The sequence below is a fragment of the Clostridium sp. HV4-5-A1G genome, from assembly GCF_900184915.1.
In the GTDB taxonomy this organism is placed as follows: Bacteria; Bacillota; Clostridia; order Clostridiales; family Clostridiaceae; genus Clostridium_B; species Clostridium_B aromativorans.
The window spans coordinates 1-57,671 of the sequence record NZ_FXYI02000002.1; the positions used below are offsets into that span (position 1 = coordinate 1).

The 57,671-nt window shown below is 35.2% G+C and carries 46 protein-coding genes, 1 pseudogene and 4 riboswitches (1 of these 51 running past the window's edge); of the genes and pseudogenes, 45 read left to right on the forward strand and 2 right to left on the reverse strand.

The window, feature by feature from the left end; genetic code table 11:
* Positions 1-35 precede the first annotated feature (35 nt).
* From J5G60_RS00290 to J5G60_RS00430, 29 genes and pseudogenes are all read left to right on the forward strand, one after another.
* A complete protein-coding gene (locus J5G60_RS00290; protein ID WP_150355591.1) occupies positions 36-1,262 on the forward strand; it encodes a S8/S53 family peptidase in 1,227 nt (408 codons plus the stop codon).
* Positions 1,263-1,520: 258 nt separating this feature from the next.
* Positions 1,521-3,395, forward strand: a complete 1,875-nt coding sequence (gene htpG, locus J5G60_RS00295; RefSeq protein ID WP_150355592.1) for a molecular chaperone HtpG — start codon at positions 1,521-1,523, stop codon at positions 3,393-3,395.
* A gap of 609 nt (positions 3,396-4,004) precedes the next feature.
* Positions 4,005-4,979, forward strand: a complete 975-nt coding sequence (locus J5G60_RS00300) for a bile acid:sodium symporter family protein (RefSeq protein WP_150355593.1) — start codon at positions 4,005-4,007, stop codon at positions 4,977-4,979.
* 109 nt (positions 4,980-5,088) lie between these two features.
* On the forward strand, positions 5,089-6,342 hold the full coding sequence (locus J5G60_RS00305) for a lactate racemase domain-containing protein (protein WP_150355594.1): 1,254 nt from the start codon (positions 5,089-5,091) through the stop codon (positions 6,340-6,342).
* Positions 6,343-6,507: 165 nt separating this feature from the next.
* Positions 6,508-7,728: an exonuclease SbcCD subunit D gene (locus J5G60_RS00310; protein WP_150355595.1), complete on the forward strand. Its 1,221-nt coding sequence runs from the start codon at positions 6,508-6,510 to the stop codon at positions 7,726-7,728.
* Positions 7,715-11,209, forward strand: coding sequence for an AAA family ATPase (locus J5G60_RS00315; RefSeq protein ID WP_150355596.1), 3,495 nt, complete (start codon positions 7,715-7,717; stop codon positions 11,207-11,209). Before J5G60_RS00310 ends, J5G60_RS00315 begins: the two co-directional genes overlap by 14 nt.
* A 54-nt stretch (positions 11,210-11,263) precedes the next feature.
* Entirely contained in the window at positions 11,264-12,193 is a 930-nt protein-coding gene (locus tag J5G60_RS00320) for a ketopantoate reductase family protein (protein ID WP_150355649.1), read from the forward strand.
* A gap of 26 nt (positions 12,194-12,219) precedes the next feature.
* On the forward strand, positions 12,220-13,092 hold the full coding sequence (locus tag J5G60_RS00325) for a cation diffusion facilitator family transporter (protein ID WP_150355597.1): 873 nt from the start codon (positions 12,220-12,222) through the stop codon (positions 13,090-13,092).
* 117 nt (positions 13,093-13,209) lie between these two features.
* Positions 13,210-13,743, forward strand: a complete 534-nt coding sequence (lepB, locus tag J5G60_RS00330) for a signal peptidase I (protein WP_150355598.1) — start codon at positions 13,210-13,212, stop codon at positions 13,741-13,743.
* A gap of 18 nt (positions 13,744-13,761) precedes the next feature.
* Positions 13,762-14,079, forward strand: a pseudogene (locus J5G60_RS00335) (winged helix-turn-helix domain-containing protein); the annotation flags it as partial.
* A 53-nt stretch (positions 14,080-14,132) separates the two neighbouring features.
* Positions 14,133-14,612 (forward strand): S-ribosylhomocysteine lyase, encoded by a 480-nt coding sequence (locus J5G60_RS00340; protein ID WP_150355600.1) that lies wholly within the window; start codon positions 14,133-14,135, stop codon positions 14,610-14,612.
* Between the two features lie 494 nt (positions 14,613-15,106).
* Complete coding sequence (cysK, locus tag J5G60_RS00345) at positions 15,107-16,021, forward strand: cysteine synthase A (RefSeq protein ID WP_150355601.1); 915 nt, start codon at positions 15,107-15,109, stop codon at positions 16,019-16,021.
* Between the two features lie 82 nt (positions 16,022-16,103).
* Positions 16,104-16,211, forward strand: a riboswitch (SAM riboswitch).
* A gap of 75 nt (positions 16,212-16,286) precedes the next feature.
* Positions 16,287-16,398, forward strand: a riboswitch (SAM riboswitch).
* Between the two features lie 58 nt (positions 16,399-16,456).
* Positions 16,457-17,845, forward strand: a complete 1,389-nt coding sequence (locus J5G60_RS00350) for an amino acid permease (protein ID WP_150355602.1) — start codon at positions 16,457-16,459, stop codon at positions 17,843-17,845.
* Between the two features lie 28 nt (positions 17,846-17,873).
* Positions 17,874-19,070 carry a methionine adenosyltransferase gene (gene metK / locus J5G60_RS00355; protein WP_150355603.1) on the forward strand — a complete coding sequence of 399 codons (1,197 nt, stop codon included), beginning with the start codon at positions 17,874-17,876 and terminating at the stop codon, positions 19,068-19,070.
* A 123-nt stretch (positions 19,071-19,193) separates the two neighbouring features.
* On the forward strand, positions 19,194-20,486 hold the full coding sequence (gene nifB / locus J5G60_RS00360; RefSeq protein WP_150355604.1) for a nitrogenase cofactor biosynthesis protein NifB: 1,293 nt from the start codon (positions 19,194-19,196) through the stop codon (positions 20,484-20,486).
* A 23-nt stretch (positions 20,487-20,509) separates the two neighbouring features.
* Positions 20,510-20,980, forward strand: a complete 471-nt coding sequence (locus J5G60_RS00365; protein WP_150355605.1) for a DUF523 domain-containing protein — start codon at positions 20,510-20,512, stop codon at positions 20,978-20,980.
* Between the two features lie 52 nt (positions 20,981-21,032).
* Positions 21,033-21,134: riboswitch (SAM riboswitch) on the forward strand.
* Between the two features lie 208 nt (positions 21,135-21,342).
* Positions 21,343-22,167, forward strand: a complete 825-nt coding sequence (locus tag J5G60_RS00370; RefSeq protein WP_150355606.1) for an ABC transporter permease — start codon at positions 21,343-21,345, stop codon at positions 22,165-22,167.
* A gap of 29 nt (positions 22,168-22,196) precedes the next feature.
* The gene (locus tag J5G60_RS00375; protein ID WP_150355607.1) at positions 22,197-23,264 is read left to right on the forward strand and encodes an ABC transporter substrate-binding protein; all 1,068 of its coding nucleotides are present in this window, start codon (positions 22,197-22,199) and stop codon (positions 23,262-23,264) included.
* A 37-nt stretch (positions 23,265-23,301) separates the two neighbouring features.
* Entirely contained in the window at positions 23,302-24,162 is an 861-nt protein-coding gene (locus J5G60_RS00380) for an ABC transporter ATP-binding protein (RefSeq protein WP_150355608.1), read from the forward strand.
* 32 nt (positions 24,163-24,194) lie between these two features.
* A complete protein-coding gene (locus tag J5G60_RS00385; protein ID WP_150355609.1) occupies positions 24,195-25,253 on the forward strand; it encodes an ABC transporter permease in 1,059 nt (352 codons plus the stop codon).
* A gap of 21 nt (positions 25,254-25,274) precedes the next feature.
* On the forward strand, positions 25,275-26,075 hold the full coding sequence (locus tag J5G60_RS00390; protein WP_150355610.1) for an ABC transporter permease: 801 nt from the start codon (positions 25,275-25,277) through the stop codon (positions 26,073-26,075).
* Complete coding sequence (locus J5G60_RS00395; RefSeq protein ID WP_150355611.1) at positions 26,072-27,586, forward strand: nitrogenase component 1; 1,515 nt, start codon at positions 26,072-26,074, stop codon at positions 27,584-27,586. Before J5G60_RS00390 ends, J5G60_RS00395 begins: the two co-directional genes overlap by 4 nt.
* 61 nt (positions 27,587-27,647) lie before the next feature.
* Positions 27,648-29,150: a nitrogenase component 1 gene (locus J5G60_RS00400; RefSeq protein ID WP_150355612.1), complete on the forward strand. Its 1,503-nt coding sequence runs from the start codon at positions 27,648-27,650 to the stop codon at positions 29,148-29,150.
* Between the two features lie 25 nt (positions 29,151-29,175).
* The gene (locus J5G60_RS00405; protein WP_229981503.1) at positions 29,176-30,558 is read left to right on the forward strand and encodes a nitrogenase component 1; all 1,383 of its coding nucleotides are present in this window, start codon (positions 29,176-29,178) and stop codon (positions 30,556-30,558) included.
* A 65-nt stretch (positions 30,559-30,623) separates the two neighbouring features.
* On the forward strand, positions 30,624-31,463 hold the full coding sequence (gene nifH, locus J5G60_RS00410; RefSeq protein WP_150355613.1) for a nitrogenase iron protein: 840 nt from the start codon (positions 30,624-30,626) through the stop codon (positions 31,461-31,463).
* 250 nt (positions 31,464-31,713) lie between these two features.
* Positions 31,714-32,811, forward strand: coding sequence for a sugar ABC transporter substrate-binding protein (locus tag J5G60_RS00415; RefSeq protein WP_207707985.1), 1,098 nt, complete (start codon positions 31,714-31,716; stop codon positions 32,809-32,811).
* Positions 32,812-32,878: 67 nt separating this feature from the next.
* Positions 32,879-34,399, forward strand: a complete 1,521-nt coding sequence (locus tag J5G60_RS00420) for a sugar ABC transporter ATP-binding protein (RefSeq protein WP_150355614.1) — start codon at positions 32,879-32,881, stop codon at positions 34,397-34,399.
* Positions 34,377-35,360, forward strand: a complete 984-nt coding sequence (locus J5G60_RS00425) for an ABC transporter permease (RefSeq protein WP_150355615.1) — start codon at positions 34,377-34,379, stop codon at positions 35,358-35,360. Before J5G60_RS00420 ends, J5G60_RS00425 begins: the two co-directional genes overlap by 23 nt.
* Before the next feature lies 1 nt (position 35,361).
* A complete protein-coding gene (locus J5G60_RS00430; protein WP_150355616.1) occupies positions 35,362-36,345 on the forward strand; it encodes an ABC transporter permease in 984 nt (327 codons plus the stop codon).
* 458 nt (positions 36,346-36,803) lie between these two features.
* Here J5G60_RS00430 and J5G60_RS00435 read toward each other — a convergent pair whose 3' ends face one another.
* Positions 36,804-37,052 (reverse strand): transposase family protein, encoded by a 249-nt coding sequence (locus tag J5G60_RS00435; RefSeq protein ID WP_150355617.1) that lies wholly within the window; start codon positions 37,050-37,052, stop codon positions 36,804-36,806.
* A 409-nt stretch (positions 37,053-37,461) separates the two neighbouring features.
* On the opposite strand from J5G60_RS00435, the gene J5G60_RS00440 reads away from it, so the two are divergent.
* From J5G60_RS00440 to J5G60_RS00465, 6 genes are all read left to right on the forward strand, one after another.
* The gene (locus tag J5G60_RS00440; protein ID WP_207707986.1) at positions 37,462-38,208 is read left to right on the forward strand and encodes an SDR family NAD(P)-dependent oxidoreductase; all 747 of its coding nucleotides are present in this window, start codon (positions 37,462-37,464) and stop codon (positions 38,206-38,208) included.
* A 15-nt stretch (positions 38,209-38,223) separates the two neighbouring features.
* A complete protein-coding gene (locus J5G60_RS00445) occupies positions 38,224-39,261 on the forward strand; it encodes a zinc-dependent alcohol dehydrogenase (RefSeq protein WP_150355618.1) in 1,038 nt (345 codons plus the stop codon).
* A gap of 261 nt (positions 39,262-39,522) precedes the next feature.
* On the forward strand, positions 39,523-40,563 hold the full coding sequence (locus J5G60_RS00450; protein WP_150355619.1) for a zinc-dependent alcohol dehydrogenase: 1,041 nt from the start codon (positions 39,523-39,525) through the stop codon (positions 40,561-40,563).
* A 31-nt stretch (positions 40,564-40,594) separates the two neighbouring features.
* Entirely contained in the window at positions 40,595-41,065 is a 471-nt protein-coding gene (locus J5G60_RS00455; RefSeq protein WP_150355620.1) for a VOC family protein, read from the forward strand.
* 762 nt (positions 41,066-41,827) lie between these two features.
* The gene (locus tag J5G60_RS00460) at positions 41,828-43,156 is read left to right on the forward strand and encodes a gluconate:H+ symporter (RefSeq protein WP_150355621.1); all 1,329 of its coding nucleotides are present in this window, start codon (positions 41,828-41,830) and stop codon (positions 43,154-43,156) included.
* Positions 43,157-43,348: 192 nt separating this feature from the next.
* The gene (locus tag J5G60_RS00465) at positions 43,349-44,092 is read left to right on the forward strand and encodes an SDR family NAD(P)-dependent oxidoreductase (RefSeq protein WP_150355622.1); all 744 of its coding nucleotides are present in this window, start codon (positions 43,349-43,351) and stop codon (positions 44,090-44,092) included.
* A gap of 103 nt (positions 44,093-44,195) precedes the next feature.
* Here J5G60_RS00465 and J5G60_RS00470 read toward each other — a convergent pair whose 3' ends face one another.
* A complete protein-coding gene (locus J5G60_RS00470; protein WP_268905659.1) occupies positions 44,196-45,965 on the reverse strand; it encodes a sigma-54-dependent Fis family transcriptional regulator in 1,770 nt (589 codons plus the stop codon).
* 371 nt (positions 45,966-46,336) lie between these two features.
* Between J5G60_RS00470 and J5G60_RS00475 the strand changes: the two genes are divergently transcribed.
* The 10 genes from J5G60_RS00475 to J5G60_RS00520 all read left to right on the forward strand — a co-directional run.
* Positions 46,337-47,293, forward strand: coding sequence for a thiamine pyrophosphate-dependent dehydrogenase E1 component subunit alpha (locus J5G60_RS00475; RefSeq protein ID WP_150355624.1), 957 nt, complete (start codon positions 46,337-46,339; stop codon positions 47,291-47,293).
* Positions 47,294-47,320: 27 nt separating this feature from the next.
* Positions 47,321-48,295: an alpha-ketoacid dehydrogenase subunit beta gene (locus J5G60_RS00480; protein ID WP_150355625.1), complete on the forward strand. Its 975-nt coding sequence runs from the start codon at positions 47,321-47,323 to the stop codon at positions 48,293-48,295.
* Between the two features lie 67 nt (positions 48,296-48,362).
* The gene (locus J5G60_RS00485) at positions 48,363-49,688 is read left to right on the forward strand and encodes a dihydrolipoamide acetyltransferase family protein (RefSeq protein WP_150355626.1); all 1,326 of its coding nucleotides are present in this window, start codon (positions 48,363-48,365) and stop codon (positions 49,686-49,688) included.
* Between the two features lie 14 nt (positions 49,689-49,702).
* Entirely contained in the window at positions 49,703-51,076 is a 1,374-nt protein-coding gene (lpdA, locus tag J5G60_RS00490; RefSeq protein ID WP_150355627.1) for a dihydrolipoyl dehydrogenase, read from the forward strand.
* Positions 51,077-51,164: 88 nt separating this feature from the next.
* Positions 51,165-52,280, forward strand: a complete 1,116-nt coding sequence (locus J5G60_RS00495; RefSeq protein WP_150355628.1) for a 4-hydroxybutyrate dehydrogenase — start codon at positions 51,165-51,167, stop codon at positions 52,278-52,280.
* A 134-nt stretch (positions 52,281-52,414) separates the two neighbouring features.
* The gene (locus J5G60_RS00500; RefSeq protein WP_150355629.1) at positions 52,415-53,398 is read left to right on the forward strand and encodes a lipoate--protein ligase; all 984 of its coding nucleotides are present in this window, start codon (positions 52,415-52,417) and stop codon (positions 53,396-53,398) included.
* A 20-nt stretch (positions 53,399-53,418) separates the two neighbouring features.
* Entirely contained in the window at positions 53,419-54,315 is an 897-nt protein-coding gene (lipA, locus tag J5G60_RS00505; RefSeq protein WP_150355630.1) for a lipoyl synthase, read from the forward strand.
* Between the two features lie 470 nt (positions 54,316-54,785).
* A complete protein-coding gene (locus J5G60_RS00510) occupies positions 54,786-55,241 on the forward strand; it encodes a DUF441 domain-containing protein (RefSeq protein ID WP_150355631.1) in 456 nt (151 codons plus the stop codon).
* 9 nt (positions 55,242-55,250) lie between these two features.
* Positions 55,251-56,540, forward strand: a complete 1,290-nt coding sequence (locus J5G60_RS00515) for a transposase (protein WP_150355632.1) — start codon at positions 55,251-55,253, stop codon at positions 56,538-56,540.
* 109 nt (positions 56,541-56,649) lie between these two features.
* Positions 56,650-56,753, forward strand: a riboswitch (SAM riboswitch).
* A gap of 183 nt (positions 56,754-56,936) precedes the next feature.
* A protein-coding gene (locus J5G60_RS00520) for a methionine ABC transporter ATP-binding protein (RefSeq protein ID WP_150355633.1) crosses the window boundary here: on the forward strand, positions 56,937-57,671 show its 5' portion. It continues 45 nt past the right edge of the window; the window shows 735 of its 780 coding nt (coding positions 1-735); its start codon is at positions 56,937-56,939; its stop codon lies beyond the right edge, outside the window.

Sequence of the window (57,671 nt, forward strand, 5' to 3'; positions counted from 1 at the left end):
TAATAAAAATTAAAAAAATAGGGAGATATTTCTACATGAAGAAAAAGTATAAAATTCTAATCATAGTGTTTATATTGTTTATTATAAGTATGATATCTTTAAATGTGCTGATAAAACCCAATAATGCATTAAATAAAGGTACTGCTGGAATTGCTGTAAAAGTGACACCGGCAGATTGGAAGGTTGGAAAATTAAATAAGCTGCCACAGTTGAGCTCAAATTTTAAAAACAGTAAAGGAATGGACTTGCGTTCAAAGGATTTATCGGAAGCTGATATTGATGGAAGGGAAAAAGAACTTTTAAATTCAAGCTTTGATAGTAATACAAAATGGCCAAAAAATATTACATCAGTTTTTTCACCTGAAAAAATTATGTCATTAGGGAAAAATCCAGGACTTGGCATAAGAACTCTCCATAGTTTAGGAGTGAATGGGAAAAATGTTGGTATTGCAATAATAGATCAGCGTCTTCTTGTAAATCATGCTGAATATAAAGATAATGTCAAATCTTATGAAGAGCTCCACTGCGGACGTGAAACTTCAATGCATGGAGCTGCAGTAGCTTCAATAGCTGTTGGTAAAAAAACGGGTATCGCTCCAAAATCTGATTTATATTATATAGGACAAGATCCTGTGGATATATGCCAAAAATCAAAAGTCAATTTTAATTACATTGCTCATGCCATAAACAGAATAATAGAACTCAATAAAAAGTTACCTCAAGGTAAAAAGATAAGGGCTATTTCCATTTCAATAGGATGGAGTCCTAGAGATGTGGGGTACAGTGAAGTGATAAAAGCAGTGGACAGAGCCAGAGAAGAAAATATATTTGTAGTTTCATCATCACTTAAAGATACTTATGGATTTAAATTTAGCGGGCTTGGAAGAAACCCTCTGTCTGATCCCGATACCTCTTCATCCTATACTCCGGGCTTATTCTGGCAGAAGGAGTATTATGAAGGAAAATATAACTTGAATAATACACTGCTTATTCCCATGGATTCAAGATGTACAGCAAGTCCAACAGGATATAGGGATTATGTTTTCTACCGAGAAGGTGGCTGGAGTTGGTCAATTCCTTATATAGCAGGTGTTTATGCTCTTTCCTGTGAAGTCAAATCAAGTATAACTCCCGATGAATTTTGGAAGACGGCATTAAGAACTGGAACTACTGTTGAATTTAGAAGAAATAGTAAATTACATAGTTTAGGTAAGATAATTAATCCTGTAAAATTAATTCAAAGTTTAAAAAATAATTCATGAGAATTTTCTTTGTTATAGTTCTGATAATTTACAGCTTAAATATTATGACAAATGAATTCAGCAGATAAATTTGAGAAAATATATTGACAAAGATGAAATTATTGCTAAAATAAAATTAGCACTCAAGTAATATAAGTGCTAACAAAAAAATATTCAGGTGACCATGAATCCGGGAATCACTTGACTGTATGATAATTGTGACAGAGGTGTCGTGCCCTGCCATTAGTATATTATATATAATTGAAAGGAAATGATAAAATGGCTGTAAAAGAATTTAAGGCAGAGTCGAAAAGACTGCTTAATTTAATGGTTAACTCAATATACACAAATAAAGAAATATTTTTGAGAGAACTTATATCAAATGCCAGCGATGCAATTGACAAAAGTTATTATCGATCACTTGTTGATGAAAATGTTAATTTCAACAAAGATGACTTCTATATCAGAATTGCTGCAGATAAGGATAAGAAAACACTTACAATTACAGACACGGGTATAGGCATGACAGAAAAGGAGCTTGAAGATAATCTTGGGACTATTGCAGAAAGCGGCTCTCTTGCGTTTAAGAATGAAAATGACATAAAAGATGGAGTAGATATTATAGGTCAATTTGGAGTTGGCTTTTATTCCGCATTTATGGTGTCTGACAAAGTAACTGTAAAAAGTCGTTCTGCTGATTCGGATAAGGCCTATAAGTGGGAATCAGAGGGGGCTGAGGGATATAGTATTGAGCCCTGTGAAAAGGAAACTACAGGTACCGAAATTATCTTAAAAATTAAAGAAAATACTGAAGATGAAAAATATGATGAGTTTTTGGATGAATACAAAATAAAATCGCTGGTTAAGAAATATTCTGATTTCATAAAATATCCAATCAAGATGATGGTAAAAAAGAGCAGGCCTAAAAAAGATAATGAAAAAGAATATGAGGATTATTTTGAAGATGAAACTTTAAACAGCATGGTACCTATCTGGAGAAAAAATAAAAATGAATTAAAGCCTGAGGATTATGATCAATTTTATATGGATAAGCATTTTGGATATGATAAACCTCTCAGGGTAATACATTCAAGTGTAGAAGGTGTGGTCAGCTACAAGACACTGCTCTTTATCCCGGCTAGAGCACCTTATGATTTCTATACAAAGGAATTTGAAAAGGGGCTGGAGTTATATTCAAATGGCGTTTTGATAATGGAAAAATGTGCTGATCTTCTTCCGGATTATTTTAGCTTTGTCCAGGGTCTTGTGGATTCAGCAGATCTTTCCCTTAATATTTCAAGAGAACTTCTGCAGCATGACAGGCAGCTTAAATTCATTGCAAAAAAGATAAAAGATAAAATAAAGAGCGAACTTCTTTTGATGCTTAAAAACGATCGTGAAAAATATATTGAATTTTACAATAGTTTTGGAAAACAGCTTAAGTATGGAGTTTATTCTGATTTCGGGGCCAACAAGGAAGTACTGCAGGATCTGTTGTTGTTTTATTCTTCTACAGAGAAAAAACTTGTAACTCTTGACGAATATGTTTCGCGAATGAAAGAGGATCAGAAATATATATATTATGCAGCAGGTGAGAATGTAGAAAAAATCGAAAAATTGCCTCAAACTGAATTGGTTAAAGACAAAAATTTTGAAATATTGTATTTTACCGACGATGTAGATGAATTTGCCATTAAGATGCTCATGAAATATAAGGAAAAGGAGTTTAAATCTGTTTCCAGTAAGGAGCTAGGTTTTGATTCTGATGATAGAGAAAGTAAAAAGGAAACTGAGGAAAACAAAGAGCTATTTGATTTCATGAAGGAAGTATTGAAAGATAAGGTAAAAGAAGTAAGGGCTTCAAATAGACTTAAGACTCATCCTGTGTGTTTGGCAAATGAAGGGGAAGTATCCATTGAAATGGAAAAAGTACTTAAAATGATGCCAAACAATCAAAATATTAAAGCCGATAAAATTCTTGAAATCAACACAAACCATCAGATGTTCAAGGCCATCAAGAAAGCGTTTCAAGAGGATAAGGATAAATTAAAGGTATACTCCAATCTGCTGTACAATCAAGCGCTTTTAATTGAGGGACTTCCCGTGGAAGATCCAGTGCAATTTGCAAATGATGTGTGTACTTTGATTAAATAATTGATGTTCTACTTTCCTTTTGAGGAAGAAGAATACGGCAAGTAAGAGACATAGTATTTCTGTGTCTCTTTTTTGCTTTGAATATTGAAATAACAGCTAATTGTTTCACGAGTATGAGAATTAGAAAACTGTTAGAATAATCAAATTGCAACAGTGAATATAACAAATAATCTCACATTTTTAAATTAATCTAACAGAATGTTTTAATGGATAATATAAGTAAAAGCTTTATCTGTGCATTTTAAAAGAATTGCTATAAAAAATAATCAGTTGGTATGATTATTGCTGAATAAAATAATTATAATGGTTAAATGTTTTTATCTGATATGAAAACATTTAATTAGTATACTTAGCCATAGTAGTAAATTTACTACTTTATATATAAATAAATAGCATTTTTTACTACTAAAGGTCAATAAAGTTTCTCTAGAGGAATTATATTGGTATTTCATATTGATTTGTACCTGGCATCGAGTAAATGATATATATGTAAAATTTCTGAAAACGGTTTATGCAATTGCAAATTATATTTTGAGTTTTAAGTTTTCAAAACAGATGATATGCAATTTTTAAAATTTTACTAAAAACACTGAAAAGGAGAGTAAAAAAATGATAAAAAAGATTTGCAAATTGATTACAGGGTATTTTCCAGTGTGGGTAGTTATTGGCTCGGTTTTAGCTTTCTTATTTCCAACGCATGTTAAGCCTTTAAGTGCTTATACTGCTTGGTATTTGGGAACCGTAATGCTTTGTATGGGGCTTACTATGACGACTAATGATTTTAAATTGGTATTTTCCCGCCCCCTTGATGTACTATGGGGTGTTGTGTCGCGTTTTTTAATTATGCCTTTCGTCGCATTTGCTATATCGAAGATTTTGCACTTGCCAGCTCCTATAGCTGCTGGACTTATTTTGGTTGGATGCTGTCCTAGTGCTGTTGCTTCAAACGTTATGACATTCTTGTCCAAAGGTGATGAGGCACTTTCAATTACAGTTTCAAGTGTAAATACTGTTTTGGCGCCTGTACTTACACCGGCACTTTTCTTATTTCTCGCAGGATCGATGGTCAAGGTAAATGCAGCATCGATGCTTTTAAGTATATTAAAAAGTGTAGTCATTCCGGTTTGTTTGGGAGTATTAATTCGCAGGATTGCAGATAAACCAGTACAAAAGGTTGTGGAATATGTGCCGGTTATATCGACAATTGCTCTTATGTTTATCATAACTACAGGCATTGCAGTAAATGCAGAGAATTTGGCTAAGATAGCATTTATAGCATTTTTGGCGGTAGCACTTCACAATGCAACCGGATTATTCCTGGGATATAATGCTGCTCGTAGATTGGGCAAACTCAGCAAACGTAAATCCAAGGCAATTGCTTTTGAAATAGGTATGGAAAATTCAGGACTTGCAGTTACACTGGCTTTAATGAATCTAGATCCTCTATGTGCTATTCCTGGTGCCATTTTTAGTGCTTGGCACAACGTTACAGGATCTGCGTTGGCATCCTACTGGGCTAAGAGAGCAGATAAGGATGATGCTTTAGATTCTAAAAAAATCAAGAGTGAGAATGGTACAGCTTAAGAAAATGTGTGTTATATTAAAAGAAATATTGGTATTTTGCGAAATTATATAAGAATTTATGCAGGTGATGTAATTTAAATTGAAATTTATTCTTGTAAGGAGGTTTATTATGCTTGATATAAAAATGCCGGTAATTCATAAAATAATTACTGAAGAGAGCTGCAGCTGTTTGTCAGAAAAAGAGATAATTGAAGCAGTTCAAAATGGGATTGACAGAGAAGTTGCAGGAAAAGACATTAAGGGGAAAAAGGTAGGTGTATTGGCAGGAAGCAGAGGTATACGTGACATTAAACTGATTATCAAACAGGTCATAATTAACTTAAAGGCACGTGGAGTCGATGTAATAGTTTTACCCGCTATGGGCAGTCACGGAGGTGCAACAGCAGAGGGCCAGCGTTCCATTTTGGATCATTATGGCATCAATGAAAAGGAGCTTGGAGTTCCCATAGTGTCAAATATGGAAGTGGCAACTATCGACCATATAGGAAAGCAGCCAGTTTACGTGGATAAAAAGGTGATGGATCTGGACTATATAATTCCAGTGAACAGGGTCAAGGCCCATACTGATTTCCATGGGGAACATGAAAGTGGAGTTGTAAAGATGTTGGTTATTGGAATGGGAAAACAGGCACAGGCGGAAGCAGTTCATCAGCATGGTGCCAGTGGACTTAAAAATCTAATTCCAAAGGTGGCCAAAAAGGTGTTAGAACATGTTCCACTATTGGCTGCAGTGGCCATTGTTGAAAATAAAAGGGATATGACAGCGGCTGTAGAAGTATTGAATGCCGAAAATATTTTTGAAAGGGATGCAGAACTTCTAAAGTATTCAAAGAAATTGCTGCCTAAGCTGCCATTAAACAATCTGGATGTTCTAGTAATTAAAAAAATGGGAAAGAATATTTCCGGTGTGGGAATGGATCCGAATGTAATTGGCCGTATGAGAATTAATGGCATTCCTGATGAGGAGGGAACTGCAAGTAGAATTGCCATACTGGATTTGACAGAGGAATCTGAAGGAAATGCACTAGGTATGGGTATTGCCGACGTGACTACAAAAAGACTTTATGATAAAGTAGATATTCAAAAAACTTATATGAATACTATAACTTCCGGATTTTTGGAACGATGTTTTATTCCAGTAGTAGCTCCTACAGATAAGGAGGCAATAAGAATAGGGTTACAAACTTGTGGACGGGCTGTAAGTGAGAGGACAGCACGTATTATGCTGATAGAGAGCACTCTTGAACTTTCACAGATATATATATCTTCAGCACTGCTGCCAGAAGTTCCTCCAGAATATAAAATTTGTGAAACCGATGTTACAGATGTATTTGACAAAGACGGTAATTTAAGATTGTTTTAAAAAATTAAATCCTGTTAAAAATTATTTTCCATGGGATATTGAAAAGTGGCTGTTTCAAAATTGACGAATTTTGAAACAGCCACTTTTAACATTAAAGCTATTCTATCATTATGCTATAATGATCAGTATACAGATATGATGTTATTTGATTTGGAGGAAAAATCAATGAGAATTTTACATACTTCTGACTGGCATCTGGGCAAAAATTTGGAGGGGCACAGTCGTATGGATGAACAGGAAGCTTTTCTTGAAGACTTTGTAAAGATAGTAAATGACAATAGTGTGGATTTAATTATTATTGCTGGGGATATTTACGACAGTTATAATCCACCGGCCAGGGCTGAAAAAATGTTCTATGATACATTAAAAAAATTGTCCTCGAATGGAAAGAGAATAACTTTGGTTATATCGGGTAATCATGATAACCCGGATAGGTTGGTGGCAGCGGGTCCTTTGGCAAGAGACCATGGCATTATAATGGTGGGTACGCCAAAGTCAGTGGTACCTTGTGGTGATTATGGCAGTCATAAGGTTGTAAATTCCGGTGAGGGTTTTGTTGAAGTTGAAATAAATGGTGAGAGAGCTGTAATTGTTACAGTGCCTTATCCCAATGAGAAAAGGTTAGATGAAGTTTTATACAGTGAAATGGAAGAGGAAAAGGATAAAGTTGTGTCCTACGGTAATAAAATTAAAACCTTATTTGACAATTTGAGTAAAAACTATAGAGAGGATACTATAAATATTGCGGTTTCACATCTGTTTGCAATGGGAAGTGCTCAGGCTGGATCAGAGAGAAGTGTCCAACTTGGAGGAAGTTTTATTGTAGATGGGAGCTGCTTTCCTGTTAAAGCTCAATATATCGCCCTAGGACATGTCCATAAACCTCAGATAGTGCCTGGAACGGAAAGAAGGGCAAGGTATTCAGGTTCTCCCCTTCAGTACAGCAAAAAAGAAATTGGCTTTAAAAAAAAGTGCTTTGTAATAGATGCAAAGGCAGGAGAGGACTGCAGGGTAAAGGAAGTTGAATTTAAGGTATATAAACCCATAGAAGTTTGGAAATGTAACAGTATAGAGGAGGCCATTTCAAGATGTAGGGAGAATAGTGAGAGAGACTGTTGGGTCTATATGGAAATAACCACTGACAGATATATAGGGGAAGATGAAATAAAATTGATGAAGACCGCTAAAAAAGACATATTGGAAATTGTTCCTAAAATATCAGATGATAATTGCAGTGATCTTGATATAAATAGTTTTTCACATAAATCTTTTGAAGAGATATTCAGGGAGTTTTATATAAAAGAAAGAAAAGTGGAACCTGAACCAGAGGTATTAGACTTGCTGCTGTCCATTATTAGGGAGGAGGAAAATAATGAAACCAATTAAGCTTAAAATAAAAGGATTGAACAGCTTTATGGATACCCAGGAAATTGATTTCAAAAAGTTGACCTGCAGAGGTATATTCGGCATATTCGGACCTACGGGAAGCGGAAAATCCACGGTGCTTGATGGAATTACCCTGGCACTTTACGGTGAGATCGCAAGAAAAAGTTCCAATTTTATGAATGTGAACTGCACAGATTTGATGGTGAGCTATGAATTTCAGATATCGGATAGGGTAGTGAGGATATACAGAGTGGAGAGGGAATTTAGGAGAGAAAATAGAACCGGGAAAGTGAGAAGTAAATCTGCCAGAATATTGGATATTACAACTTGTTCAGAAAAAATATTGGAGGAAGGGGCCAAAAGCGTAACTGAAAAATGCGAGGAAATACTAGGACTTAAACTGGAGGACTTTACCAGAACCGTGGTGCTTCCTCAGGGAAAGTTCAGTGAATTTTTAAGGCTTGAGGGAAAAGACAGGAGAAATATGCTTGAGAGATTGTTTGGACTACAAAAATACGGAGATGAACTGTCTTTTAAACTTGGATCAAAAGTAAAGAAAGAGAGAGAGAAGGAGAATCTTATCCAGGGACAGCTTACTGGCTATGAGGGAATTGATGAAAAAATTCTGAAGGAGAAAGAAAGCAGCCTTGAGGAAATAAAAAAACAGTATCACCAGTGCGAAACTGAGTACAATGATGTGGAAAAAAAATTTAATACTGCAGGAGAACTCTGGAAACTTCAAATGGAATTAAATGAAAAAATAAATCAGCAGAAGTCCATGCTGAAAATGGAAAGCTATATAGGTAAATGTGAAAGAAAAGTGACACTGGCTGAAAGTGCATTGAAAGTAAAACCTTATATGGACAGCTGCGAAAATACTCTCAGACAGGTGGAGATTTTAAGAAAAGAACTTTTGGACTTAAATGGAAGTATGGATAGTATGACACAGTACAAAAATGAAATGGATACCAGATTGAGTGTCATTGAAGAGAAAAGGCACAGGGAGCTGCCAGAATTGAAAGTGAAACAGCAGAAGATTTTGGATGCCATAGCTGAAGGTGTGATTTTAAAGAAGCTTCAGAGTCAGGAAATGACTTTGAAAAAAGATATTGATTTTTTGAAAGGAGAGCTGCAGACAAAAAATAATGAAGGAATGGAGAATAGAAAACATATTGAAAAATTATTGGATAGTATAAAATTCAAAGAAGAATTAGTGAACTGCCTTAAAATTTCTGAAGAATATAAAGAGAAAATAGATGATGGAATTATTGTCTTAAAGGATTATGAAAATATACAGAATCGAAAAAACAGTTTGCTTGAAGATATAAAAGACAGCAGTACAAATATTGAAAATGAACGTAAAAAAGGCAAGACTATGCAGGAGAATATGGATGAGAAGCAAAAGTTAATAGATAGAGCTGAAGATCAATTAAAAGAGCTCATGAAAAATTGTCCGGGAGATGAAAATACACTTCTGGATTTTCAGAAAAAGGTGGTGGAAATAAAAAGTAAATGGGATAAATACGGAGATTACAAGAATATTATAGAGAAAAATAAAAAAATTTTACATAATTTGAAGAAAGAATTAAAAGATAAATCCAGTACAGAATCCGCTCTGAGGTTTAGAATCCACAAATTAGATGAAGAAATAAAAAAATGTGAAAGACATAGTATGGCAAATATTCTCAGAAATACGCTGTCAGAAGGTGATTTATGCCCTGTGTGCGGTTCTGTTTACTGTGGTGGGAGAACTCTGGATGAAATTGATACAGGTTCTGTGGAAAAATTGAGAAAACATTTGGGGGAAAAACAGCGAGATCTCGAAAATATGTCTGAGGAGATAATAAAGATACGAACAGTTGTTGAATCAGAACAGAAAATCATAGGAGAAAATGGTAAAAAACTAAATGAGCTGGGAGAAAGTTTCAAGTCAACTCCGGTTGAGTTTATTCAAAATGAATTCACTCAGTTGAGAAACAGAGTTTATCTATTTAACAGCAGAAAGTCCGAACTTGATAAAAAGATCAAGAGTTTGAAGGAAGAAAAGAATTTTTTGAATATAGAATATAATAAAATTAGTGCGGCACGAAGTCAAAATGAAATCCAGATGAAAAAATTAAAACAGAATCTCAAGGAGGAGGATGAAAAATTCAAAATAGAAGAAAAAAAGTTATGTTCACTCAAAGCTGAATTGGGGATTGTAGATTTTAAAGGCAAAAAAAATGAGATAAATGAAAATGAAAGGAAAAAAGCTGATCTGGAAATTGAAATAAGAAAACTCAGGGACAATTTAACTGCAGCTCAATTGCAGGGAGAAACACTCAGCAGCGAAATTGCAAGTTTGAAGGGAAAATTGAATGAGAGGCAAACTGAATTTAGGGAAAAAAATAAAAATATGCTTGAAAAGAAAAGAAGTATAAAAAATAGAGTGGGAGAAGTAGAGGATCTTGAATATCTCAATAAACAAGTATCAGCACATATAGAGAAAATAGAAATGGAATATGTAAAAGTTAAGGGAGACAGTAAAAAGGCACAGGTGAAATACGATGAATATAAAAATAAGATAATAGCATGCCAGAGCAATTTGGTAAGTTCTAATGAAAGAAAGTCAGATGAAAGTGAAAAACTTGAAAGAGTTTTAAATGATCAGCATTTTGAAAACACTGACCAGGTCAAGAAGAGTTTTATAAATAAACTTGAGATCAATGAGCTCAATAAAAAAATACATGAGTACAGGGATTCACTGGTTAAATTAAAGGGTACCGTAGAAAATCTCCGTGAGAAGATAGGTGGAAAAACTTTGACAGAGGAGCAGTGGCTTGAGATACAAAATATTAAAGACAAAAAAAGTTGTCAGTTGAAAAATTTATATGAATGCAAAATAAGGTTACAGGAAGAGGTTAATTCAATAAATACAAAGCTTCTTCAATTAAAAGATGTTCTAAAGAAAAAGGAAAAAGTTGAGCATAAACTGGCGCTCCTGGATGATCTTGAGAAGTTATTCAAGGGGAAAAAATTTGTGGAATTTGTTGCAGGCAATCAACTGAAATATATATCCCTGGAAGCAGATAAAAAGTTAAAGGAAATCACATGCGGGAACTATGGGTTGGAAGTTGATGAAGATGGCAGATTTTTTATAAGGGATTATAAAAATGGAGGCAAAAAAAGAGATGCGTCCACTTTGTCGGGAGGAGAGACTTTTGTGACCTCATTGGCACTGGCGCTGGCATTGTCATTACAGATACAGCTAAAAGGCAGGGCGCCTCTGGAGTTGTTTTTTTTAGATGAAGGCTTTGGAACACTGGATGAAAATTTACTTGAAACAGTCATGGATTCACTGGAAAAGATCCATAATGACAAATTGTCAATAGGTATAATAAGTCATCTAGAATCCATAAAGGAAAGGATGCCGGTGAAGCTCATCGTTACTCCAGCTGAATCTGGAATGGGCGGGAGTAAGGCTGAAATTGAATTAGGTTAGAACATTTTATTAAAATACAGAGAGTATTCAGTATAATGATAGGGGGAGTTTATGGTGAAAAGTATAAAGAATATATCTGCTATAGGGATGGGAGCTATTGGCTGTGCCTATGTTAGCAAGTTGTACGATCTGAATCCTGGGGGATTGAAAGTTATAGCAGGCGGTGAAAGAGCTGAAAGATATAGAAAACATGGATTTATAATAAATGGTAAAAGATATGATTTTAAATATGTAGCACCAGAAGAGAAAACTGAACCTGCAGATTTGATTATTGTTTCCGTGAAAGCAAATCAACTTTCCCAGGCTGTGGAGGATATGAAAAATCAAGTTGGGGAAAATACAATTATAATATCTCTCATGAATGGAATTACCAGTGAAGAGATAATAGGAAAAAGATATGGAATGAATAAGATGCTCTATTCTCTCTGTATTGCCATTGACGGAAACCGCAGAGGAAATGTCATCTCTTTTTCCAGTTATGGAAATATAGCTTTTGGTGAAAAAACAAATAGTACTTACTCAGAAAAAGTACAGATTGTAAAAGAACTTTTTGACAGGGCAGATATACCTTACAGCATTCCAAAGGATATGATTCATTCCCTGTGGTATAAATTTATGATCAATGTAGGAATAAATCAGGCTTCAGCAGTTATAGGGGGAAATTATGGAGTATTTCAATCTGTAGGTGAAGCGAAAGAATTGATGGAGTCAGCTATGTGGGAAGTGGTAAGATTGTCTCAGAAAATGGGCATAAATTTGAGTGGACAGGATATTGAAAAATGGAATGAAGTACTTGCCACCATGCCTCCTCACAGCAATACTTCAATGTGTCAGGATATTGAATATGGAAGAAAGACTGAAGTTGATATGTTTGCGGGAACCGTATGCAGACTGGGAGGAAAATATGGAATAGACACTCCGGTAAACAGGACACTTTTAAATATAATAAAAGCAGTGGAGTCGAAAAATGATTTAAAGGTATAGATTTTATACTTTATAGGAGAAAATAGATGGAAGAGGATTATAAAAATCTTAAAATTGCAGAAAAGAGAACTAAGGTAAATGTGGTAGTATATGTGTTTTTATCTTTATTTAAACTCGGTATAGGATATTTTTTTAATTCCAAGGTTCTTTTTGCAGACGGCATTAATAATTCCACGGATATCATAGCCTCCCTTGCCATTGTTATAGGGCTTAAAATATCGAGGAAACCTGCCGATGAGGACCATGCCTATGGACATTTGAGGGCACAGACGGTATCTACCCTGGTGGCCTCTTTGATAATGACAGCCGTTGGAGCAGAGGTTTTTTACAATGCAGTATACTCTACAGTTTTTTTTAAGACCAAAGCACCGGATATGATGTCTGCAGTAGTTTCCATTATATGTACTGTACTGGTATATGCAGTGTACAGGTATAACAGGAAAGTGGCAGTTAAAATCAAGAGCCTGGCACTTATGGCTGCTGCAAAAGACAATCTTTCAGATGCCTGGGTCAGTTTTGGGGCCGCCTGTGGAATTATAGCTTCGCAGTTTGGTCTTCCCTGGATAGATCCACTGGCGGCGGTAATAGTGGGAATACTTATAATAAAAACAGGTATAGGGATCTTCAAGGAGTCCGCCCAAAGTTTAACTGATGGTTTTGACAGCAGGCAGCTGGACAGAATAATTGGAAAAATAAATCAAATTGAAGGCGTAGACAGCGTCAAGGATGTAAAGGCTAGGGTACATGGAAATAATATTTTACTTGATATTATAATAAGTGTCAGCTCTAAATTGACCGTACTGGAAAGTCATGGTATTACGGAAAAAATAGAAAATATGCTGAGCAGTGAATTTCAGATAAAATATGCAATTATACATGTAGAGCCGGCTTTGAAATAGGCCGTCATATCCAGATATCAAAGTTCAGAGTTGAAATATAAAACTCTGCAGATTTTCAAATTTGTCTGAAAACTGTTATTTTTGCTATAATGATAATAGGTAAAGGGGCGTGATATCGTGAAAGATAAAGAATTCTTTAAGAAGTTCAGGGAATATGCCTTTTACATTATTCTGGCTATTGGACTGGCACTTGTATGCAGAAGTTATGTTTTTGCCCGGACTGATGTAATAGGATCTTCCATGCAGCCGACTTTTAATGATAAGGATGTTATATTTATGGAAAAGATAAGCACTGAAACGGGACATATAAACAGAGGAGAAGTGGTCGTTTTCAACTCTCATGACGAGAATGAGGACAACTATATAAAAAGGGTTATAGGAATAGCTGGAGATAAAATTGAGATAAAGTCCGGAGAGGTTTATTTAAATGGAAAAGTTCTCACTGAAAGTTATCTTCCAGAAGAAGTTGTAACTGAGGCCAATTCAGCTGTTGCGGAGTATGTTGTGCCCGAAGGTTATATTTTTGTGCTTGGGGATAATAGGAAAAATAGTACCGACAGCAGAATAATAGGGCCTGTAAATTTAAAGGATGTTAAGGGACATGTAATTTTAAGAGTGTATCCTTTTAAGAATATAAACTACTTTAAATAATTACAAATGGAGTTTGCTTATTATTTTAATGAGGGCGATTTGATAATTGATAATTTAAGTTACGAAGTTAAAAAATCAGGGGAAACAGTCAATCTTACCCCCATAGAATACAAAATACTTTCAGTTATGGTAAACCATCCTGAAAAGATTTTTACAAGGGAGGAACTTATATCTATTGCGCTGGAGAAAAATTTTGATGGATACAACAGAGCCATTGATTCACATATAAAAAATTTAAGACAGAAAATAGAAACTGATTCCAAAAAGCCTGCATATATTTTAACTGTAAGGGGAATAGGATATAAGTTTGGAGGAATAAAGGGCAAAGCTGAATAATTGATTACAGGTTTAACATGATGTATAATGAGTTCTACAGGAGGCGATATTGCATGGATAAAATTTCAAGTTTCACTGTCAATCATTTAAAATTAATACCAGGTGTTTATGTTTCCAGAAAAGATAAATTTGGAGATGTAGTTCTAACCACATTTGATATAAGAATGACAAGCCCTAATGACGAACCTGTTATGAATACAGCTGAAGTTCATACTATTGAGCATTTGGGAGCAACTTTTTTGAGAAATCACAGCACTTATGGAGGTAAAACCGTATATTTTGGACCCATGGGTTGCAGAACCGGATTTTATCTGATTTTGTATGGAGACTATGAGTCAAAGGATATCGTGGATTTGCTGGTGGAAATGTATAAATTTATCTTGAATTTTGAAGGTGACATACCCGGTGCTGCTCCAAAAGACTGCGGAAATTATTTGGATATGAATCTTCCTATGGCGAAGTACTGGGCAGATAAATTTCTCAAAGAGGTCTTGACAGACATCTCGGATGAGAGGTTGAATTATCCTGAATAATACAATACAATTTATAAAAGGTTGCTTCTATCTATTTTGAGCAGAAGTAACTTTTTTAAATTTTATATGTAAAATTATACTTGATTAATTAAAGTTTATGTAGTATTATCAGATTGTAGATTATATAAATGTAATGATGGGAAGAGTAGATTGTACGATGCTATTTTAGAGAGAATTTTCGTGTGGTGTGAGAAAATTTTAGCGGGAGACAATTGAAATGCATCCTGGAGCACTGAATTGAACTTGAGTAGGTTTCAGCGGAAACAGCCGTTAAAATGTTAAGGTATGATTGTACCGACAATGAGTTTTTCTTTCCTGCATAGGTTGTTTTTATGCAGTACTTGAGGGATAAACAGAGTGGAACCGTAGAAGTAAAACCTTCTGCCTCTGTAAGGGGCGGAAGGTTTTTTGTTTTTCATAATTCCGGAATTTGAAAAATATTAAACAACAGCTTCAACAGCGAAAATTTGTAATTTAAAGGAGATTGTTATATTATGGAAGTTTTTAATGATATTAAGGAAATGATAGGAAAAACACCTATACTGAAAATAAACAAATTTGATCTAAAAGATGGAGTTAATATATATGCCAAACTTGAAAATTTTAATCCAGGAGGCAGTGTAAAAGATAGAATTGGCGATTATATGATAAAAAAGGCAGAGGAAAGCGGTAGATTGAAGAAAGGCTACACTATAGTTGAAGCTACTGCAGGCAATACTGGTCTTGGAATTGCGCTGGGAGCTTTAAACAGAGGATACAGGGTTATATTTGCAGTACCGGAGAAATTTTCCATAGAAAAACAGGTATTGATGAGGGCGCTTGGAGCGGAGATAATTCATACTCCAGAAGAAGATGGAATGAGAGGTGCTATTGAAAAATCCAAGGAGATTTTAAATCAGATACCAAATTCCATAGCTTTGGGACAATTTGAAAACAATGATAATCCCGAGGCACATTATGCTACTACAGGTCCTGAAATATATGAACAGTTAGGTGGGAAAATAGATTATTTTGTGGCTGGAGCAGGTACCGGCGGAACTTTTACAGGTGTGGCAAAGTATTTAAAGGAAAAGGACAGCAGCATAAAGACCATACTGGCGGATCCGGAAGGTTCTACCCTTGGCGGTGGTACTGAAGAGCACGGTTATGCTATTGAAGGCATAGGAAATGATTTCCTGCCGGACACTATGGATATAAAATTGGTTGATAAAGTTATAAAGGTAAATGATGATGAAGCTTTTAGATTGGTGAGAGAGTTGGCAAAAAAGGAAGGCTTGATAGTTGGATCTTCCTCTGGTGCAGCTCTTGCAGCAGCGTTGAAATTGGCAGATACCATAGATGGAGGAAATATAGTAACTATATTTCCAGATAGGGGAGACAGATATTTCAGTAAAAATTTGTATGAATAGAAAGATTTCTATTGACAAAAAGAATAAAGAATTGTATATTGAATATAAATTAAATATAAGTGATTTACAATATTTGTAGACTTTCTTATCGAGAGAGGCGGAGGGACTGGCCCTGTGATGCCCGGCAACCGATTGTAATTTGTACAGTAAATGGTGCCAATTCCAGCAGGTAAAACCTGAAAGATGAGAGATAATGGAATTTATACTTCCTGTGATTTCTCACAGGAAGTTTTTTAATGTAATTATATAAAATCAAATATTATAATTCTTATCAAGAGTGGTTAAGGGACTGGCCCTATGATACCCGGCAACCAGATATACATTTAGTTCGTACATCTAGGTGCTAATTCCAGCAGGTATATCCTGAAAGATGAGGGACAATGGAATCTATATGTCTTCTCACATATAGATTTTTTACTTGGAGGTATAAATAAGATGTACAATAATGCAGGCAATAAATTACTAAAAAAAGATCTTAAAAATAGGCATATTCAGATGATAGCTATTGGAGGTGCCATAGGTGTAGGATTGTTCTATGGCTCTGCAGATGCTATTAAGACAGGCGGACCTGCCATTATTCTGGCATATTTAATAGGAGGACTGTTCATTTTTTTCATTATGAGGGCCTTGGGTGAGCTGGCTGTAGATGAGCCAAATTCGGGTTCCTTCAGTGCTTATGCTACTCGTTACCTTGGAAATTTTGCAGGATTTTTTTCAGGCTGGACATATTGGTTTCAGGCTACAGCTACTGTTATGGCAGAACTCACTGCCATGGGGGTATATGTTCAATTTTGGCTTCCCCAGTTTCCAAAATGGATTACTGCACTTATATTTTTGATCATACTCATTGCAGTCAATTTAGTTGGAGTTAAAGCTTACGGTGAATTTGAATTTTGGTTTGCCCTTGTGAAAGTGGTTGCCATAGTATGCATGATTATTTTTGGAATGCTTATTATATTATTTGGATTTAATAATGGAGGGCATTCTATTGGATTTTCTAATATATGGAATAATGGAGGATTTTTCGCCAATGGATTTAAAGGGTTTGTGCTTTCTTTTGTTTTTGTGAGTTTTGCATTTGGAGGGGTGGAACTTATTGGCATAACGGCGGGAGAGGCAAGGGATCCACAAAAATCCATTCCAAAAGCTATCAACGATGTATTTTGGCGTATACTTATCTTCTATGTGGGTTCTGTGTTGGTGATGCTGGCACTTTATCCCTGGAATAAAATTGGGGTTGCAGGAAGTCCCTTTGTATTGGTGTTCTCTAAAGTAGGTATTCCTGCAGCTGCTTCAGTCATAAATTTTGTAATTTTGACAGCTGCTCTTTCAGGCATGAACAGTGCCCTGTATATAAATGGCAGAATGCTTTACAGTCTGGCACTAAATGGTAATGCTCCCAGAGTATTTGGAAAGTTGAATAAATCCGGGGCACCCTATGTGGGAACACTCTTCAGTACGGCTGTGGCATTGATTGCCGTAATTTTAAATTATTTCATACCGGAGAAATTTTTTACATATATTTCCTCAACAACAACTATAGCCATTTTGACTGCCTGGGGTACGATTCTTATAACACAATTGAAGTTCCGCAGAAAAAAAGCTATGGAAGGGCAGAAAATTGCTTTTAAAATGCCTTTTTACCCTTTTTCTTCATACATTACAATAATTTATCTGCTGGCTATTGTTGTTACAATGGCGTTTTTGCCAGCTACCCGCATTGCCCTTTATATTGCGCCTATATGGGTATTGGCCATGGTGGGAATATATAAATTACTTCATCATAGTGAACAATCAAAATTATCATATATAAATAGTAAATAGAAAAGTTAAATAAATTGGAGGGATAAAGATGAGTAGATTATTTACATCAGAATCAGTTACAGAGGGACATCCTGATAAAATTTGTGATCAAATATCGGATGCAGTTCTAGATGCTGTTATTGAACAGGACAAATATGGAAGAGTAGCTTGCGAAACAGTTGTAAATACAGGGCTTGTGCTTCTAGTTGGAGAGATATCCACTAAAGCCTATGTGGATATACCTAAGATAGTGAGGAAAACTATCGAAGAAATAGGATATACAGGTTCAAAATTTGGATTTGATGCCAGCAATTGCGCGGTTATAACATCAATAGATGAGCAATCTTCAGATATTGCCTTGGGAGTAAATGAATCACTGGAGGCAAAACTGGGAGAAAAAGATGATATAGAGGCAATAGGTGCAGGGGATCAAGGGATGGTGTTTGGATTTGCCACAAATGAGACACCTGAATATATGCCACTTCCAATAGCACTGGCTCATAGACTTTCGAGAGGATTGGCCGATGTCAGGAAAAATGGCATTATTCCATATTTAGGACCAGATGGTAAAACCCAGGTTACAGTAGAATATGAAGGAGAAAAACCTGTGAGAGTAGATACAATTTTGATATCCTCACAACATGAAGAAAATGTGGAACATGACCAGATTGAAAGAGATATAATAGATAATGTCATAAAAGAGGTAATACCTGAGAAATTTATAGATTCCAATACCAAATATATTGTGAATCCTACAGGAAGGTTTGTAAAGGGAGGTCCGGAGGCTGATTCAGGACTTACTGGAAGAAAGATAATAGTTGATACCTACGGTGGATATGGAAGGCATGGAGGAGGAGCTTTTTCGGGAAAAGATCCGACGAAAGTCGATAGATCCGGAGCCTATGCGGCAAGGTGGATAGCAAAGAATTTGGTGGCAGCAGGTGCTGCGGATAAGATAGAAGTGGAGGTTGCCTATGCTATAGGAGTGGCAAGGCCTGTGTCCATAAGTGTCGATACTTTTGGAACAGGTAAGGTATCTGATGAGAAAATAGTGGATATTGTAAAAAAGCTTTTTGACTTGAGGCCGGCAGCCATTATAAGAGATTTGGATCTTAGAAGGCCAATATATAAAAAGACAGCTGCTTATGGACATTTCGGAAGAACCGATATAGAGCTGCCCTGGGAAAGCCTTGATAAAGTGGATAAGATAAAAGAAGAATTAAATAAGGTGGTTGTATATTCTTAAGCCACAAATGCTGTGAATTTTTATGAAAGGTTGACCAGAAATACTGGAGGCCAGGCAAACTAAATTTTTAAGTTTGTCTGGCCTTTTTATATTTTAATTATGCAAAAAAGGAGATAATAAGATATGCCTATAAATTTTGCAAGGGAGATTGAAAAAAAGACATTTCAACATCCCTGCTATAACTGTATTGCACATAAGTATGCTAGAATGCACATACCTGTAGCTCCAAAATGCAATGTAAGCTGTAATTTCTGCAATAGAAAATATGATTGTGTAAATGAATCCAGGCCTGGAGTTACAAGTGGAATTCTATCCCCAGAGGAAGCAAGAGATAAATTCAAGATAGTAAAAAATAAAATAAAAAATTTGACGGTGGTTGGAATAGCTGGTCCAGGAGATCCACTTGCAAATTTTGAAGAAACCAAAAAGTCCATAGAACTTATAAAAGAAGAATGCCCGGATATTACATTTTGCCTTTCCACCAATGGATTGATGCTTCCTGCTTATGCGGAGGAACTGATAAAATTGGGAGTCACACACGTTACAATAACCATAAATGCTGTAGACCCTGAAATAGACGCACAGATCTATAAATATATAAACTATAGGGGAAGCACTTTTGTAGGGCCGCAGGCAGGAAAAATTCTACTTGACAATCAGCTTACAGGTCTTAGATATCTTACAGAAAAAGGTATTGTGTGCAAAGTAAATATTGTGATGATAAAGGGAATCAATGATGCTCACATTCCTGAAATAGTAAAAAAAGTTAAGGAATGTGGTGCCTATATGACAAATATAATGCCTCTTATACCTGTAAAGGGAAGTGTATTTGAAAACAGGGATACTGTAGATGAATCTGAATTGAAAAGCATGAGGAAAAAATGTGAGCCCTATTTAAAACAGATGTATCACTGCAGGCAGTGCAGGGCAGATGCCATAGGGAGTTTGAATGAGGATGTATCGGCTCAATTTAGGAATTATAAGAAAAATGTAATTTCTATTGACAAATCTGAGAAAATATATAAAGATGACAATAAAACAGGTAAGGTGAACAGAGGTTATAGATTTGCAGTGGCCAGCAGTTCCGGAGATTATGTAGATGAACATTTTGGGCATGTATCTCAGTTTTATATATATGATGTATTAGATGAGAATATTAAATTTTATGAGAAAAGGGATGTGGAGAGGTATTGTAATGGCCAACAAGAATGTACTGGACATGATGATAGGATATCGGGTATTATAAAGTGCATAGAGGACTGTAATGGAGTGCTTGTACTGCGTATTGGCTTCGAACCTGTAATTAGGCTTCATGAGAAGGGGATAAAGGTATTTCAGATGTACAGTACTATAGAAGAGGGCATAGAAAAGGCAGTAAAATTGATGAGTCAGGTTGATAAATCAAGCGATTCTTAGATTCAGATGGAGGTTATGATTTAATGAAGGGAAAAATTTTGGTGAGTGCGTGTTTACTTGGAGAGAAGGTACGTTATGACAATGGAGATGTAGCCTGTCATGATCCGCGATTTTTAAGGTGGGCTAAAGAGGGGCTGCTTATAGGAATTTGTCCAGAAGTATCTGGAGGACTTCCTGTGCCGAGGCCGGATTCCCAAAGAAAAGGAGATAGGGTAGTCACTGGCAAGGGTGTTGATGTGACTTATGAATATAAAAGTGGAGCACAGAAAGCTCTTTCTCTTGCAAAAGAAAATGATGTTTCCGTTGCTATTTTAAAACAAGACAGCCCTTCTTGCGGGAGCTTGTATATATTTGATGGTACATTTAAGGGTGTTAAAAAGTCAGGCCAAGGTGTTACTGCTGAATTGCTGAGAAGGAACGGTATTAAAGTGTTTGGCGAAGATCAGCTGGATGAAGCTGAAAGAGAAATTAAAAAAATTACCTCAAATTCTTGACAATATGTGTATTAGATTATATAATTAGCCTTATATAGAAAAATAAACAAAATTCTTATCAAGAGAGATTGAGGGACTGGCCCTATGACGTCCGGCAACCTAAATTTATTTAACGGTGCTAATTCCAGCAGATTATATGTCTGAAAGATGAGAGAACAAGTACTTTCTTGTATTTTATCTTTGCAGGAAAGTTTTTTATTTGCAGGAGAAATTAGTGTGTATGTATTTTGTAAAAATTGAGATTTGATAATAATATTGAAAAGAGTTGACTAGAAACACTAGAGACTTATTTCTTGTTAGATGTAAGCTTCTGGTGTTTTTTGTATTTTGAAATATTTAGATAAAAAGGAGGATGATAATGAATGGATATAGATAGTAAAACTTATCTGGAAAATAAAAGTCATGAAAAAAATGCAGGGAAAATACTGAGCAAAATTTTTAGAAAAAGTATAGCTGTAGTGCTGTTTCTGGTTTTCTGGCAGGTTGCACCTATACTCGGGATAGTTGATCATCAATTTATACCTACTTTTACAGAAACAGTGGGTACTATTGTGAGTCTTACGCTCAAAAATGAAATGCTTGTTCATGTAAAAGTAAGTCTTTTAAGAGCTGGAGTGGGATTTTTGTTGGCCGGAATTATAGCCGTGCCTCTGGGATTTTTACTTGCAGGAGGATTTAGAAAGCTGGAGGAAATACTGGATCCGTTGCTGCAGATTCTGGCGCAGGTAAATCCTTTCTCATTGTTCCCGGTTTTTATACTTCTTTTTGGAATAGGAGAAGTCGCCAAGATCTCTATAATATTCTGGGTGTCCATATGGCCTATATTATTTAGTACTATAACGGGAGTGAAAACTATAGATCCGCTGTTGGTTAAGGCAGCTCAGGCCATGGGCACATCGAAAATAAAACTTTTTTGGAAAGTAGTTTTGCCGGGAGCTGCTCCAAGTATATTTTCAGGACTCAGGATGAGTGCAGGTAATGCATTTTTGATGCTCATAGCTGCGGAAATGATAGGAGCAAGCGCAGGACTTGGATGGATGGTGCTCAATTCAGAAGTTAATTTCCAAATTAACAGGCTGTTTGCAGCAGCGCTTACAATTGCCCTGTTGGGTATATTTATAAATAAAGCCATAGGTTTTGCAGAAAAAAAAGTTGTAGTGTGGAAACAGGATTCTTTTGTATCTTAAAAATTTAATTATTTTGGGGGGATTTTCAATTGAAAAGTAAAAGGTTAATTTCAACAGTGGTTTCAATAGTTTTGGCAGCATCGTTTTTTTCCGGCTGTGGAGGAGAGAAGCAGGCTTCAACGAAAAAAAGCGGAGAACTTCAAGTTCTTAAGACCTGGAGCAGGAAGGATTGTACAGCTGCACCTATTATAGTGGCAGATAAGCTGGGATATTTTAAAGAACAGGGATTAAAAATACAGTACACAGGAGATACTCAACCGGCACAGCGTCTTCCTTCAATATTAAATGGAAATAATGATTTTGGAGATGCTCATCCTAACAATCTGGCAATTGCAGCTGAAGGAGGTGCAAAGGTGAAAGGGGTGGCCAGATCTATTGTGGAACCTCCGGACAGCGTAACTGACACCCATCTTCAGCATATGTGGTGGATAAGTAATAAAAACGGGCCTATAAAAACATTGGCAGATATCAATAAGTATCCAGGGAAAGTAAAAGTAGGTGCCAATTCAAGAAATTCCTGCGTAGATTTCCTGTCAGATATATTATTTGCTAAAAACAACATCTCCCTGGATAAAATTGAGTGGATTCAGATGCCGGATATAGAACAGGTATTGTCTTTAAAAAAGGGACTTATTCAAATTGCAGTAGTTCATCCGCCTTTTTATAAATCCATCGAGGAAAGCGGCATAGGGAATATATTGACTACAAGCAGACCTATAGCTGGTGAAAACGGAGGAACTTATCTCTACTATTTTTCTGATAAATTTATAAAACAGCATCCAGATGAAGTTGCCAAATTTATAGTGGCGGTTAAAAAGGCAGAAAGGTATATAAACAAAAGCATACCTGTTCCAAAGGAACGTGCTAAAGTCAACCAATGGGTATCAGATGCCATAGGAGTACCTGTAAGTGCCAACCACTATTATGCAGATGACGGGGTTATAAAGGACAAGGATATACAGCAGTGGATAGATGGAAGTAAGACAAGCGGTGCACTTCCTAAAAATGCAAAGGTGAAAGTCAGTGATATAGTTACTCATGAGTTTGACAAGTATGGAAATTTAGGGTCACAGCCAAATTATGTAGTTAAAGAATAATGTAATCATACTCAAATTTATAGAAGGGGAGTTTTAAATGAGTAAGATAATTGAAAAGTCAAAACAGGAAAGTGTAAATCTGAAGGATAAGCAGTATAAAATTGTTGTAGATAATATAAGAAAAGTCTACGATGTAAGGTCACAAAATGGACAGGGCAATGAAAAGTTTATAGCAGTGGATAATTTTAATTTAAAGGTGAGAAAAGGCGAATTCATTACAGTGGTGGGACCCAGCGGCTGCGGGAAATCAACCTTTCTGGACATACTGGCAGGATTGTCAAAACCTACTTCTGGAAATGTATATATAGATGGAAAATTGATCACAGGACCTGCACTGGATAGAGGAATCATTTTGCAGGGGTATGCACTGTTTCCATGGAGGACTGTAGAAAAAAATATTGAATTTGGCCTTGAGATAAAAAAGATACCTAAAGAAGAGAGAAAAAAGATAAGTGAAAAATTCATAGATTTAGTGGGACTAAAGGGATTCGAAAACAGGTATCCACATGAACTTTCAGGAGGAATGAAGCAGAGAGTTGCTATTGCCAGAGCACTGGCCTATGATCCTGAAGTGCTGCTTATGGATGAGCCTTTTGCTGCGGTGGATGCACAGACAAGGGAATCACTTCAGGAAGAGTTGTTGAATATATGGGAGAAGACCAATAAAACCATTGTATTTATTACCCACAGTATAGAGGAGGCTGTTTTTCTTGCAGACAGGGTGGTTGTTATGGCAACTAATCCGGGAAGAATCAAGGAAATCATAAATGTAAAACTTCCTAGACCAAGAATCAATTCTCAAATCAGAACTTCCCAGGAATTCAATTCCAATAGGAATAGGATATGGGAACTGCTTCACGGAGATGCTGATAAAAGACAGGCAGAAGTTTCTGTATGATGATTTTAAATTGAGGGGAGTAATATAAGACCGTGCATGAGGAAATATATGAAATTAAAAATGGCCTTCATTATTATATTTTGAAATATTTTGGAGTAATAGTGATTTTGATTCTGTGGCAGGTTCTTCCTGAAATTGGCATACTAGACTCCCAATTTATTCCCTCATTGTCAGAAGTACTGGTTCAATTATACGAGATGTGTCTAGAAAGTGAATTGCTAGTACATGTTGCTGTAAGTCTTTGGAGGGTACTTATAGGACTTATTATAGCAGCTGTCATTGCAATACCTCTTGGATTTCTACTGGGAGGATGGCTGACTCGGGCAGCGGATATACTGGATCCACTTTTTAGAATATTTTCTCAGGTGAACCCATTTTCACTGATGCCTGTATTTATATTGTTTTTTGGCATAGGGGAAGCGGCAAAATTAGCAGTGGTGGCGTGGGTGTGTCTGTGGCCTGTTTTGTACAATACCATATCGGGAGTAAGGAGAGTGGATCCTATTCTCATTAAAACTGCATTGTCCATGAATGTGTCCAAATCCGAGATGCTTAAAAAGGTGATTGTGCCGGGAGCAGCGCCTTCCATATTTTTAGGACTTAGAATAGGAGTTGAAATGTCGTTTTTTATGCTTATAGCAGCGGAGATGATAGGTGCTACTGCAGGAGTGGGATGGCTTTTCCATAATTCTGCCATGAACAATCAAATACCAAGAATGTATGCAGCAGGTGTTTGCATTATAGTTCTGGGAATTATTTTAAATAGATTTTTGATATACATCCAGAATAAATTGTTTTTCTGGAAGGATTCAACACATGTCTTTAGTTTTGCCAGATGGAAGAAAAGCGTAACTAGATTTAACAAAATGCAGGTGGTATCCATAGTTTCAATTGTTGTTGTAGTTATAGGTATTGGAAGTTATGCCGCCCATATTTCCAAAGTTACGGACATTGACAGTGATACCCAGATGAATCATATGAAGATGGATGAGGATAAGCACATGAATATGAAAACAGATGACAATATGAAGATGGATGAGGATAAGCATACAGACATGAAGACAGATGATCATATGAATATGGACAAATAAGTTATATAGGTGGAGATTTAAGTGAAATATAACAGAGATATTTTTTATAAGCTGTTGGTGATATTTGCATTTATTGCAGTATGGGAAATTGCAAGTAGACTGGAAATAGTAAATCCTCTTTTTATTCCGCCATTTTCAAGTGTGATTTTAACTTTGAGGAATATGTTTATATCTGGAAATCTTGCTGCAAATATAGGCATAAGCGTGGAAAGGGCACTAGTGGGTTTTATTATATCCATTATAATTGGAATACCGCTTGGATGCCTGCTTGGAGGATGGTTCTCAAAAGTTGATTTGATGGCAGAGCCTGTTATAGAAATATTTTCACAGGTAAATCCGTTTATATTGTTTCATGTACTTATCTTGTTTTCAGGTATTGGTGAAATTCCCAAGATCGTCATAATTGCATGGACATGTACTTGGCCTATAATGTTCAACACAATATACGGAATCAGACATATGGATTTTTCCATAATAAAAACTGGAAGGGGATTTGGACTTGAAAGGTGGAAACTTTTTTGGAAAGTAGGTATGCCTTCAATTTTACCTTCAGTGTTTGTGGGAATCAGAATAAGCGGCGGGTATTCATTTTTTATGCTCATAGCAGCAGAAATGATGGGAGCAAGTTCAGGACTTGGATGGCTGATTTTAAACAATCAGGAGAATTATGCCATAAAAAACATATTTGCAATTGCCATTATAATAGCCTTCCTTGGGTTGCTTATGGATACTGTAATAAAATTTGTTGAAAATAAATTGTTGGGGTATAAAAGCGAAAAAATGTCCAATGGTATCAATTTGAATGGAGGGTATAATTTATGAAATTTGATTTAAATACTTCTGTAGTGAAAACAAGGGAAGAACGACTGGGCACTATTATAGGATGGAAAACTGGAAAAGCTTCAGAGCTTTCCAGGGATTCTGCCTACACTTGTGCAGGGTGCAGAGGAAATGGAGGGAAAAGACTTTGTGAGACCATAGGACCCTTTACTCAGGGTTCAGGATGCAGTGAACAGATGGTGGAGTGTCAGGCGGGAAATATAAGAGATGCGGTTTTGATTCAGCATGCTCCCATAGGCTGTGGTACAGGACAGGCGTGCTATAACTCCATATACAGAAATGGGCTGGCTATTAGAAATCTGCCCGTGGAAAATATCAAGATAATAAATACAAATATAAAAGAGACCGATATGGTGTTTGGGGCACTTGGAAAATTGGAGCAGTCAATAAAAGATGCTTGGGACAGACATCACCCAAAGGCAATCTTTATTGCCACATCCTGTGCTACGGGAATTATAGGAGAGGACGTAGACAGTGTGGCATCTAAAATGCAGGAAAAATTAAAAATACCTGTCATTCCAATGTACTGCGAAGGGTTCAGATCCAAACACTGGAGTACGGGTTTTGATGCAACACAGCATGGAATACTCAGACAACTGGTGCGAAAAAATCCTAAGAAGCAGGAAGATCTGGTAAATGTAATAAATCTGTGGGGCAGTGATGTATTCACTCCCATGCTTGCAGAGCTTGGACTTAGAGTTAATTATGTAGTGGATCTTGCAACAGTTGAGGATTTGGAGCAATTGTCAGAGGCGGCAGCTACTGTCGGGTTCTGCTATACACTGTCTTCCTATTTAGCTGCTGGGCTTGAGGAAGAATTTGGAGTACCAGAAGTTAAAGCACCTCAGCCCTATGGAATAGCAGGAACTGATGCATGGATACGTGAGCTTGCAAGAGTTACCCACAGGGAGAAGAGAGCAGAGGAGTATATAGAAAGAGAACATAGGAAAATAGCTCCAAGGCTTGCAGAACTCAGGAAACTTTTAAAAGGGAAAAAAGGTTATGTGGCTACAGGTTCGGCATATTCCCATGGGCTCATAGCAGTGCTTAAGGAATTGGGAATTGAAGTAGATGGTTCATTGGTGTTTCACCATGATCCAGTATATGACACCAATGTCCCACAGAAAAATTCACTGAAATTTTTAGTGGATAATTATGGGGATGTTCCAAATTTCACAGTAAGTAACAGACAGCAATATCAATTTTATATACTGCTTAAAAATGTAAAACCTGATTTTATACTCATAAGACATGCAGGGCTTGCACCACTGGCTTCCAGGATGGGCATACCTTCGGCACCACTTGGTGATGAACACCATGCCATAGGCTATGAGGGAATTTTAAATTTAGGTGAAACCATCTTAGATATACTTGCCCATAAAAAATTTCATCAGGATCTCAAAAAACACGTTAAACTACCTTATACGAAGTGGTGGCTTGCACAGGAGAATCCCTATGTTCTTTTGAAGAAAAAGCCTGCAAAGGTGCTATAGGATCCTGAAAGGATATGGATATTGCAGGGTAAATATTTGATTAAATTGGAGAGATGAAGTTATGAAACTTGATTTGAATACTTCTGTGGTAAAGACCAGGGAGGAACGTCTTGGCACAATTATAGGATGGAAAACTGGAAAAGCTTCAGAGCTTTCCAGGGATTCTGCATATACTTGTTCGAGATGTAGGGATAATGGAGGAAAGAGACTCTGTGAAAATATAGGACCTTTTACACAGGGATCCAGCTGTAGTGAAAGAATGGTGGAATGTCAGGCTGGCGAGGTAAGAAATGCAATTCTCATTCAGCATGCTCCTATAGGATGCGGCACAAGCCAGATTGCATGTAATTCCATATATAGAAATGGCCTCAGAAATAGAAAATTGCCTATACAGAATATGAAGGTCATAAATACCAATATAAAGGAAACAGATATGGTATTTGGAGCTTCCAAAAAATTGGAACAGTCCATAGAGGATGCCTGGGACAGACATCACCCTAAAGCAATTTTTATTGCCACATCCTGTGCCACTGGAATTATAGGAGAGGACATAGATAGTGTAGCTTCCAAAATGCAGGAGAAATTTAAAATACCTGTTATTCCAATGTACTGTGAAGGGTTCAGATCCAAGCACTGGAGTACGGGTTTTGATGCAGCACAACATGGAATATTGAGACAGATAGTACGTAAAAATCCCAAAAAGAAACAGGAGGATCTGGTGAATGTAATAAATCTGTGGGGCAGTGATGTCTTTACACCAATATTGTCTAGACTCGGGCTAAGAGTCAATTATGTAGTGGATATGGCTACAGTGGAGGATCTGGAGCAGATGTCAGAAGCTGCAGCTACGGTTTCATTTTGTAATACGCTGTCTTCTTATCTGGCAGCAGGCCTGGAACAGCAGTTTGGAGTTCCAGAAGTAAAGGCGCCTCAGCCCTATGGAATAGCTGGAACTGATGCATGGATAAGGGAAATCGGAAGGGTTACTCACAGAGAAAAGAGTGCAGAGATATATATAGAAGAAGAACACAGGAGAATAACCCCTAAAATTGAAGAGCTCAAAAAATCTTTAAAGGGCAAAAAAGGTTATGCAGCTACAGGTTCAGCCTATTCCCATGGACTTATTGCAGTGCTTAAGGAATTGGGAATTGAGGTTGATGGTTCATTGGTATTTCACCATGATCCATCTTATGATGACAATGATCCTAAAAAAGATTCTCTGAAATTTGTAGTAGATAATTATGGTGATGTACCAAATTTTAGTGTTAGCAATAGACAGCAGTATCAATTTTATGGACTGCTTAAGAATATAAATCCTGATTTTATTATAATAAGACACGGTGGACTTGCACCACTGGCTGCAAAGATGGGAATTCCAGCAGTCCCTCTGGGAGATGAACATTTTGCAGTAGGCTATCAGGGTATTATAAATTTGGGAGAAACTATATCGGATATACTTGCCCGTAAAAAATTCAATGAAGATCTTAGACTGCATGTGAAGCTGCCTTATACGAAATGGTGGCTTCAGCAGAAGGATCCTTATATACTTCAAAAACAACATTGATATTTGTAGAATAGGAGTGAATAAATTGCCAGATATAAAACTGAAATGCGAAGATAAAGGTTCTAATAGAGCTGTGAAAAAATCAAATTCCATTGAACAGATAAGATATGGCTGTGCTCTTGGAGCCATGCATACTGCTTTTGCAATTCCAAGGGTTATACCAATTGCCCATTGCGGTCCTGGCTGTGTTGACAAACAGACGGCCAATATAGCTTTTTATAATGGCTTCCAAGGCGGCGGCTACGGCGGGGCTTCTGTTGTACCCAGCAGCAATATCTATGAAAAGGAAGTGGTGTTCGGAGGAGAGGACAGACTTCGTGAGCTTATAGATGCCACTTTTAAGGTACTGGATGCAGATTTGTTTGTAGTGATGACAGGTTGTATACCAGACACTGTAGGAGATGATGTGGGGTCTGTGGTAGGAGAGTTTCAGGCAAAAGGTCTTCCTATAGTTTATGCGGAAACAGGAGGATTCAAGGGGAATAATTTTATAGGACATGAGTTGGTTACAGAAGCTATTATAGATCAATATGTTGGGGATTATAGTGGTCCTCTTGAAAAAGGGCTTGTAAATGTATGGTCTCTTCTGCCTTTTCACAATACTTTTTGGAGGGGTGATCTGGTGGAAATAAAGAGGATATTGGAAGGTGTTGGGCTTAAAGTAAATATTTTATTTGGCCACGAATCCCAGGGGGTATCGGAGTGGAAAAATATAAAAAAGGCCCAATTTAATCTGGTCTTATCTCCATGGCTGGGACTTAAAACTGCGGAACACTTAAAAGAGAAATATGGTCAGCCATATCTGCATATCCCCACGATTCCAATAGGAGCGAAGGAAACCAGCAGTTTTTTGAGAAAAGTAGTTGATTTTGCAGGTATTGATAAAAGCAAAGCAGAAAAATTCATAGAAAATGAGGAGAAAAAATACTATGAATATCTTGAAGATTTTTCTGATTTTTATGCTGAATACTGGTGGGGACTTCCGGCGAAATTTTCCGTTATAGGTGACAGTGCGTATAATCTGGCACTTACAAAATTTTTGGTAAATCAGCTTGGGCTCATACCTGCCAGGCAGATTATCACTGAAAATCCACCTGAGAAATACAGAGAAGCCATTAAAAATGAATACAAGCATATAGCAGATGATGTTTCTACAGATGTGGAATTTGATGAAGACAGCTATGTTATTCATGAAAAGATAAGAAACACTGATTTTGGACATAAGCCCCCTATTATTTTTGGAACCACCTGGGAAAGGGATCTGGCCAAAGAATTAAAAGGATTTATAGTGGAAGTCGGATTTCCTGCATCCTATGAAGTTGTACTATCTAAATCCTATATAGGATACAGGGGAGCACTTACTTTAATTGAAAAGATATATACAACCATAGTCAGTGCCAGTGCGTAATTTGTTATTTTGCAGTTTATTAAAAAATTTAAAATAAAAAAGATAGAGATATGGAGGAATAATATATGAGACAAATAGCTATTTATGGAAAGGGCGGCATAGGAAAATCTACAACTACACAAAATCTCACAGCAGGATTGTCTGAAATCGGCAAGAATGTCATGGTAGTGGGCTGCGATCCAAAGGCAGATTCCACGAGGCTGCTTTTAGGAGGAGGGCTGGCACAGAGAACAGTTTTGGATACTCTGAGAGAAGAGGGTGAAGATGTAGATTTAGATTATATAATGAAAAGAGGCTTCAATGGTATAAGGTGCGTTGAATCCGGAGGACCTGAGCCGGGAGTTGGCTGTGCAGGAAGGGGAATTATAACTTCTATAAATATGCTGGAAAGACTGGGTGCATATACGGAAGATCTTGATTATGTTTTCTATGATGTGCTGGGTGATGTGGTGTGCGGAGGTTTTGCTATGCCTATTCGTGAAGGAAAGGCCAAGGAAATATACATTGTGGCCAGCGGTGAGATGATGGCACTATATGCAGCCAACAATATATCGAAGGGTATAAAGAGATATGCCAACAAAGGCGGAGTGAGACTGGGAGGAATAATATGCAACAGCAGAAAGGTAGATAATGAAAAGGAACTGCTGAAGGCATTTGCTGAAGAACTTGGTACACAACTTATTTATTTTATTCCCAGGGACAACGTGGTGCAGAGAGCTGAAATTCATAAGCAGACTGTAATACAGTTCGATCCTGATTCGAATCAGGCGGAGGAGTACAGATCTCTTGCGAAAGCAATAGAGGGAAACAAGAAATTTGCGATACCGAAACCTATGTCGCAGCAGAGGCTGGAGGAAATATTTCTGGAACATGGACTTATAGACAAAAATCTAAGTGCTGTCTAATTTCCATATGAGATAGGTGATAATAGTATATTGATAGAGATGAGCTTGATTAACGTTAAAATTAAAAAATTATTTTGTCATCAAGTAATTATGACGCCTATGGTAATCTATTTTTTAGCACAACGAACTAAACTAAATATTTTATAAAGTTAACTAGAAATGCTAGAGACTGTTCTTATTTTAAATAATGAGGTCTCTAGCATTTTTATGCGGTAAATTAATAATAAATATAGTAGATAGGGGGATAATAATGAAAAAAGTTAAGATATCTAAATTAATTTATGCATTAATAGTAGTTTTATCTTTAGCAATGATTTCTACAGCTTGCTCTAATCCGATAGTATCAAATCAAAATTCGACTGGTAATGATAATGAACAAGGCAATTCAACTAATTCAACAAGCAATAGCAGTAACAGTGGCGGTGGTATTACGGATCCTGTAGATAATAAATCTGTTCCGTCCCTTAAAGGAAAGAAAATAGGAGTTGCTGTTGAAGGAATAAGCAATAACTGGGAGAGACAATCTTATCAGGGGCAAATTGACAGGATAAAGCAACTTGGAGGAACTCCTATTGAAGTCAATGGTGAAAGGAATGCTCAAAAACATATTTCAGATATTGAGAATTTGATAACTCAAAAACCGGATGCAATAATTAAACAGTTGGGAGATACTAAGGTATATGCTCCTGTACTTAAAAAGGTGCGTGCTTCAAAGATTCCGCTGTTTACTGTTGATCATCCTAGTGAAGATAGTATAACTAACTCTTCATCAGATAACTATCTTATTGGTGAAGCGCTTGCCCGTAAAATGTTTGAGGATATGGGAGGACAAGGGAAAGTGGCTGTCTTCAATGGATTTTATGGAGAAAGGACATTGGCCATACGTTATGATGAGATGAAATATGTGGCTAAAGATTATCCAAAAGTTGAATTTATACAGCCAGAACTTCAGGATATAATCAATGGAACTATAGAAGATTCTAAAAAGAAAGTGCAAGATCTATTAATCAAATATCCTAAGAAAGGAGATTTAAAAGCCATTTGGGCAGGCTGGGATATACCTGCAATAGGAGCTTCGCAGGCATTGGATGCAGCAGGAAGAACTGATGTAAAAGTGTATGCTGTAGATGGAGATCCTGATGCAATTAAGGTGCTTGCCGAGAAAAATTCACCTTTTGTAGCAGATATGGCTCAGCAGCCGTATAAGATCGGGCAGGCAGCAGTTGATGCTGCAGCAAGATATTTAAATGGACAAAAGGTTACTAAATCCATTTATGTGGAACCATATCTGGTTACTAAGGATAATGTGCAAGAAGCTCAGAAGATTCTGTTCAATAATAAAAAATAATAAAGAGAAACAGTGTCAATCTGTTTCTCAATAAATTGTTATTGTTGTACAAGGAGGGAAATTGATTATGGATGACTCATATGTTTTGGAAATGCTGAATATAAGAAAGGAATTTCCTGGGGTGAAAGCTCTTGAAGATGTAACTTTGCAGGTGAAAAATAGGGAGATACACGGTATTGTCGGAGAAAATGGAGCGGGAAAGTCAACGTTGATGAAAATTCTTGCGGGTATTTATGAGCAGGATACTGGAGAAATCAAAATAAATGGACAATGTCAAAAACATTTGACGACTAAAAGCGTGGAAAAATTGAAAATTCATTTCATACATCAGGAAAGATACATAGTTCCACACCTTACTGTTGCAGAGTCGCTATTTTTAGGTATTGAACCTGCATATTCTCCACTGAAACTTTTAAATAGGAAGTTTATGGTCAAGGAGAGTGAAAGGTTATTAAAAGAAAAATTGGGAGTAACTATTCAGGGAAATAGGCTGATGTGGAATCTCACAGTTGGAGAGCAGCAATTAGTACAGATTTGCCGTGCACTTTTGAATGAACCGAAACTTATTGTATTTGACGAACCTACGGCAGTGCTTCCTAAATATGAGGCAGATAGATTGTTTCAAATTATAAAGGAACTGGGCAAGAACATTTCCATTATATATATATCCCATTATTTAAGGGAAGTGCTGGAATTATGTGACAGGATTACAGTACTTAAAAACGGAAAAAAAGTCAGAACTTTAGAATCTGGTGGATTGAATGTAGAAGATATTGTAAAAGTGATGACGGGAAAAGATATAAAAAGAAGGTATCCTTCTAAAAAGATGCCGCAAAATAAAGTGTTGCTGGAAATAAAAGATCTTACTCATATTAAAGTATTCAAAAATATTAGTTTTAAAATGAATAAAGGCGAGATAATTGCTATAACAGGTCTTATGGGATCCGGCCATATTGAATTGGGTAGAGCTATTTACGATACTTCCGGCGTAGTTAGCGGAAGTATTGAATTCAATGGCAGAAAGTTGCTTCAAAATAGACCTGAAACGGCGGTACAACTGGGCATGGCTTATGTCCCCCAAGACAGAAGGAAGTTGGGTATAATACAAAATATGTCTGTCTGTCATAATATTACTATTTCAAATTTAAAGTCTGTAAGTAGAAAAGGTATTGTCAATACTTTGGAAGAAAATACCAGAGCCAAAAATATAATAGAAAAATTGGGTATCAAAACCTCTGGTCAGGAAACTTCAGCAGGATTGTTAAGTGGAGGAAATCAACAGAAAGTGGCAATAGGAAAATGGATGAATAGCGAATCAAAATTATATATATTTAATGAATTGACTTCAGGAGTAGATATAGGAGCTAAAATAGAAATATATTCTATTATAAATAAAATGGCTGAGCAAGGAGCAGGAATAATATTGATTTCTCAGGATATACAAGAAATGGTGGGACTGTCAGATAGAATCCTGGTGATGTATAGAGGAGAAATTGTGGATGAATTTATTGGAGGAAATATGAATACTAATGAGATATTTGTTTCCATGATGGGAGGAAAAAGTGATGCAGTTGTCAATGGAACGTAGAATATTAAAACCTGAAAATATATTATTACAATACAGCGGGTATGTAATGTTTGTTTTGCTTATTGTTATATTTTCTGTTATTTCACCATCATTTCTGGAGATACATAATGTATTAAATATATTAAATCAGTCAAGTGTTTTAGGTATAGTTACATCTGGAATGACCATCATATTGATTGGAGGAGGTACACATGTAATAAAGGGAGGAATTGATTTGTCTTTAGGAAATAATCTAGCTTTTAACAGTGTGATAATAACCTATTTTATGAGTAAAAGCTACTCTATTTTGTCGATACTTTCAATAGCAGTACTGGTGAGTCTTTGTATAGGTTTGATAAATTCGTTTATGATTGGAAAGCTGAAGATTATTCCACTTCTTGCCACTCTTTCAATGATGTATTTTCTTCAAGGGGCTGAGCTTCTGGTATCGGGAAATAAGCCAATAAATATATCTAATGGTTTTTTGAATTTTATTTCCAGAGGGAGTTTTTTATTTTTGCCTAACTCTGTTTGGGTTTTTGTAATAGTAGAAATTGTATTGTATATATTTTTAAATAAATCTGTATTTGGAAACTGGGTGAATGCAGTGGGTGGAAACCCTGAAGCTGCCAGAATAGCTGGTATAAATGTAAAACTTGTTTTGTCATCAACTTATGTCATAGCATCTATAATGGCATTGATTGCAAGTGTATTGGCTTCTGCTAGGTTATCTGGAAGTGTACCAGGTACAGGAGATATTATGTTGTTTGATATACTGCTTGCAGCTTATATGAGTGCTATTTTTTCACGTACAGCTGTGCCCAATATTCCGGGTACTATTTTAAGTGTATTGTTTGTAGAAGTTCTCACTAATGGTTTTACTTTGATAAATGTACCCACCTATTGGGTTTATGCAGTCAAAGGAGCACTGATATTGTTGGCGGTGGGAGTAACTACTATAAGAACAAGGAGGTTGGATTGATATGTTGAAAAACAGCTTTATAAGATATAGCACAATTATAGCATTATTGATACTCATAATAGGACTTTCAATTACAACTTCCAAATTTTTAAACCCAGGAAATTTATTGAATATTTTAACTCAGTCTGCTATACTTACTTTGGTATCAGTGGGTCTGTGCCTGGTTATTGCGGCTGGGGGAATAGATCTTTCCGTGGCAGTGGCTTTTGACATGGGTGGAATGGTATCTGTAATTTTGCTTAGTTATGGATGGGGATGGCTTACTGCCATTTTTATGGGCCTTGTGGCTGGAGCCATTATAGGAGTATTTAATAGTTTCTTGGTCCTAAAGGTAAAAATTACAATATTTTTGGCTACTCTTGGGACTCTTTTTATAGGGCAGAGTATTGAGAGAATTATTACTGAAGGCGGTAAACCAGTGTATTTGCCAAATATGGATGAAGTTTTTAGCTTTTTGGGAAATGGCAGTTTATTTGTTGTAAATAAATGGGGTAGCCAGATTGATTTCAAGTGGTCTGTAATTATAGCTATTCTAGTTGCTTTTTCAATTCATTTTTTGCTTAAAAAAACTGTTTTTGGAAGATATTTATATGCTATTGGATTGCAGAGCGAAGCTGCGGAACTTTCAGGAGTTCCCGTAAAAAAATATACTTCCTATGCATTTGTTATATGCAGTGTTATATGTGCTTTCGCCGGTATAGTAGGTGCTTCTGCACTTAAATCTTATGTTCCATTAAGTGGAAATTACTATTTGATGGATGGAATAGGAGCTGTTTTTATTGGAAGTACTTTAAATGAAAAAGGTCTTGTGGATATACCAGGCACCCTCGTAGGAGTAATATTTTACGGAGTTGTATCAAATGGACTCAGTTTGGCAGGAATTAATTTCTATTGGCAGAGCGTGGTTCACGGACTTTTAATGTTCGCCATATTGATTCTAAATTCTTATAGACTTTCTTCTATTAAAAAGATAGGCATTGCCTAGAAATTGAACAGTGAACCTAATAGCTAAACAAGTAAAGCCATTTTTGCTTTGGTGTGGTGTGGGTGTCGCGCTCTAAGCAGTTGCTTGGTTCTTTCAACTGTAAATAAAATTAAAGCAAATGTAATAAGGAGAAATATAGGCGGTGATACGAACTATATGGATTTAGAAGATTTGCTTACGTAGCATCAGCTCTGTATGTAAGAAGTTCATGCCATGGAATAATGATGATATATGGGTATAGATTTCGAAAAATTATGGTTCAGCTTTTGAACTATAAATTTTGCGGGAGCTATTCCCTAATTTTTATGCATTATTAAAAAAGAAGGAATAATCCTTGTTAAATACTACGATTGCTCCAGTACATATTTATTGGTTTAGCCCCATTATTATGCTGTTCTGACGTATTTTTGTCATATCATATATCATGTCTGAAGTTTTTTATATTTCATTGATTTTTACTAGTAGATACCAGTGAATCTGGATAATATATCCGTTTTAGTTTTATATAAAAGGTACTTTCTTAGCCAATCTTCTCTTTCAATTGCCCAAGCTTTAATGTCCTCCCAATCATCGCAGTTGCATATTGTTGCTGCGACAGCAGTAAAAATGATATCTATAAGCTTGTGTCTAATTTTACCTTCCTGCCTTGTATCGTAGATTATACTAAAGTGTTCAAAAAAGCTCTTCTTATACTTTTTTACCGCCATATATGCTTTTGCCGTGTATCAAACTGTACAATCGAGACACATGTGCATGTATTTTATTGACACATGATTTATAAAAGTAATAGTAAAGCTGATGCATAGTTGAAAAATACGAAAATAATTGAAAATTATAGCTATTATTGATGTGATAAAATAAACCATTGGATGTCGCTTATGTGACATTTAATAATTATAAAAATTGAAGTCAAAAGAAATCAATAGATATATACTTTTCTGAATTTTTTGATTTGGTATAAAAATTGCTGATTAAAATAGTTATAAATATTAACACTATTTCTTTTTATGAATAAAATTTAACAGGTGATTTGCTAAAATGTTGGGAGGTGTTTTAAAAGACAATTAAAAATAAGAATATTAAAAAAATTAGAACGAGAAAAAGGAAGGGAAAAACATGAAAAATATGAAATTATCGAACAAGATAGCTGTTGTTACAGGAGGTGCACAGGGGATTGGGTTAGCAACTGCAGAGCTATTGGCATCAGAGGGCGCATCAGTTGTAATTGGAGATCTTTGCTTTTCTGAATCTGATAAACTTGTAAAGAGACAGTTCAATGGATGTGGAAGTATGTTTGAGGCAAAACTTGACGTTGCGGACGAGATATCTGTAAAGGATTTCTTTAAAAAAGTCACGGAACAGTTTGGAACAGTAGATATTCTTTATAATAATGCGGGAATCTGTAAAAATGCAATGCCTTTTGAGGATATTCCAAGGGAAAACTGGGACAAAGTTCTAGCAGTCAATACTTTTGGAGCAATTAATTGTACAAAAACAGTAATTCCTTTCATGAAAGTTCAGGAAAGTGGGAAAATTGTTAATTCTACTTCTGTTGCAGCAGAAGTTGGTGGCATCAGGACAGAAGCAAGTTATGCCGCATCGAAAGCAGCAAATATATGCCTTACAATGAGTTTGGCAAAATATTTGGGGCCTTATAACATTAATGTGAATGCAGTTTCGCCTGGAATTATAAACACAGATATGACTAAATCGCTGGATCCAGCGGACGTCAATACAATACCATTGAGAAGAATAGGTGAGCCTGAAGATGTTGCAAATGCAATTTTATTTCTGGTAAGTGATATGTCAGATTACCTTACAGGGGTAGTATTGGATATTAATGGGGGACAGTATATGAGATAAAAGAAGGAGGTCTGAATGGTGAAAGCCTTAGTAAGAAAAAGATTGGAAGCAGAGCAGTTTTTTTATGAAGATGTACCTAAGCCTGAAATCGATGACAATGAGGTTCTTATTAGAGTTAAGGCAGTTGGTGTATGCGGGACGGACTATCACATGTGGACTGGTGGAGTTATAACTGAGGTTCCCCTGATTGTAGGACACGAATTTTGTGGCGTTGTTGAAGAAATTGGGGATAAAGTAACATCGGTTAAACTAGGTTATAAGGTAGTGAGCAGATTAAATATGGGTGTTTGTGGAATATGCAGATCATGCTTGACGGGCAATCCTCATATGTGCGTTCATAGGCAGTGCCCGGGATTCAAAATTCAAGGTGCTTATGCAGAATACATTGCCGTTGATTCAAAACAATTGATTAAATTGGATAACAGTGTGAGCTATGAAGAAGGTGCATTGGTAGAACCTATGGCTATAGTAGCCACTGCTCTTTTAGAGAGGACAAAGATTGAGCCTGAAGATGTGGTTGTAATATTTGGCCCTGGTCCTATTGGGCTCATTGCAATGCAAATGGCTAAGGTCTATGGAGCAAGTAAAGTTATCATGGTTGGAACAAATGTTGATGAAGCTTTAAGGATGCCTTTAGCCAAGAAACTTGGTTCAGATTTTGTTATAAATGCTCAAAAACAGAATGCAGAAAAAGAAATAATGAAGCTTACGTGTGGCGAAGGAGCAGATCTTGTTGTAGAGGCATCTGGTTCAGAGCCTGCGATTAATTCAGGATTGAAGGTATTAAGAAGACAGGGAAAAATGTGTGTTATTGGTCTTCCTACAAAATCTAAGAATAGCATTTGCTGGCGAACGGCAGTAGAAAAATCATTGAATGTAGTATTTAACTACAGCTCAGCTCCATGGTCATGGAATATTGTTACTTCAATGCTAAATAGAGGTGCTATAGATGCGAAAAGCTTAATTTCTCATAGTTATTCACTCAGTAATTACAAGGAAATGTTTGAAGAAGTTAAGAAGGGAAATGTGGTGAAAGGCGTGTTTTTACCATAATATGATTTTAGCATAGTATTGCAGAATGTCACATGGCACAGTAAGTATGTGGTGATTACACAAAAGTTTATCAGTTATTTTGATAATTATTAAAAGTTATAAAGAAATGCATTTACAGGCTAATTTTAATTAAGTTAGTAAATTTATTTTAGCAAGTGGTATAAAAAGGTGGTAGAATTTCTTAAATACTTTGTTATAACTTATGTGTTAAAAGTTATTAGTGAAAGTAATATTTTAAAATGTAAAGGAGGATTATATTTTATGAAGTATGCAGTCTTAGCAGGAAATGAAAAGTTTGAAATTAAAGAAGGGGAACTGCGTGTAAAAAAAAATCCGATTATTAAGGTAACACATGTTGGTGTATGTGGGACAGATCTTTCCTACTGGAAAGATGGCGAAAACTATAAAGATGTAGTTATTGGTCATGAATATTCAGGAATAATAGAGGAACCGGGAACTACTGATTTATTTAAAAAAGGCGATCGTGTTGTGGGATATACTCAAAATGTACAAAACGAGCCATGTGGACGTTGTGAAAATTGTATAAGAGGAGATTTTGATAATTGTATCAATAGGAAAGTTATTACTTGGAAAGGTGGAGAAATCAATCACCCAGGTGCATATAGCCAGTATACTACGTGGTTTCCCAATAGTATATATAAGTTGCCTGATAATGTTTTAAACGAGGAAGCTGCTTTAATAGAGCCATTCACAGTTTCTCTTCATGCGGCGATACTTACCGAAGTCAAACCTGGTGACAAGGTGATTATTTTAGGTGGTGGAATTATAGGGCTAGGTGTTGCAGAATGGGTTAGGATATTTGGCGCAGCGGAAATAACAATTACTGAAATAAACACAGAGAAGATTGAAGTAATTAAGAAATATAAAGTTGCAGATCATGTAATAAAAGCTGATGTAAAAGATTTGAACGAACAATTATGGGCAGCATCAGATGGAGGTTATGACATTGTATTTGACTGTGCAGGTGTTGCATCAGCTTTAAATGCGGGTATTAAAGCACTTAAGAAGGAAAAAAAGAAGAAAATAACATGTATTGCCCTCCCCCACAGTGATTTGTTGTTAAATTATAGAGATATTGTGTTAAGAGAGATTATCATGAAGGGAAGTAAGGGTCATACACCTGAAGAGTTCAAAGCTGTAATAAACGCTGTTGAAAATAATAGAATTAAATTAAAAAAATATATTTCTAAAAAAATCAAATTTGAAAATTTACAACAAGGATTTGAGGAATTAAAGGAAAGGGGTGGATTAGAAACAAAAGCAATTATAGAAATGTGGTAAATTAGAGTAAGAATAAGGAAGGGAGATATATATGAGAAAGTTAAAAGATTTTGGTATCGAGCATGTAGGATTTGTGGTAAGGGACTTGGACAAGTCGATTGATCATTTTAAAAATTTTTATGGAATTGAAGAATTTCAAATTTATTATTTTTCACCTACAAGAGCATGGTCATATGGTAAGGAAATAAAAAATTATAAATTGAAGATTGCTATGTGCAATGTAAATGGTATAAGTAGTGGTATTGAAATCATACAACCAATTTCTGGAGATGGTGTACATAAGGACTTTATTGAGTCCAATAATAATGGTTTACACCATATTGCATTTAAGGTTGATGATTATGACTATTGGAGAGAATACTTTCTAAAAAGAGGGTCAAGACTTGTATTTGAGTCTGAAACAGAAGATGAACTTAATGGATATAGGCGTTGTTTTTACGCAAATGACGAAGAAAATAACATGGTTTATGAAATTAAAGAAATAGCACATTTTAGGAAATAAACTTCAATAAGAAGTTAACATAAATTTATAATTTTAATTAAGATAGTTAAAATAATGAAATCGTTAACAAGTACAATTTTATATGTCTTTTTTAAAAGAATAAAGAATCATGTTGTAGAGTGTAATATTTATACTACCATAACTATTTGGAAATGAGTATAAATTTATGTAAAAACTGAATTTATACTCATTATTTTTATGTAAGGGAATAATGGATTTGGAATGATATTAAGGTAACAGATATCAATTATAAAGAAGAAATTAGAAAATGAAAAGTTATGGAAGGTGTAGTTGAGAAATTATAAAACATTAGAAGTTTACACTAAATTGTTGGCAGACTCCTTAAATTTAACTAGATATATTATAAAGATTGTGACAAGCATGTAACTATATGTCCTATGTGACAGTATACAGGGAACAATAAATAATATATTTTTAATAGTACTTATTTAATGGTTTATGAATAAAGGAATAAAAATTATTAATTTATTAGATGTGGAACAAAATTTGCTTTACATATATACAGATAAAAATTTGTCTGAGTGTTTATTAGGAGATGATAAATATTTATAATAGGAAATTAAATAAAACGATGTAAAAAAATATATTAAGTTGGAGTGAGGAGGAATTAAATGGTCTATAAAATTTAATCCAAAATGAAATGGTAAGATGACCTATTAAGTAAATAACAGTATAAAATTTGTAAACGATTTAAAATAATTAATTAGTTAACCTAAAAATAATTAAAAAGGAGTGAATTATATGCCTCTTATTCTTTTAGTGGTAGGAATTTTGGTACTTTTCATATTGGTAGTTAAATTTAAACTTAATGGATTTCTATCTCTTTTAATTACGTGTTTATTTGTAGGAATAATTGAAGGATTACCTGCTTTAAAAACTATTTCTTCAATTGAGACAGGGGTAGGTGGAACACTTGGACATCTTGGATTAATATTAGGAATTGGAGCAATGTTTGGTAGAGTCTTAGCAGATGGTGGTGCAGCACAAAAAATTGCTTCAACTTTAATCAATAAATTTGGGAGAAAAAATATTATATGGGCAATGTCTTTGACAGGTTTTATTATTGGTATAACATTATTTTGGGAAGTTAGTTTTGTTATACTTATTCCAATTGTTTTTACTATAGCTATAGCAGGTTCTATTCCACTATTGGAAGTTATGATTCCAATGCTGGCTGCTATAACAGTAGCTCATAGCTTTTTACCGCCACATCCTGGTCCAATAGCTGTTGCTAATATTTTGGGCGCAAATGTCGGGGTAGTACTGCTTTATGGACTGATAATTTCAATTCCTGCTTTAATTTGCTCAGGACCATTATTTTTTATGTACCTTAAAAAAAGAGGCTATGATCCTAAAGTACCAAAAGGATTGGCTACACATAAAGTATTTAAGGAAGAAGAACTTCCTGGCTTTGGAGTAAGTTGTTTTACAGCCCTTGTTCCAGTTGCTATTATTATAACTGCAACGATTATTGGATTTATTGTACCAAAAGACTCATCTGTTGCTACATTTTTTAGCTTCATAGGGAATACAGATATAGCTCTATTAATTGCCTTATTAGCTTCGTTATACTTCTTTGGCACTCATCAAGGTAAAAGCATGACGCAAGTTATGGCCACTTGTGAAGAAGGAGCAAAGTCTATTGCGATGATTTTACTTATCATTGGTGGTGGTGGTGCATTGAAGCAGGTTATACTTGATAGCGGAGTAGGGACATATGTAGCCAATATAATGTTAGGATTGCCACTATCACCATATCTGTTAGCTTGGCTAGTCACTGCAATTTTAAGGTTATGTATTGGTTCTGCCACAGTAACTTTATTTACAGCTGCAGGTATAATATTGCCTTTAATACAACAGACAACGGGAGTTAGTATTGAATTAATGGTTTTAATGGTAACTTGTGGTTCAGTATTTTGTGATCCTCCTTCTGATGCGGCATTCTGGATGGTAAAAGAATTTATGGGTTTAACTTTTAGCGAGAATATCGAAGTCTGGTGCGGACTGACTTCAATTATTTCTTTAATAGGTTGTGGTGGTGTAATGATTTTAAGCTTATTTATTCATTAAAACCATAATTAATAATATTAGTATTTTTATACTGAATTTTATTTGATTAAATTTTATAGATGAAGATGAGTAAAAAGGTAAGTTTTTACCTTTACCATGAAATTAATTAAGATAAATATGTAAGCAATTCGATATACGAATAATTATTTTAAAATATTGAAAATTCTATATAAAGTAAGGAGGAATTGAAAAATGGCAGGTTTATTAAAAGGTCAAGTTGCCGTTATAACAGGCGCTGGAAAAGGAATCGGAGCAGCCATTGCCATGCGTATGGCTGATGAAGGAGCTAATATTGTTGTTATAGATATTGATTTTGAAAATGCTAATAAAGTATCAAAAAAAATAGAATCACTAAATGTGCGTTCAAGAGCTATTCAATTAGATATTACTGATACAAAAAAAATATCAAACATAGTTGATTTAATTGTAAGGGAATTTGGTAAAATTGATATTTGGGTTAATAATGCAGGCATTTCTAAAGCTATTCCTATTGAACAGTTAACAGAAAAAGATTGGGATTCTATGCTAAACTTAAATTTAAAAGCTGTATTTTTTTGTAGTCAAGCAGTTTTTACAATAATGAAAAAACAAAGATATGGAAGAATTATTAATATATCTTCAATGGCAGGAGAAAAGGGTGGACAATTTACAGGAGCAAATTATGTGGCATCAAAGGCTGGTGTATTGGGACTTACAAAAGTATTTGCTTTAAATGGAGGAGAATATAATATTACTGCTAATGCAATTACCCCTGGTTTAATAGATACTGATATGGCAGTAGATCTTGGCTTTACTAAAAGTGGTAATACTGTTCCAATGAAAAGGTTAGGATCAGCATATGAGGTCGCAGGCGCAGCAGTATTTTTAGCTTCAGAGCTTTCAGATTATGTTTCGGGACATACTATAGATGTAAATGGTGCATTGTATATTCGCTAATAAATTATGCATAAAATAGCATAACTTAAAAATAATAAAATAAATTAAATGCACCTTAAATGTTAGACAAAAAAGCTAACAGAAGGTGCATTTATACTGGTTTTTATTTATTAATACGCATAAGTTTGTAATCAATCTTATATTTATCAAGTTTTCGATATAGAGTACGTCTACTCATGCCGATACTTTCCGCAGTCTTTTTAATATTTCCGTTATTTGTTTTTAATGCATTGTTTATTAAGTTTATTTCTACTTTGTTTAATGTCTTATTTGGTAAGGAATCCCCAATATAGTTGTTATTTATGTTTATAGTTTTTTTATTAGTTTTAGTATTTGCAATAATATTATCTGGTAAATCGTTGATTGTAATGACATTCGTTTGTGCAACCAGTATTGCTCTTTCAATAGTGTTTTCAAGTTCTCTAACATTTCCTGGCCAGTGATAACTCATAAGTGCATCATACACGTTTTTATCTATTCCAGTGATAATTTTATTGGCTCTAAGCTTGTACTTTTTAACAAAATAATCTGCAAGGAGAATAATATCATTGCCGCGTTCAGCCAATGGTGGGATCTTAATATTAAACACATTCAATCTGTAATATAAATCACGCCTAAAGGTATTGTTCAGTATGGATTGTTCAAGGTCTTTGTTTGTAGCAGCTATTATCCTAACATCAATCTTTATAGGGGTTTTGCCGCCAATTCTGAAAACTTCACGATTTTGAATTACTCTAAGTAGAGCAGCTTGAACGTCATAAGGCATATCGCCTATCTCATCTAAAAATATTGTGCCGCCATTAGCTAGTTCAAATTTGCCGGCACAGCCTTCACGTCTTGCGCCTGTAAAGGCCCCACTTTCATATCCAAAAAGTTCACTTTCTATAAGGCTTTTCGGTATTGCTCCACAATTAATATCTATAAACGGACCGGTGGAATAGGTACTGGAATTGTGAATTGATTGTGCAAACAGTTCTTTACCAGTACCGCTGTCACCTATCAATAAAACATTTGCATTGTTTTCAGATGCGATCTTTCCAAGACGTTTAGAAATAATTATTGGTTGGGAGTTACCTATTATGTCATCGAAGAAAAAGTGTGCATTTGAACCGACCGTTTTAGTGACTAACTTATGTACATTTTTGATTTCTTCAAATGTTAGCAGAAACTCAGAAGAGTTCTTTATATTTGACTTTTGGACAATAATTGAAGTAAGAGAAACTTTTACTTTATGATTTTTCCCAATATTTATTTCTTTACTATATATATTTTTTTTACTTTTTTTGAAATCGATTTCAGAAATAATATTTATTATACTGGAATTTAAGAGATCTTTCTCATTAATTCTGAGTATCTGACAGGCAAGAGAATTTACCTTAATTATTATACCGTTGTTGATGAGAATTGCGCCACTTTTTAGGGATTCAACCATTATATCAAGCTGATTTTTTACTTCTATCAATTTATAGTAGGCATTTTGCAAATCCATTTGCTTTGAAATAGCTGCTGCACCTGAAACAACCATGCCAAGAGTGTGAATGTGCACTTTGTCCCATGTGCCAGTTATACACAGTGATCCTAAAAGTTTTCCATTTTCATTTATTATAGGTGCACCGGAGCATACCCAGTTCGAATGAAGAATATAAAAATGTTCATCGGCCCAAACCTGTATGGGCTCTTTCAAATAAAGGCAGGTTCCTATGCCATTGGTTCCAAGCTTTTTCTCACTTCGATTGCTTCCTTCAATAAGAACATTATCCTCTGCCATTGCTAAAATATTAGGATCACCAATAACTTTGAGAAGATAACCATCTTCATCTGATAAAATAATCAAAAAATTTGATCCTTTAACAAAGTTATAGAGTGTTTTCATAATTGGAATCGCAGTGGTATAGAGTAATTCCCGCTCGGATATCCTTTTTTCCAAGTCCTTATTTGTGAGTACCTTCTTTTCAGTAAAATGTGGATTTACTCCGAGCTTCTTTGAACGAATCCAAGATTCCAGTATCACTTTTCTAACATTTGAATTGTCCTGAATTCCTTGATTTATGAAGTTTTCTCGGGCTTTTCTTATTTTAATGAGCGTACCTCTACTAAAAATAAGATCACATCCTTTTAATTAAAAATATCTTTGGCTACATTATACTATACGTACCATATGATGTAAATTGGTAAATTTCATAAAGATTTGGTATGAAATTTGCTGACATTTAATTATAAAAATAAATGTTGAGGAGGATATTCATGAAAAGTAATGAGAAAAAGATATTAGCAAAAAAATTCTATACTATCATGTATAGAACAAGAAGATTTGAAGAAGAAGTTTTTGAATTTTATAAAAAAGGTTTAATGCCGGGCCTTGCTCATCTGTATTTAGGTGAAGAGGCTGTTGCAGCAGGTACATGTGCAGCACTTGATGAAAATGACTACATAGGTAGTACCCACAGAGGTCATGGGCACCTTGTAGCAAGAGGTGCTGATTTAAAGAAAATGATGGCAGAAATACTTGGAAAAGAAGCAGGCTATTCCAAAGGAAAGGGCGGTTCCATGCATATTATGGCTCTTGACAAAGGTATACTTGGTGCCAATGGCATTGTTGGTGGTGGAATACCAATTGCTACAGGTGCAGCTTATAGTTCGAAGCTGAGAAATTCAGGTCAGGTTGCAGTTACTTTCTTTGGTGATGGTGCTTCAAATGAAGGCACATTCCATGAGAGCATTAATATGGCTGCTGCTTGGGATTTGCCGGTGGTCTATGTAATAGAGAATAATTTGTATGGTATTTCAGTTGATACTAGAAGGGTAACAAAAGAACATCAACTTTCAAAGAGAGCAGTGGGTTATGGAATTGATGGTGTAACTATTGACGGCAATGATGTTTTTACAGTTTATGAATCAGTTAAAAAAGCAGTTGATAAAGCAAGAGCTGGAGAGGGCCCTACTATAGTTGAGTGCCTTACCTACAGATGGCAGGGACATCATGTAGGCGATCCTGGTACTTACAGACCTGAAGAAGAAGTGAAGCATTGGAAAGAAAATGAACCTATAAAAAAGCTTGAAAGTTTCAATCTTTTAACTGAAAAAGAAATTTCTGAAATAAAGGAAAAAGTTGAAGCTGAAATTAAGGAGGCTGTCAAGTTTGCAGAGGAAAGCCCTTATCCAAAAGCAGCAGAAGCATTTGATGATGTTTTTGTTGACTAATTACTTTATTATTGGAGGTTAATAATTATGAGAGAAATAATGTATAGGGATGCTGTTCGTGAAGCATTAGATGAAGAAATGGAAAGAGATAAGAATGTCTTTATAATGGGCGAGGATGTGGGGATCCTCGGAGGCAATTTTAAATGCACAGAGGGATTAAGAGAAAAATATGGTGATTTAAGAGTTAAAGATACACCAATTTCTGAAGCAGGTTTTGTTGGAATGGGCATCGGAGCAGCTATCACAGGCATGAGACCGGTTATAGAGCTTATGTTTGGAGACTTTCTGATGGTTGCTATGGATCAGATTTGCAACCAGGCAGCCAAAATTACTTATATGTCAGGCGGGCAGGTTAAAGTTCCACTTGTAATAAGAATGCCTCTTGGTGGCGGACGTTCATCGGCAGCCCAGCATTCACAAAGCCTTCATGCATGGATGGCACACTGCCCGGGACTAAAAGTTGCTGTTCCTTCTACGGGAGCAGAAGCAAAGGGGCTGCTTAAAACAGCTATAAGAGATAATAATCCAGTTGTTTTCTTTGAACATAAAATGCTCTATACAACAAAATTTGAAGTTCCTGAAGATAATGACTTCACCATTCCATTTGGAAAAGCAAGGGTAGTTACAGAAGGAGATGCTCTTACACTAGCTGCAACTTCAATCATGGTAGTTAAAGCAGAGAAAGCTGTCAAAAAACTTCAAAAAGAAGGAATAAATATTGAACTAATTGATTTGAGAACGGTAGTCCCTATGGATACTGAAACAATTATAAAATCAGTGAAGAAAACAGGCAAACTGCTTATAGTAGATGAAGGACACATAAGTTTTGGCATAAGCGGAGAAATAGCGACCAGAATTATGCCGGATGTATTTTATGATCTAGAAGCGCCAGTTCAAAGATTAGGTACGGCTGATGTTCCGCTTCCATTCAGTCCAGCATTGGAGTTCCCGATAATTCCAGATGAGAAATCAATTGAAGCAAAAATCAGGGAGATGTTATAGAGATAGGTAAGTAAAAAATATATAGGAGCATATGTATGCGGTTCCTGTAAATAGAGGAGGAATATTCATGGCAGAAGTAATCATAATGCCTAAATTAGGTTTTAATATGGATGAAGGTGAGCTTGTTAAATGGAACAAAAATGTTGGTGAAAGTGTAAAAAAGGGAGAAATTCTTTTTGAAATAAATACGGATAAAACAACTATGCCTGTTGAAGCAACTTTGGATGGTGTCTTACTTAAAATATTAGTTGAAGAAGGCGAATTTGTTCCTGTATTTACGCCGATTGCTGTTGTAGGAAATGAGGGAGAAGATGCAGATGCAGTTCTTGCAGCTTATTTGAAAGAAAAAGGAGGAGAAGATGTAAAATCTGCTGACGAAAAAAGTGTTGTAGCTAAAGCTTCAGAGGTGACTGCTTCAGTTGGCTTGAAAGAATTAAAGTTGTCACCAAAGGCTAAAAAGTATGTTGAGGACAAAGATATAGATCCTGACAGTCTTAAAGAAATAAAAGGAACAGGTTTTGAAGGCGGATTGACTGCTAAAGACATTAAAGTATCTCCACTTGCCAGAAAGCTTGCGGATAAGAATAAAGTTAACCTTGCAGCTGTAGAAGGTACAGGTATAAATGGAAAGATCATGAAGGCTGATGTTGAAAAGGATATCAATAATACTTCAGAAGTAAGCACAGAAGCTGGTGGCAAGAAAATTCTCAAAGAAATACCTTATAAGGGAGTTAGAAAAGTTATCGGTGAAAAGTTATCACAAAGCAAGTTCACTTCACCGCATCTGTACTTTACAGATTATGTTGATACGACAAAACTCACTGCTTTAAGAAAAGAGTTGAATGAAGTTTCTGAGGAAAAAATTTCTGTATCTGATTTGCTTGTCCTTGCTGCCAGCAAAGCTTTACAAAAGTACCCTGATATTAATTCTTCATTAGTTGATGGAAAAATTATTTATTACAGAAGTACTAATGTGGGTATAGCTGTTGCTGGTGACAATGGACTTATTGTTCCTTGTGTTAAAAACGTTCAAGAAAAGACATTAACTGTGATTGCTAGGGAAACTAAAGATTTAATTGCACGGGCAAGAGCCGGCAAACTTAGTGTTGATGAGTATACTGGCGGCACATTCTCAATTTCTAATCTAGGTATGTTTGGCATTAATAACTTTACAGCTATTATTAATCCACCAGAAACTGCAATTTTATCAGTGAGCTCCGTTAGGAAAAAAGCAGTGGTAATTACAGAAGATGATGAAGATAAGATAATTATCAGACCTATTATGAACATTCAGCTGTCAATTGATCACAGAATTATTGATGGACTTCTTGCATCGCAATTTGTGGAATATGTGAAAGAATTGCTTGAAAACCCTATTAAAATTTTAATGTAAAGGAGTTCTTGAAAATGGATTATGATGTTACGGTAATTGGCGGCGGCCCTGGTGGATATGTTGCTGCTATAAAAGCAGCACAGGAAGGTAAAAAAGTATGTATTGTTGAAAATCAGCATTTTGGCGGGGTATGTTTAAATGAAGGCTGTATTCCTACAAAAACTCTTATTAAAACTGTAAATGTTTATGAACAAGTTAAGAATGCAGAAGAGTATGCCGTGGATGGTGTGGACAAAGTAAATGTAAAGGTGTCCATGGATAAACTACAAAGAAGAAAGCAGGCTGTTATCAAACAGCTTGTTAACGGTGTCAAAGGGCTTCTTAGAGGAAACAAAGTTACAACAATAGAAGGTACGGCATCATTTGTAGACAAAAACACGGTTAAAATTGATGATAAAACAATTACATCTGAATATTTTATTATTGCAACAGGTTCCAGTACATTTATGCCTCCCTTTATTCCACTGGAAGGTAATACAAATGTTATAACAAGTAAAGAGGCTTTAGATGTAAATTATGTGCCCAAAAGTATTGCAATCATCGGTGGGGGGGTAATTGGTGTCGAGTTTGCATATATTTTTTCAATGCTGGGCAGCAAGGTCTATGTTCTTGAGCTTATGGACAGAATACTTCCCATGGTGGATGCAGAAGTTTCTGACCTTGCAAAAAACAGGCTTACAAAAGCTGGTGTTGTATTCCATACAGGAGCAAAGGTTAAGAAAGTAATAGGTAATAAGGTAGTTTATGAGCTTAGCGGTAAAGATACATCTGTTGAGGCAGATGCAGTCCTTATGGCTGTGGGAAGAGTCCCTAATACAGAAGGGATTAATGCTGAAGGAATTGGCCTTAAATTTAATAGAAAAGCTATTGAAACAGATGAATATATGGCTACAAATATAAATAACATATATGCAATTGGGGATGTTAATGGTAAATCAATGCTTGCACATACAGCATCTCGTGAAGGTATTGTAGCAGTTAAAAATATATGTGGAAAAATAGAAACGATGAATTATGACTATATGCCTTCTTGTATATATCTTGAACCTGAAATAGCTTGCATTGGATTAACAGAAGATCAGGCAAGAGAAAAATATCAGAATGTAAAAGTAGGAAAGTTTCCACTAGCGGCAAATGGAAAGGCTCTTGTTGAGGGAGAGACAGAGGGGATTATAAAGGTAATACTTGAAGGAGAATTTAATCAAATATTAGGAGTGCATATACTTGGTGTGCATGCAACTGATATGATAGCTGAAATATCTGTTGCAATGAATCTTGAATCAACTGCTGAAGAATTAATAAATTCAGTACATCCGCATCCAACTGTATCTGAAATTATACCTGAAGCATTTATGGCAGCATTATATAAAGCTATTCATTTTATGTAAAGACAAGAATTTTGAGAATGCTTTGTATTCCCTATAAAATGGTAATATAGGTGAAAATAATTGAAAAGTAAAATGAGGAGTTGAAATTATGAGACAATTATCAGTGAAACCTGAAATTCATAAATTTGATACTACTAAAGAATTTTGCAAATTTTTTAAAATCGGGAAAGGTGATCTTATATTGACAAATGAATTTTTATATAAACCTTTCTTGAAAAAATATACTGATGGTTCAGATGTTATATTCCAAGAAACATTTGGTATGGGAGAGCCTTCAGATCAAATGATAAATAAAATAATTAAATATATTGGAAATGAGAAATATGACAGGGTAATTGCTTTAGGTGGAGGGACGGTAATAGATATAGCTAAGCTTCTAAGGCTTAAATATACTAAAGATTCACTGGATTTATTTGATGGGAAAGTTCCCTTGATAAAAGACAAACAGTTGATTATTATACCTACAACTTGTGGAACGGGCTCTGAGGTCACCAATGTGTCCGTTGCTGAACTTAAATCAAAACATACTAAAAAGGGAATTGCTTCAGACGAGTTATATGCAGATTATGCAGTACTTATACCTGAGGTTGTAAAAGGCCTTCCATATAAATTTTTTGTAACTAGCTCTGTAGATGCATTAATTCATGCAACTGAATCATATTTATCTCCTAAAGCGACTTCTTATACTGAATTGTTTAGTATGGAGGCTGTAAAATTGATTTTAAATGGTTACATTAAAGTGTTAGAAAAAGGAGAAGATTATAGAACTCAGATAATTGAACAATTTGTTTTTGGAAGTAATTATGCCGGCATAGCATTTGGAAATGCAGGTTGTGGAGCTGTACATGCATTATCCTATCCTATAGGAGGCAATTATCATGTACCCCATGGGGAAGCAAATTATTTGTTTTTTACAGAAATATTTAAAATATATATGAAGAAAAATCCAGATGGTAAGATTAAAAAGCTTAATAGTGTATTGGCTGATATATTAAATTGTAATCAAGAAAAAGTATACGAAGAATTGTCAAAAGTTCTGGATAAATTATTGCCTAGAAAGCCCCTTAGAACGTATGGGATGAAGAAAGAAGAAATTGAAATTTTTACAGATGATGTTATAAAGGGCCAGCAGAGATTATTAGTAAATAATTACGAACCTCTTTCAAGAGAGGAAATAGCGGGCATATATGATAGACTGTATTGATATTTAATTGCCATATTCTCTTTTAATAGTGCAATCAATTAGCAAAATAAATAGACGAAATAAATTACTGTATTTTGCCTGTTGATTGCACATTTATTGATGTTTGAATTGTTATACAGATGGGGAAATAGATTATGAGATATATTGAAACAAATTCAACAAATGCGACTTATAATTTTGCATGTGAAGTTTTTTGCATGAAAAGATTTAAAAATGATAAAACCATGCTTATATGGCAGGCAGACAACTGCGTGATGCTGGGTAGATATCAGACAGCGCAAACTGAAGTAAATTTTGATGCCGTAAAGAAAATTAAAGCAGACGTAATAAGGAGAAATACAGGCGGTGGCACGATCTATACGGATTTGGGAACTTTACTTTATACTTTCATTATGCCAGTCAACAATTTTGAGGATATTGATTTTTCCACCACATGTAGACCGATAGTTTATTCCTTAAATAAAATGGGTATCAAAGCCGAACTTAAAGGAAGAAATGATATTTTGGTTGGTGCAAAAAAAATTTCAGGTAATGCCCAGACTGTTGAAGGCAACGTTCTTTGCAGTCACGGCTCGTTGCTGTATAATTCAAATCTGGATTTAATTCAGGATTTACTGATAGTTGATAAGGCGAAAATCAAATCAAAGGGTATTGCTTCCGTAAGGAGCAGGATGACAAATATTATTGAATATATGCCTGTTAGGTATTCGTTATATGAATTTTGGCAGAGATTGAAAGAATATTTGTCTGAAAAGGAAGTTATGACAGAATATAGACTGTCTGCTGAAGATATTATGGAAATTGAGAGGATTAGAGATGAAAAATTTGCAACATGGGAGTGGAATATGGGAAATGCTCCAAAGTTCAATTACAGTAATGAACTCAGATTCCCCAATGGTAAAGTGTCTGTAAAACTTGACATCAATTCAGGAGTTGTGGAGCGGTGCAAAATTAATGGTGATTTTTTAGGGCTTATGCCAATTGAGGCTCTAGAAAAAATTATTACAGGAACAAAATATAGCTATGAAGATATGAAAATGAAATTGAATAATGTCAATTTTGACATATATTTTAGAGGTATTTCAAAGGATCAATTTTTAAAATGTATTTTCAGCTAATTATAAAGGGAAGTGTTTTTATGATAGATAAAAAACCGGACTGGTTAAAAATTACTTACAGGGACACACCTAACAGAGAGTATGTAGAGAAGATTTTGAAAAGCCTGTCTTTAAACGCTGTATGTACTGAAGCGAACTGCCCTAACTATCTTGAGTGCTTTAATAGAAAAACTGCTACATTTATGATTTTAGGCATAAATTGTACAAGGAATTGCAGGTTCTGTAATGTTACATTCGGCAAACCCGATCCTATTGATGTTAATGAGCCGGAGAATGTAGCTAAGGCCGTAGCACAATTGGGCCTTAAATATGTAGTCATTACTTCTGTTACAAGAGATGATCTCAATGATGGTGGAGCAGAGCATTTTGCGCAGGTTGTTAAGTGGATTAGGAAATTAAGTCCTAGTACAAAAACAGAAGTACTTATTCCCGACTTAAAGGGAGATGTTGATTCGTTAAAAATTATAACACAGGTATCTCCTGTAGTTATAGGTCATAACATTGAAACTGTGCCAAGGTTGTACTCAGAAGTGCGACCTCAGGCAATTTATAAAAGATCTCTTGAAGTGATAAAAAATGTTAAATTCTTAAATCCATCAATATATTCAAAATCAAGCATTATGCTGGGACTTGGTGAGACGAGGGGAGAAGTGATAAGAACTTTTAAAGATTTGAGAGATGCTGGATGTGAAATTTTAACTATAGGACAATATCTTTCTCCTTCCAAATATCACCATGCAGTAGTAGAATATGTAGAACCTAAAACTTTTAGAGAATATAAAGATTTAGCATTAGAGATGGGGTTTACATACGTAGCATCAGCTCCGTATGTAAGAAGTTCATACCATGCTGATGAGGCTATGAATTATAAAATAGGTGAGTTATTTACAAAGAATAATGATGATATATGGGTATAGATTTCGAGAAATTATGGTTCAGCTTTTGAACTATAAATTTTGCGGGAGCTATTCCCTGATTTCTATGCATTATTAAAAAAGAAGGAATAATCCTTGAAAATAACTCCTGAATAGATATTCCTACTTCCTGAGAAGGAAAATTGCAGAATAAATAATTTATTTGCGGCAGCTCCTTTTTCTTTATGCCTGAAAAGTAGTTATAATTTGAAGGACTGGTTACTAAAATTAGTTTGTAGGTTGCAAAATAGTTGCACTGATACTTTTTTTGTTAATGGGATGAATGAATAAACTATGTCTAAAATTTCGTCTTTTAACATCTGAAGTGAATCAAGAGAGTGATCAATAATTACTTTTATGGACATAATATTGGTGATTTTTAGAAAACAGCTAATTTAACAATTCTTTTTGCATTATACAGATGATCTCAAATATATATATAATATTGAAGTGAAATAAAGGAGTGATTCAAATTGGAATCAAATATTATTCTATTGGTAATATTGGCAGCTTCAATATTAGGAAAAGCTAATTCTGTGGCAATTGCAGCCTGCATGCTATTAATTGTTAAACTCTTAAATATAGATAAGTATACTTTCCCGTATATAGAGAATCATGGAATGTTTATAGGACTAGTATTGCTTATAGCTGCTATTTTAATTCCAATTGCAAATGGAAAGGTTACATCTACAAATATAAAAAATGTATTTACTTCTTGGGTTGGTATGGCAGCATTATTAGTTTCCCTATTTACTACCTATTTAAGTGGACTTGGACTACAGTATCTTACTGTTCAAGGTCATGGTGATGTAATGCCAGCCCTAATATTAGGTGCAGTAATAGCTGCTGCTTTTCTGGGTGGAGTACCAGTAGGACCCCTGATTACTTCTGGCATACTTGCATTGGGACTCAAGTTATTTCATAGATAATATGAACTCATGGAAGTTATAAAAAACAGCAATATTAATTATAACAAATTATCATACCAAATAAAAAGAAAAATATTAACTTTTTCAAATAAAATCTGTAAAAATCTATCAAAACCGTCTTATAAATTTATTACACAGATGATTTATGGAATTCTAGAAAATCAAACTATACTCCTGAGTGATATATCAAGGGCGCTTAAAGAAAATATCTCTTTAAAAAAGACCATTGAAAGGCTTTCCAATAATCTTAAGACTTTTGATAAACACAATGCGATAATAGATAACTACATTTCCGAGATAAAACCATACATTGGTGATGATACTGTATTTTGTGTTGATGGTTCTGAAATTACTAAAAGAAACAGTAAAGTTCTAGAAGCCATGGGTAAAGTTCGTGATGGAAGTACTGGTGAAACTAATATTAACGGGTATAATTGCTTTGAAATAGCTGCATTGACAAGTAAATACAATATGCCTGTCTCGGTATACTCAAAAATATATTCAAATGCAGAAACTGATTTTGTAAGTGAAAACGAAGAAGTTTTAGAGGGCTTAAATTTTATAAGGGAACATTTGGGCAGTAAAGGTATCAGGGCTCTCGACAGGGGTTTTGACGGTAAAAAATTCTATAGATATTTCATAAATAGTGACGAGGCTTTTGTTATAAGGGCTAAATGCAACAGAAATGTCATCCATAACGGTAAATCTATTAATATATTAAAACTTGCTAATAAATATCATGGAAGATTTTCAACTATAGTAAGAAACAAAGCCGGCAAAGTAAAGAAATGTAAGTTTAGTTTTATATCTATTGCCCTGCCGGACATTCCTGATAAACCACTTACTCTTGTAGTAATAAGAGGTTTCGGAAAAGTTCCCGTGATGCTTATCAGCAGTATTAAACCCGATGATAAGAGATTAACACTCACGATAATTCAAGTTTATCTCAAAAGATGGAGGATAGAAGAGTACTTCAGATTTAAGAAACAGCAGTTTGATTTTGAAAATATAAGGGTAAGAAGTTTGAATTCCATAAGAACTATGAATTTATTATTATCCTTAATTGTAGGTTTCATTGCCATGCTTTCAGAAAAAAAGGGAGAAAGTATACTAAGTATATTAATACAAAAGCTTTCCAATCGAATTTATAAAATACCAGACTTTGATTATTATGCAGTAGCCGATGGTATTTATTCAATATTAAAAAAGACACTTACTGGAATTAAGAGTTTTATGAAACCAGTTTTAAAAACCAAGGCCCCACAACAACTATTTATAGCTGAAGCATTAGAATTATAGGTCCAGGTATATTTGAAATAATTTATTTTGGGGAAACTCTAATCAAAAATGTATTGACAGTATTTAATATTATTGGTATACTATATACTATAATTTTAAATGGTAGATGAACTTATTAAGAGAGATGGAGGGAAAGGCCCTATGAAGTCCGGCAACCAGTATTGATCAATACATTGGTGCTAATTCCTGCAGCAGGTAGCTGAAAAATGAGGGAATTCATTGAGAAAAACTCAGGAACTTTCCCTGAGTTTTATTTTATGAATTAAACACAAATAATTTTTAAAAGTTGACCAGAAAAACTGGAGACTAAATTTTGTTTTATAGAATTTAGTCTCTTTTTTTGTCCTATATGTATTTGGCTGTTGAATTCTGAAAGAAAGGGGGAGAGTCAATTATATGATAAGTGTGAGGAATTTAAGCAAGACATTTAGTACTCCAAAGGGAGATATTCAGGTGCTAACAGATATAAATCTGGAAGTTGAAAGGGGAGATATTTTTGGAATAATAGGGTTTAGTGGGGCCGGCAAATCTACCATGATACGCTGTCTCAACAGACTTGAAGAACCTACTTCGGGGACTGTTATAATTGGAGGCAAAAATATAACTGCCATGAATAAGGATGAGCTCAGAGAAGCCAGGAAAAAAATAGGAATAATATTTCAGGACTTCAATTTGTTTGACTCAATGACTGTATATAAAAATGTGGCCTTTCCACTTACAATATCAGGTTATCCTGAGGAAAAAGTGAAGGAAAGGGTGCATGAAATACTGAATCTAGTGGATTTAAGTGACAAAGTTGATTATTATCCTGCTCAGTTGAGCGGTGGTCAAAAACAGAGGGTTGGCATAGCCCGGGCACTTGCCAATGAACCAGATGTACTTTTAAGTGACGAGGCCACTTCTGCCCTTGATCCACAGACTACTTATTCTATATTAGAACTTTTAAGAGATATAAATAGAAAACTCAATTTAACCATTCTGCTTATAACACACGAGTTGGATGTTGTTAAATATATATGCAATAATATGGCAGTGATTGAAGAAGGAAGAATTGTAGAAGTAGGAAGTACAAATTCAGTATTTTTAAATCCTAAAAGTGATACTGCTAAAAAGTTTGTACAGATAATGAGA

Excerpts from the sequence above, each read along its gene's own strand:
- lipA (WP_150355630.1), top strand. The coding sequence starts at position 53,419 with ATGATAGATAAAAAACCGGACTGGTTAAAAATTACTTACAGGGACACA.
- J5G60_RS00470 (WP_268905659.1), bottom strand. The coding sequence starts at position 45,965 with ATGAAAACACTCTATAACTTTGTTAAAGGATCAAATTTTTTGATTATT.
- J5G60_RS00310 (WP_150355595.1), top strand. The coding sequence starts at position 6,508 with ATGAGAATTTTACATACTTCTGACTGGCATCTGGGCAAAAATTTGGAG.
- metK (WP_150355603.1), top strand. The coding sequence starts at position 17,874 with ATGAGTAGATTATTTACATCAGAATCAGTTACAGAGGGACATCCTGAT.
- nifB (WP_150355604.1), top strand. The coding sequence starts at position 19,194 with ATGCCTATAAATTTTGCAAGGGAGATTGAAAAAAAGACATTTCAACAT.
- J5G60_RS00290 (WP_150355591.1), top strand. The coding sequence starts at position 36 with ATGAAGAAAAAGTATAAAATTCTAATCATAGTGTTTATATTGTTTATT.
- J5G60_RS00305 (WP_150355594.1), top strand. The coding sequence starts at position 5,089 with ATGCTTGATATAAAAATGCCGGTAATTCATAAAATAATTACTGAAGAG.
- J5G60_RS00495 (WP_150355628.1), top strand. The coding sequence starts at position 51,165 with ATGAGACAATTATCAGTGAAACCTGAAATTCATAAATTTGATACTACT.
- J5G60_RS00395 (WP_150355611.1), top strand. The coding sequence starts at position 26,072 with ATGAAATTTGATTTAAATACTTCTGTAGTGAAAACAAGGGAAGAACGA.
- J5G60_RS00465 (WP_150355622.1), top strand. The coding sequence starts at position 43,349 with ATGGCAGGTTTATTAAAAGGTCAAGTTGCCGTTATAACAGGCGCTGGA.
- J5G60_RS00445 (WP_150355618.1), top strand. The coding sequence starts at position 38,224 with ATGGTGAAAGCCTTAGTAAGAAAAAGATTGGAAGCAGAGCAGTTTTTT.
- J5G60_RS00515 (WP_150355632.1), top strand. The coding sequence starts at position 55,251 with ATGGAAGTTATAAAAAACAGCAATATTAATTATAACAAATTATCATAC.
- J5G60_RS00365 (WP_150355605.1), top strand. The coding sequence starts at position 20,510 with ATGAAGGGAAAAATTTTGGTGAGTGCGTGTTTACTTGGAGAGAAGGTA.
- J5G60_RS00440 (WP_207707986.1), top strand. The coding sequence starts at position 37,462 with ATGAAAAATATGAAATTATCGAACAAGATAGCTGTTGTTACAGGAGGT.
- J5G60_RS00325 (WP_150355597.1), top strand. The coding sequence starts at position 12,220 with ATGGAAGAGGATTATAAAAATCTTAAAATTGCAGAAAAGAGAACTAAG.
- J5G60_RS00485 (WP_150355626.1), top strand. The coding sequence starts at position 48,363 with ATGGCAGAAGTAATCATAATGCCTAAATTAGGTTTTAATATGGATGAA.
- J5G60_RS00430 (WP_150355616.1), top strand. The coding sequence starts at position 35,362 with ATGTTGAAAAACAGCTTTATAAGATATAGCACAATTATAGCATTATTG.
- J5G60_RS00480 (WP_150355625.1), top strand. The coding sequence starts at position 47,321 with ATGAGAGAAATAATGTATAGGGATGCTGTTCGTGAAGCATTAGATGAA.
- J5G60_RS00300 (WP_150355593.1), top strand. The coding sequence starts at position 4,005 with ATGATAAAAAAGATTTGCAAATTGATTACAGGGTATTTTCCAGTGTGG.
- J5G60_RS00475 (WP_150355624.1), top strand. The coding sequence starts at position 46,337 with ATGAAAAGTAATGAGAAAAAGATATTAGCAAAAAAATTCTATACTATC.
- J5G60_RS00340 (WP_150355600.1), top strand. The coding sequence starts at position 14,133 with ATGGATAAAATTTCAAGTTTCACTGTCAATCATTTAAAATTAATACCA.
- J5G60_RS00420 (WP_150355614.1), top strand. The coding sequence starts at position 32,879 with ATGGATGACTCATATGTTTTGGAAATGCTGAATATAAGAAAGGAATTT.
- J5G60_RS00315 (WP_150355596.1), top strand. The coding sequence starts at position 7,715 with ATGAAACCAATTAAGCTTAAAATAAAAGGATTGAACAGCTTTATGGAT.
- htpG (WP_150355592.1), top strand. The coding sequence starts at position 1,521 with ATGGCTGTAAAAGAATTTAAGGCAGAGTCGAAAAGACTGCTTAATTTA.
- J5G60_RS00400 (WP_150355612.1), top strand. The coding sequence starts at position 27,648 with ATGAAACTTGATTTGAATACTTCTGTGGTAAAGACCAGGGAGGAACGT.
- J5G60_RS00350 (WP_150355602.1), top strand. The coding sequence starts at position 16,457 with ATGTACAATAATGCAGGCAATAAATTACTAAAAAAAGATCTTAAAAAT.
- nifH (WP_150355613.1), top strand. The coding sequence starts at position 30,624 with ATGAGACAAATAGCTATTTATGGAAAGGGCGGCATAGGAAAATCTACA.
- J5G60_RS00380 (WP_150355608.1), top strand. The coding sequence starts at position 23,302 with ATGAGTAAGATAATTGAAAAGTCAAAACAGGAAAGTGTAAATCTGAAG.
- cysK (WP_150355601.1), top strand. The coding sequence starts at position 15,107 with ATGGAAGTTTTTAATGATATTAAGGAAATGATAGGAAAAACACCTATA.
- J5G60_RS00415 (WP_207707985.1), top strand. The coding sequence starts at position 31,714 with ATGAAAAAAGTTAAGATATCTAAATTAATTTATGCATTAATAGTAGTT.
- J5G60_RS00455 (WP_150355620.1), top strand. The coding sequence starts at position 40,595 with ATGAGAAAGTTAAAAGATTTTGGTATCGAGCATGTAGGATTTGTGGTA.
- J5G60_RS00500 (WP_150355629.1), top strand. The coding sequence starts at position 52,415 with ATGAGATATATTGAAACAAATTCAACAAATGCGACTTATAATTTTGCA.
- lpdA (WP_150355627.1), top strand. The coding sequence starts at position 49,703 with ATGGATTATGATGTTACGGTAATTGGCGGCGGCCCTGGTGGATATGTT.
- J5G60_RS00425 (WP_150355615.1), top strand. The coding sequence starts at position 34,377 with ATGCAGTTGTCAATGGAACGTAGAATATTAAAACCTGAAAATATATTA.
- J5G60_RS00450 (WP_150355619.1), top strand. The coding sequence starts at position 39,523 with ATGAAGTATGCAGTCTTAGCAGGAAATGAAAAGTTTGAAATTAAAGAA.
- J5G60_RS00435 (WP_150355617.1), bottom strand. The coding sequence starts at position 37,052 with ATGGCGGTAAAAAAGTATAAGAAGAGCTTTTTTGAACACTTTAGTATA.
- J5G60_RS00460 (WP_150355621.1), top strand. The coding sequence starts at position 41,828 with ATGCCTCTTATTCTTTTAGTGGTAGGAATTTTGGTACTTTTCATATTG.
- J5G60_RS00370 (WP_150355606.1), top strand. The coding sequence starts at position 21,343 with ATGGATATAGATAGTAAAACTTATCTGGAAAATAAAAGTCATGAAAAA.